This is a genomic window from Streptomyces sp. GESEQ-35, from assembly GCF_017948485.1.
Lineage (GTDB): Bacteria > Actinomycetota > Actinomycetes > Streptomycetales > Streptomycetaceae > Streptomyces.
In genome coordinates this window covers 571712-629382 of record NZ_JAFFSX010000002.1, presented here as the reverse complement: position 1 = coordinate 629382, position 57671 = coordinate 571712, and the positions used below count along the sequence as shown (strand labels likewise).

43 protein-coding genes and 1 riboswitch (2 of these 44 running past the window's edge) are annotated in these 57671 nt (G+C 71.7%); of the genes, 18 read left to right on the top strand and 25 right to left on the bottom strand.

Annotated elements, in window-relative coordinates:
- The 7 genes in view from KCH87_RS06290 to KCH87_RS06260 are tightly spaced (at most 11 nt apart) and all read right to left on the bottom strand, a layout consistent with a single transcriptional unit that may run on beyond the window.
- Positions 1-890: the 5' portion of an ABC transporter substrate-binding protein gene (locus KCH87_RS06290; protein WP_210584837.1), read on the bottom strand. 685 nt of this gene lie to the left of the window's left edge; the window shows 890 of its 1575 coding nt (coding positions 1-890); the start codon lies at positions 888-890; its stop codon lies beyond the left edge, outside the window.
- Positions 891-901: 11 nt separating this feature from the next.
- Positions 902-1699, bottom strand: a complete 798-nt coding sequence (locus KCH87_RS06285; RefSeq protein WP_210584836.1) for a class I SAM-dependent methyltransferase — start codon at positions 1697-1699, stop codon at positions 902-904.
- Positions 1696-2922: an MFS transporter gene (locus KCH87_RS06280; RefSeq protein ID WP_210584835.1), complete on the bottom strand. Its 1227-nt coding sequence runs from the start codon at positions 2920-2922 to the stop codon at positions 1696-1698. Before KCH87_RS06280 ends, KCH87_RS06285 begins: the two co-directional genes overlap by 4 nt.
- Entirely contained in the window at positions 2906-3946 is a 1041-nt protein-coding gene (locus tag KCH87_RS06275) for a mandelate racemase/muconate lactonizing enzyme family protein (protein WP_210584834.1), read from the bottom strand. The genes KCH87_RS06280 and KCH87_RS06275 overlap by 17 nt, the downstream gene beginning before the upstream one ends.
- A complete protein-coding gene (locus tag KCH87_RS06270) occupies positions 3943-5022 on the bottom strand; it encodes a PLP-dependent cysteine synthase family protein (RefSeq protein ID WP_210584833.1) in 1080 nt (359 codons plus the stop codon). Before KCH87_RS06270 ends, KCH87_RS06275 begins: the two co-directional genes overlap by 4 nt.
- On the bottom strand, positions 5019-5846 hold the full coding sequence (locus KCH87_RS06265) for a Rossmann-like domain-containing protein (protein ID WP_210584831.1): 828 nt from the start codon (positions 5844-5846) through the stop codon (positions 5019-5021). The genes KCH87_RS06270 and KCH87_RS06265 overlap by 4 nt, the downstream gene beginning before the upstream one ends.
- Entirely contained in the window at positions 5843-7099 is a 1257-nt protein-coding gene (locus tag KCH87_RS06260) for an ATP-grasp domain-containing protein (protein ID WP_210584830.1), read from the bottom strand. The genes KCH87_RS06265 and KCH87_RS06260 overlap by 4 nt, the downstream gene beginning before the upstream one ends.
- Before the next feature lie 146 nt (positions 7100-7245).
- Between KCH87_RS06260 and KCH87_RS06255 the strand changes: the two genes are divergently transcribed.
- The 8 genes from KCH87_RS06255 to meaB all read left to right on the top strand — a co-directional run bounded on the left by KCH87_RS06255 (position 7246) and on the right by meaB (position 16825).
- The gene (locus KCH87_RS06255; RefSeq protein WP_210584828.1) at positions 7246-8739 is read left to right on the top strand and encodes an alpha/beta hydrolase; all 1494 of its coding nucleotides are present in this window, start codon (positions 7246-7248) and stop codon (positions 8737-8739) included.
- A 219-nt stretch (positions 8740-8958) separates the two neighbouring features.
- Positions 8959-9145, top strand: a riboswitch (cobalamin riboswitch).
- 29 nt (positions 9146-9174) lie between these two features.
- Complete coding sequence (locus KCH87_RS06250) at positions 9175-9867, top strand: energy-coupling factor ABC transporter permease (protein ID WP_210584826.1); 693 nt, start codon at positions 9175-9177, stop codon at positions 9865-9867.
- Complete coding sequence (locus tag KCH87_RS06245) at positions 9864-10211, top strand: energy-coupling factor ABC transporter substrate-binding protein (protein ID WP_210584825.1); 348 nt, start codon at positions 9864-9866, stop codon at positions 10209-10211. Before KCH87_RS06250 ends, KCH87_RS06245 begins: the two co-directional genes overlap by 4 nt.
- On the top strand, positions 10212-10961 hold the full coding sequence (cbiQ, locus tag KCH87_RS06240) for a cobalt ECF transporter T component CbiQ (RefSeq protein WP_210584823.1): 750 nt from the start codon (positions 10212-10214) through the stop codon (positions 10959-10961). It abuts the gene before it with no gap.
- Entirely contained in the window at positions 10958-11797 is an 840-nt protein-coding gene (locus KCH87_RS06235; protein WP_210584821.1) for an ATP-binding cassette domain-containing protein, read from the top strand. The genes cbiQ and KCH87_RS06235 overlap by 4 nt, the downstream gene beginning before the upstream one ends.
- Before the next feature lie 83 nt (positions 11798-11880).
- A complete protein-coding gene (locus tag KCH87_RS06230) occupies positions 11881-13692 on the top strand; it encodes a methylmalonyl-CoA mutase subunit beta (RefSeq protein ID WP_210584819.1) in 1812 nt (603 codons plus the stop codon).
- Complete coding sequence (scpA, locus tag KCH87_RS06225; protein ID WP_210584817.1) at positions 13692-15854, top strand: methylmalonyl-CoA mutase; 2163 nt, start codon at positions 13692-13694, stop codon at positions 15852-15854. The genes KCH87_RS06230 and scpA overlap by 1 nt, the downstream gene beginning before the upstream one ends.
- Positions 15851-16825 (top strand): methylmalonyl Co-A mutase-associated GTPase MeaB, encoded by a 975-nt coding sequence (gene meaB / locus KCH87_RS06220; protein ID WP_210584815.1) that lies wholly within the window; start codon positions 15851-15853, stop codon positions 16823-16825. The genes scpA and meaB overlap by 4 nt, the downstream gene beginning before the upstream one ends.
- Positions 16826-16939: 114 nt before the next feature.
- Here meaB and KCH87_RS06215 read toward each other — a convergent pair whose 3' ends face one another.
- A complete protein-coding gene (locus tag KCH87_RS06215; RefSeq protein WP_210585016.1) occupies positions 16940-17662 on the bottom strand; it encodes an IclR family transcriptional regulator in 723 nt (240 codons plus the stop codon).
- Positions 17663-17766: 104 nt separating this feature from the next.
- On the opposite strand from KCH87_RS06215, the gene mhpD reads away from it, so the two are divergent.
- Genes mhpD through dmpG form a run of 3 tightly spaced genes read left to right on the top strand, consistent with a single transcriptional unit; the run spans position 17767 to position 20512 of the window.
- Positions 17767-18579 carry a 2-keto-4-pentenoate hydratase gene (gene mhpD / locus KCH87_RS06210; protein WP_210584813.1) on the top strand — a complete coding sequence of 271 codons (813 nt, stop codon included), beginning with the start codon at positions 17767-17769 and terminating at the stop codon, positions 18577-18579.
- Positions 18576-19508: an acetaldehyde dehydrogenase (acetylating) gene (locus tag KCH87_RS06205; protein WP_210584811.1), complete on the top strand. Its 933-nt coding sequence runs from the start codon at positions 18576-18578 to the stop codon at positions 19506-19508. The genes mhpD and KCH87_RS06205 overlap by 4 nt, the downstream gene beginning before the upstream one ends.
- Positions 19505-20512, top strand: coding sequence for a 4-hydroxy-2-oxovalerate aldolase (gene dmpG / locus KCH87_RS06200; protein ID WP_210584809.1), 1008 nt, complete (start codon positions 19505-19507; stop codon positions 20510-20512). The genes KCH87_RS06205 and dmpG overlap by 4 nt, the downstream gene beginning before the upstream one ends.
- 15 nt (positions 20513-20527) lie before the next feature.
- Here dmpG and KCH87_RS06195 read toward each other — a convergent pair whose 3' ends face one another.
- From KCH87_RS06195 to KCH87_RS06180, 4 genes are all read right to left on the bottom strand, one after another.
- Positions 20528-21037, bottom strand: coding sequence for an O-acetyl-ADP-ribose deacetylase (locus KCH87_RS06195; RefSeq protein ID WP_210584807.1), 510 nt, complete (start codon positions 21035-21037; stop codon positions 20528-20530).
- Positions 21034-22443, bottom strand: coding sequence for an NAD(P)/FAD-dependent oxidoreductase (locus tag KCH87_RS06190; RefSeq protein WP_210585015.1), 1410 nt, complete (start codon positions 22441-22443; stop codon positions 21034-21036). The genes KCH87_RS06195 and KCH87_RS06190 overlap by 4 nt, the downstream gene beginning before the upstream one ends.
- 131 nt (positions 22444-22574) lie before the next feature.
- Positions 22575-23432: an inositol monophosphatase family protein gene (locus KCH87_RS06185; protein ID WP_210584805.1), complete on the bottom strand. Its 858-nt coding sequence runs from the start codon at positions 23430-23432 to the stop codon at positions 22575-22577.
- 85 nt (positions 23433-23517) lie between these two features.
- Positions 23518-25329, bottom strand: a complete 1812-nt coding sequence (locus KCH87_RS06180; RefSeq protein ID WP_210584803.1) for a gamma-glutamyltransferase family protein — start codon at positions 25327-25329, stop codon at positions 23518-23520.
- Positions 25330-25460: 131 nt separating this feature from the next.
- On the opposite strand from KCH87_RS06180, the gene KCH87_RS06175 reads away from it, so the two are divergent.
- Positions 25461-33602, top strand: a complete 8142-nt coding sequence (locus KCH87_RS06175; RefSeq protein WP_210584801.1) for a type I polyketide synthase — start codon at positions 25461-25463, stop codon at positions 33600-33602.
- Positions 33599-35104: a tryptophan 7-halogenase gene (locus KCH87_RS06170; protein ID WP_247195718.1), complete on the top strand. Its 1506-nt coding sequence runs from the start codon at positions 33599-33601 to the stop codon at positions 35102-35104. Before KCH87_RS06175 ends, KCH87_RS06170 begins: the two co-directional genes overlap by 4 nt.
- Positions 35105-35120: 16 nt before the next feature.
- Here KCH87_RS06170 and KCH87_RS06165 read toward each other — a convergent pair whose 3' ends face one another.
- A complete protein-coding gene (locus KCH87_RS06165) occupies positions 35121-35783 on the bottom strand; it encodes a response regulator transcription factor (protein WP_210584799.1) in 663 nt (220 codons plus the stop codon).
- Entirely contained in the window at positions 35780-36883 is a 1104-nt protein-coding gene (locus KCH87_RS06160) for a sensor histidine kinase (RefSeq protein ID WP_210584797.1), read from the bottom strand. The genes KCH87_RS06165 and KCH87_RS06160 overlap by 4 nt, the downstream gene beginning before the upstream one ends.
- 168 nt (positions 36884-37051) lie before the next feature.
- On the opposite strand from KCH87_RS06160, the gene KCH87_RS06155 reads away from it, so the two are divergent.
- From KCH87_RS06155 to KCH87_RS06145, 3 genes are all read left to right on the top strand, one after another.
- Positions 37052-38053: a carboxymuconolactone decarboxylase family protein gene (locus KCH87_RS06155; protein WP_210584795.1), complete on the top strand. Its 1002-nt coding sequence runs from the start codon at positions 37052-37054 to the stop codon at positions 38051-38053.
- Positions 38050-38871, top strand: coding sequence for a class I SAM-dependent methyltransferase (locus KCH87_RS06150; protein WP_308298759.1), 822 nt, complete (start codon positions 38050-38052; stop codon positions 38869-38871). The genes KCH87_RS06155 and KCH87_RS06150 overlap by 4 nt, the downstream gene beginning before the upstream one ends.
- A 134-nt stretch (positions 38872-39005) precedes the next feature.
- Positions 39006-39668: a hypothetical protein gene (locus tag KCH87_RS06145; protein WP_210584793.1), complete on the top strand. Its 663-nt coding sequence runs from the start codon at positions 39006-39008 to the stop codon at positions 39666-39668.
- Between the two features lie 17 nt (positions 39669-39685).
- Here the strand turns inward: KCH87_RS06145 and KCH87_RS06140 are convergent, their stop codons facing one another.
- The 8 genes from KCH87_RS06140 to KCH87_RS06105 form a co-directional block, all read right to left on the bottom strand.
- Complete coding sequence (locus KCH87_RS06140) at positions 39686-41212, bottom strand: NCS1 family nucleobase:cation symporter-1 (protein WP_210584791.1); 1527 nt, start codon at positions 41210-41212, stop codon at positions 39686-39688.
- A 115-nt stretch (positions 41213-41327) separates the two neighbouring features.
- Positions 41328-42347, bottom strand: coding sequence for a TIGR03842 family LLM class F420-dependent oxidoreductase (locus KCH87_RS06135; protein WP_210584789.1), 1020 nt, complete (start codon positions 42345-42347; stop codon positions 41328-41330).
- An 11-nt stretch (positions 42348-42358) separates the two neighbouring features.
- Positions 42359-43762 (bottom strand): dihydropyrimidinase, encoded by a 1404-nt coding sequence (gene hydA, locus KCH87_RS06130; protein WP_210584787.1) that lies wholly within the window; start codon positions 43760-43762, stop codon positions 42359-42361.
- Between the two features lie 121 nt (positions 43763-43883).
- Positions 43884-44726: a nitrilase-related carbon-nitrogen hydrolase gene (locus KCH87_RS06125; protein ID WP_210584785.1), complete on the bottom strand. Its 843-nt coding sequence runs from the start codon at positions 44724-44726 to the stop codon at positions 43884-43886.
- A gap of 155 nt (positions 44727-44881) precedes the next feature.
- Positions 44882-46447 carry a PucR family transcriptional regulator gene (locus KCH87_RS06120; RefSeq protein WP_210584783.1) on the bottom strand — a complete coding sequence of 522 codons (1566 nt, stop codon included), beginning with the start codon at positions 46445-46447 and terminating at the stop codon, positions 44882-44884.
- A gap of 26 nt (positions 46448-46473) precedes the next feature.
- Positions 46474-47760, bottom strand: coding sequence for an aspartate aminotransferase family protein (locus KCH87_RS06115; RefSeq protein WP_210584781.1), 1287 nt, complete (start codon positions 47758-47760; stop codon positions 46474-46476).
- Positions 47757-48599: a nitrilase-related carbon-nitrogen hydrolase gene (locus KCH87_RS06110; RefSeq protein ID WP_210584780.1), complete on the bottom strand. Its 843-nt coding sequence runs from the start codon at positions 48597-48599 to the stop codon at positions 47757-47759. Before KCH87_RS06110 ends, KCH87_RS06115 begins: the two co-directional genes overlap by 4 nt.
- A 179-nt stretch (positions 48600-48778) precedes the next feature.
- Positions 48779-50788 (bottom strand): hypothetical protein, encoded by a 2010-nt coding sequence (locus KCH87_RS06105; protein ID WP_210584778.1) that lies wholly within the window; start codon positions 50786-50788, stop codon positions 48779-48781.
- A 433-nt stretch (positions 50789-51221) separates the two neighbouring features.
- On the opposite strand from KCH87_RS06105, the gene KCH87_RS06100 reads away from it, so the two are divergent.
- Positions 51222-53759 carry an ATP-dependent Clp protease ATP-binding subunit gene (locus KCH87_RS06100; protein WP_210584777.1) on the top strand — a complete coding sequence of 846 codons (2538 nt, stop codon included), beginning with the start codon at positions 51222-51224 and terminating at the stop codon, positions 53757-53759.
- Between the two features lie 45 nt (positions 53760-53804).
- Here the strand turns inward: KCH87_RS06100 and ggt are convergent, their stop codons facing one another.
- Positions 53805-55607, bottom strand: coding sequence for a gamma-glutamyltransferase (gene ggt / locus KCH87_RS06095; RefSeq protein ID WP_210584775.1), 1803 nt, complete (start codon positions 55605-55607; stop codon positions 53805-53807).
- A 105-nt stretch (positions 55608-55712) separates the two neighbouring features.
- On the opposite strand from ggt, the gene KCH87_RS06090 reads away from it, so the two are divergent.
- On the top strand, positions 55713-56471 hold the full coding sequence (locus KCH87_RS06090; protein ID WP_210584773.1) for a hypothetical protein: 759 nt from the start codon (positions 55713-55715) through the stop codon (positions 56469-56471).
- A 196-nt stretch (positions 56472-56667) separates the two neighbouring features.
- Here KCH87_RS06090 and KCH87_RS06085 read toward each other — a convergent pair whose 3' ends face one another.
- Both KCH87_RS06085 and KCH87_RS06080 read right to left on the bottom strand, forming a co-directional pair.
- Positions 56668-57411, bottom strand: coding sequence for an amino acid ABC transporter ATP-binding protein (locus KCH87_RS06085; RefSeq protein WP_210584771.1), 744 nt, complete (start codon positions 57409-57411; stop codon positions 56668-56670).
- 124 nt (positions 57412-57535) lie between these two features.
- A protein-coding gene (locus KCH87_RS06080) for a DUF6278 family protein (RefSeq protein ID WP_210584769.1) crosses the window boundary here: on the bottom strand, positions 57536-57671 show its final stretch. The gene runs 272 nt beyond the window's last position; 136 of the gene's 408 nt are visible here — the last part of the coding sequence; its start codon lies off the right edge, out of view; the stop codon is at positions 57536-57538.

Genomic DNA, 57671 nt, shown 5'->3' with positions numbered 1-57671 from the left:
CGGTCGGTCTTCATCGCGAAGCCCTGCATGGCGCTGCCCTGTAGCCGCACGATCTCGATCTGCCCCTTGCCTTCGTGCGCACGGCCGGTGGTGGGGTTCAGCTCGTGGGCGTACTCGACCTGGCCGCCGAGCAGGGCGTTGACGCGGGCGGACTCCTCGTTGGCGACGACGATTTCGAGTTCGTCGAGGTGCGGGGCGCCCTCCCAGTATTCGTCGTAGCGGCGGAAGACGGCCGAGCGGCCGGGTGCGAAGGAGACGAAACGGAAGGGGCCGGAGCCGATGGGCTTCCTGTCGAACTCGATCGCGCCGTCCGGGACGATGTACGCGCCGAACGCGGCCAGGATGTTGGGGAGTTCGGCCGTCGGCCGCTTCAGCACGAACTCGATGCCGGTCTCGCTCGTGGCGCGGCTGGCGTCGAGGTCGATGGGCTCCAGGGACGCCTTGGCGCGGAACGCCTGCTTCGGGTCGGCGATACGGCGGTAGCTGTACAGCACGTCCTTGGCGGTGACCGGCTTGCCGTCATGGAAGGTGGCCTTGCGCAGGGTGACCTGCCAGCGGTCGAGGGTCTTGTTGGACTCCCACTTCTCGGCGAGACGGGGCTGCGCGGACAGGTCGGCGCCGTAGTCGGCGAGCTTGTCGAAGAGGGCCTTGGCGCGGGCGACATCCGCGAACAGGTTGGCCAGGTGCGGATCCAGGGTCTCGCTGGCACCCCCTCCCGCGAAGGCGGCACGCAGCCGCCCTCCCTGCTTCGGCTTGCCGTCACCCGCACCGGCGCCGGAACTGTCGTCGGAGGACCCGCAGCCGGTGAGCGCGAGCGCTCCGAGCGAGGCGGCACCGGTGGCGGCGAGGAAGCCGCGGCGGCGCAGACCAGGGAAGCGTTCGTCGAGCATGTGATCGTCCTTCAGATGGTGTGATGGGTGAGCGGGTTCAGGCGCGCTACGAAGTGCAGCCGGTCGGCGTCAGCGCTCGATCCGGGCAACTGGCCCTCGCGCCAGGGCGGTTCGGTGCGCGGTCCGGGGCCGTCGTGCAGGTCGAGGACCTCGAATCCGTGGGCGGCCAGGAAGTGACGCAGCTCCAGTGGGAACAGCAGCCGCCAGGCGGAGCGCTGCTCGACGGGCGGGGCGCCGTCGTCCGACGTCCATACGCGGATACGGCGCAGGAGTTGGGCGGTGCGGTCCACGGTCAGGGTGGTGGTGGACCGGTAGCCGGTGCCCTGCCAGATGAAGGCGTTGACCTTGGGGGTGTCGAGGAGGTCGGTACGGCCCAGGAAGTAGGCACCGTTGCGCATCTCCGCGACGAGCAGACCGCCGGGTGTCAGGGCGCGGCGGCAGGAGGCCAGGAAGCCGTCGAGCTGGTCGTTGGTGTGGCAGTACAGCAGCGAGCTGTCCAGGCAGACGACCGCGTCGAACGTGCCCAGGTCGAAGCCGTGCAGATCGGCCCGCACAAAGGTGGGCCCCGGGTGCCGGGCGCGGGCGTGCGCGAGCATCGCCTCCGAGAGGTCGGCGCCCGTGACCGTACGGCCGGCTTCGTGCAGGTGAGCCGCGTCGCGTCCGGTGCCGCAGCCCATGTCGAGCACGCGGGGCCCGGCGCCGTACCGCCGCAGGCAGTCCTCCGCCCAGCGTGCGGCGAGGCGGTCGGGGTCGGGGAAGCGGGCCTCGTACAGCTCGGGGTTGTCGGTGAGGAGATTGCCGCTCGTCATACGGTGCTCCGTTCGGCGACCGGAGCCGGGATCACCGGCAGTGCGCCCCGCCGGTGCAGCCAGGCGACCCCGCCCGCCGAGGCCAGCCCGAAGAGGGCGCAGCACAGCCACGGAAGCCGTTCGCCCGTGTCCATGGCCCAGCCGACGACGGTGTTGCCGACGGCGGCCGCGATGCCGGAGACGACGTAGAAGATCCCGAAGTAGGTGCCGGTCAGCTCGGGTCGGCCGAAGCCGGGGATCAGCTCCATGACGAAGGGCGAGGCGATCATGACGCCGAGGTAGAGGAGGAGGGTGCCGAGGAGTACGGGGAGGGCGGCGAACAGACCGGTGTGCTGCGTCGCGAAGGCCGGCGGCACGAATGCCAGCCCCATCAGGGCGAGCCCTCCCGCGATCCAACGTGCCCTGTTTCCACGGGACTTGAGTGACCGTGTGATACGGAGCTGGAGCGCGAGGTTGGACACCGTGCCGACGAGGAAGACGAGCCCCGCCGCGCCTTCCCAGCCGGTTGCCTGGCGGGCGCCCTCGGGCAGCAGCAGATAGAGCTGGTTCTCCAGGGTGAACATGCCGACCATGGCGAGCGCGAAGGCCAGGAAGGCGCGGTTGCCGACGACTTCACGCCAGTCGGCGAGGACCCCGCCCTTGCTCGGCTCCACTTCCCGCGCGGGCAGCACCAGCGCCTGGGCCACGGTGAGGGCCGCGAAGATCCCGGCGGCGGTGAGCGCGGAGGTACGGAAGTCGACCAGGAGCAGAGCGCTGCCAAGGAGGGGGCCGATCAGGGCGCCGGTCGTCGCGAACACGTTGAACAGCGCGAACGCCTCCGCCTTCCGCTCCCCCGCCTCCTGCGTGAGATAGGCGCGCACCGCCGGGTTGAACAGCGCGCCCGCGAGCCCGCTGAGCACGGAGGCGGCCAGCAGCACCGGCAGCCCGTCACCGAGCGCGAACAGCGCGAACCCGACGGTCCGCACCGCGCACCCGGCGATGATCACGCCGCGCGCCCCGAGCCGGTCGGAGGCGGAGCCGCCGATGATGAACAGGCCTTGCTGGCTGAGGTTGCGGACCCCGAGGACGATGCCGACGACGGCCGCCGACATGCCCAGGTTCTCGGTGAGGTGGGTGGCCAGGTACGGGATGAGCAGATAGAAGCCGGTGTTGACGCCGAGCTGGTTCACCAGCAACAGGCGCACGGCGAGCGGGAATTGGCGTATCTCATGCCACGTCCGCACGGGCGGCCACCTCCTCGACGCCGAGCCCCGGCAGGTCGGGGGCGCGTACGAAGCCGTCGGCGCCGCCGATCCCGGTCCACGGGTCGTGGGCGAGCAGCAGATGCCCGTCGAGGTCGGCCCAGCGTGCGCGGTCGGCCAGATGGACGGCGGGTGCGAGGCCGAGGGTGCTGGCGGTGAGGCAGCCGAGCATCAACTCCGTGCCGCTGCCGTCGATCAACTCGGCGATACGCAGGGCCGCGTGGACGCCGCCGCACTTGGCGAGCTTGACGTTGACGCCGTGCACGCGTCCGGCGAGACGGCGGGCGTCTTCGAGGCTTACGGCGTCCTCGTCGGCGATGACCGGCAGCGGTGAGCGTTCGGCCAGTCTGCCCAGCGCCTCGGGGTCACCCGGCGCGAGGGGCTGCTCGACGGCTTCGACGCCGAGGTCCGCGTAGCGCGGCAGGAGCGCCTTCGCCTGGGGCACGCTCCAGGCGCCGTTGGGGTCGAGGAGCAGCCGTGCGGCGGGGGCGGCGTCGCGGATGACGCGTACGCGCTCGACGTCGTCCTCGGGATCGGGCGTGCCCGCCTTGACCTTGATGACCTCGAAGCCCCTCGCGGCGAGGCGCCGGGCCTCGGCCGCGGCATGCGTGAGCGAGGTGATGCCGATGGTGCGGGCGGTGGCGGCGACCGGGGCGGCGGGGGCGCCGAGGAGGCGATGGACAGGGCTTCCCGCACGCTTGCCGGCCAGGTCGAGGAGCGCGGCCTCGACGGCGGCGGCGACGGCCGGAGGAATGTCCCATCCCTCCCTCAGGTCCTCCAGGGCGCTCTCCGGGTCGCTGAAGCGGTTGAGGTCGAGGGCCGCGAAGTGCCGTGCCAGGGTGTCGGCGTGGAGCCCGTAGTACACGCTGGTGACGGCTTCTCCATGGCCGTACAGACCCTCGTGTTCGATCGTCAGCCACACGGCGTCGCGTGCGGACATGGTGGAGCGGGAGATGCGCAGCGGCTCGGTGAGGTCGAGACGTACGGTGCGCCGGGTGGCCTTCACAGGGCTTCTTTCGGGGAGTCGAGCGGATCGGTCACGCGGGTGCAGCGGGCCCAGCCGGTCGCCTCGGCGGCGCGGGGGTGCGGGATCTCGACGGGCCGGGTGGCCGCGGTGGACGGGTCGATGCCGTGCGCGGTGGTGAAGTCGTCGTCGAAAACGGTTCCGAGATAACGGTGCGGACCGTCGGGGAAAACGGTGGCGACAACCGCCCCGGGGTGGACGCGGGCCGCCCAGGCGGCGACGAGCGCGACCGCGCCGGTGCTCCAGCCGCCGCTGACGAAGCTGCCCCGGGCGAGCCGCCGGCAGCTGTCCACGGCCTCGGCGGGGCCGACCCAGTGCACCTCGTCGAAGGCGTCGTAGGCGACATTGCGCGGGTGGATGCTGCTGCCCAGGCCGCGCATCAGCCTCGGCCGGGCGGGCTGGCCGAAGATGGTGGAGCCGGTCGCGTCGACGCCGATGAGCCGCAGAGCGGGCCAGTGGCGGCGCAGCGGGCCGATGACGCCCGCGCTGTGCCCGCCGGTGCCGACGCTGCACACCAGGACGTCCAAGTGGTCCAGCCGGGTGGCGAGTTCGGCGGCGAGAGTGGCGTAACCGGTGGTGTTGTCGGGGTTGTTGTACTGGTCCGGCCAGTAGGCGTCGGGCAGGACCGCGCACAGCTCCCGCAGCCGGGCGAGGCGTGCGGCCTGCCAGCCGCCCCGGGGTGCCGGGCGGTCCACGATCTCCAGCCGGACGCCGTGCGCGCGCAGCAACTGCCGCATGGACGGCTCCAGTTCACTGTCGCCGACCAGCACCACCGGGTGGCCGAGCGCCTGTCCGGCGAACGCCAGGCCGATGCCGAGCGTGCCCGAGGTGGACTCCACAACCGGCGCGCCGGGCCGCAGTTCACCGCGCTCGCGGGCACCGTGCAGCATCGACACGGCCGCCCGCGCCTTCATCCCGCCCGCCGCGAGCCCTTCGAGCTTGGCCCAGAATCCGGGGTGGGGTCCGGGCAGATCGGCGGTGATGCGGACGGTCGGCGTGCGGCCCAGCAGGTCGAGCAACTCCGGGCGGGCGACGGCCCGTACGGCGGTGGCGGTCATCGGACGCCCCCGCGGTATCGGTGGATCACTCCGGGCCCGCCGTCCAGCCAGAAGAAGGGGTACGGCTCCGCGCACACGGCGCTCACCCCGTGCCCGAGGAAGCGGGGCAGCACGGCGCTGCCGGTCTGCGCGAACATCACCAGCTGCTTGCCGTGCCGCAGGGCGTGCCGCCGCAGCGGTTCGAAGGTGCCGTTGCCCAGGGTCATCCCGGAGACGAGCAGCGCGTCACAGCGGTCGGCCGCGGCGAGCGCGTCACCGGCGACCGTCTCGCCGAACTCGGTCTCGCCACCCTTGAGATCGCAGGGCACATAGCCGAGCCCGCGCGAACGCAGCGCCTCCAGCAGGGAGTTGACCACGCCGACCACCAGCACCGTGGCGCCCGGCCGCAGATCGAGCAGCTGGACGACGGACTGCGCCCGGGCCCGGGACTTCTCCAGCGAGGTTCCGGCGGGCAGCGGGACGGGACGCGCCCCGTTGCCCGGGGTGTGCGGGGTGACGTGCATGAGGTAGGCGTCCAGCGCGGCCACGCGTACCGGGAGCAGCGGATGCTCCAGGAGCCGGGCCACGTCCGCGCCGACGCAGTCGTCGAGCGCGCCGGCGGGCAGCGCGCCGGGTTCGACAGCGCAGGAGCCGACTGCCTCCGCGAGGCGCAGGCTGAGCACCTCGTTGCGGTAGCCGGTGCCGCGCCCGTCGTGCCGTACGGCCTGACAGGTGGTGAACGCGACGGCGATGCGGCGGGCGGCCGGGTCCGGGCCGAGTTCGCCGGCCCGGACCCGGAGTATGAGGTCGTCGAGCACGGTCGTGGCGGTCTCGGTCGTGGTCATCGGATCACCAGTCCCGCCCGCAGGCCGGCCAGCAGCGCCTCGACGCGGTCGCGGGCGCCGGGCCCGTCGGTGTCGCCCGCCATGACGTGCCCGAGGTATTCGTTGTTGCTGCCCGCCGCGTGCACGGTCTTGCCCGGCTCGGCGAGCCGCACCTCCAACACACCGGGTTCGTCAGGGAGTTCGGAGCCGTCCAGCGCTTCGAGCGTCCCGTCGGTGTGCGGGACCAGGAAGCCGATGGCGGCACTGCGCAGGCCGGTGTCCGTGCGGCGCAGGTCGGGTGCGCGGCCGAGGGCGACTTCGACGAAGGCGGCGGCGAGGTCGATGCCGGTGACGTGGCGTACGAGCTCGGTGATGCGGTTTCCGGCGGGCCGCGGGTTGACCTCGACGACGCGCGGACCGGCAATGGTGAGCTTGATCTCGGTGTGGGCGACGACGCCGTCCGTCAGGCCCAGGGCCTTCAGGGCGCCCAGCGCGGTCTGCTCGGCGGCCTCGGTGTCGGCCGACGTCAGCGCGGCGGGGAACATATGGCCGGTCTCGATGAAGGCGGGGGCGCCGCCGACGCTCTTGTCGGTCACGCCGACCACATGGACCGCGCCCGCGTGGGAAACGGTCTCGACGCTCACCTCGGGGCCGTCCAGCAGCTCTTCGAGCAGGACGACTGGCGCCCGGCGCTGCCCGCGCGCATTGACCGGGAAGTCACCCAACGCCCGGACGGAAACCGCCAGTTGGGCCTCGTCGTCGACCCGCCGTACATACATGCCCGCACACAGGTCGACGGGCTTGACCACCAGCGGATAGCCGATCTCCCCGGCGGCCCGCGCGATGTCGGCCCACTCCTCGTGCACGGCGAAGCGCGGCTGCGGCAGGCCCGCGTCGGCGAGGACGCGGCGGGTGGCGTCCTTGCGGCAGGCGTTCGTCACCGCCTCGGGGCCGGGACCGGGCAGGCCGAGGTGTCCGGCGATGCGCGCCACGGCCGGGAGGTAGTAGTCGCAGGACGTCAGCACCCCGTCGAAGCCGAACGCCGTGTGCAGCCGCTCGATCTCGGGCAGCAGGGCGTCGAGGTCGTTCGTGTCGGCGGTGATCACATGGCGGGCGCCGAGCAGCGGATGCGCGGTCCCCTCCGGCGCCGACCGGAGGTAGTGATGCAGGTCACGGGTGAGGAACGTGAACTCGTGCCCGCTCTCCCGGATCGCTCTCGGCAGCAGTCGGCTCATGGCACCGACCCAGCTCTCGACCATCAGCAGATGAGCCACAACTCCCCTTTTCCCACAGGTGGTTCAGACGTCAGGGCAGCCCGGAATCCCCCTCGGACGGGAGGGGGCCGGGTCTTGACTCGGCTACGTTATCGATAATCATTTTCATTGTCATCCGACAGAACGACATCACCTTGGGGCTCCCTTTGTCCGTCCACACCCGATCCGCGGCGATTCTGTGCGCCCTGGCGCTACTCCCCACGGCCGCTCCCGCCCAGGCCGCACCCCCGACACCGGCCGTCCGATTCGGCGACTGCCCCGACTCCGTACCGCGCCCGACCGCACCCGACCGCGTCGAGTGCGGTCGGATCAGCGTCCCGCTCGACCGGCACCACCCGGAGGGACCGCGCCTGACCATCGCCGTCTCCCGCGTCCCCGCCTCCGGCACGCCCGCCGAGCGACGCGGCATCCTGCTGGTGAACCCCGGCGGTCCTGGCGGCTCCGGGCTCGCCTACGCGGTGACCAAGCGCGCCAAACTCCCCGAGAGCGTGCGGCGTTCGTACGACGTCATCGGCTTCGACCCGCGCGGCGTCGGCCGGAGCTCACCGGTCGACTGCGGCGCCATGGGCGGCCTGTTCGACAGTCCGGGCGCGGATCCCGTGCCGGTGGGTCCGACGGCGGAACGGGCCCACCTCGCCTCGCTGCGGGACATGGCCGACGACTGCGCGACGGGCGCGGGCGACGTCCTGCCGTATCTGTCCACCGAGCAGACGGCGTACGACATGGACGCCATACGCGCCGCGCTCGGCGAGCCCAGGACGAGCTTCCTCGGGGTGTCGTACGGCAGTTATCTCGGCGCGGCCTATGCGGCACTGTTCCCGCGGCGGGTCGGGCGGATGGTGCTGGACAGTGTGGTCGGGCCCTGGAACTGGTACGACTTCGACGTGCTCCAGAGCCGGGAGCTGCTGCGGCAGCGGGACACGTTCTTCGAGTGGACCGCAGCCCATGCCGAGCGCTTCGGTCTGGGCTCGGGCGCGGATGACGTACGCCGGGCCTATCTGCGGGTGCGCCGAGGGCTGGGCTCCGTACCCGTGGACGGCTTCGGGGCGTCCGAGTTCGACCGTGCCGTCTACCGCGCTCTCGGCCGAACCGAACGCTGGGCGGGTCTCGCCGACGGGATGCGGACCTACCTGAACGACGGCACCACGGACGGACTCCGGCCCGGCGCGGCGTTCGACAGCCCCGACTCCCGCAACTACGAGGCGGCCAACCGCATCGTCAAGTGCGCCGACGGTCCCGCGCCCACGCCGGACAGCATCCTGGCGGACCTCCGCCGCACCCGCCGTATCGACGCCCAGCCGGTCCTGACCGGCATGGAGGCGTCCACCTGCGCCTACTGGCAGTACCGGCCCGCCCGGCGGACCCCGCTCGGCAGCCCCGACGCTCCGCCGGTCCTGCTGGTCGCCTCCGCGCACGACCCGGTCACTCCCATCGAGGGGGCCCGCGAGCTGGGCAAGGTGCTGCCGGGCTCGCGGCTGATCACCCTCGCCGACGACTACTCGCACGGCGTGTTCGCCAGCCGCGGCAACGCCTGCGTGGACGGCACGGTGGCCGCGTATCTCGTGGGCGGAGAGGTTCCGGCCGCGGACGTGCGGTGTACGGGGCCGGGGCTGCCGGACCCCGGCGGCGACGGCCGCTGAGCAGGTCGGGTGAGGCCGGCTGCGGTTCGGCAGCGCCCCGAAGGGGCGCGGGGCTGTATCCATATGCGGCTCCGCCGGGTGGGCGCGACCAGCCACGACGGCGCCGCAGCGAACCGACGACATCGCGGCCCTTCCCGCGGCCCTTCCAGCGGAGCGCTCCGCGCTGTTCACTCCCCCGTGCGCCCCCGTGCACGGCTTGTCACCACCCCCGAGTGCCCACTACTGTCACCACGCCTTGGTGAACGGGAAATCCGGTGTGATGCCGGTGCGGCCCTCGCCACTGTGAATCGGGAAGTCCGGCTCCGGCCCTCACGGGCAGCCACTGGGTTCTTCGGGACCCGGGAAGGCGGAGCACGGGCGGTGGTACCCGTCAGCCAGGAGACCGGCCAAGGCACGTCAACCATCCACGAGGTGCTGGAGAGGGTCTGCTGAGCCATGCACATAGCCGAGGGATTTCTGCCTCCGGCGCACGCGGTCGCCTGGAGCGTCGCGTCGGCGCCATTTGTCGTCCACGGAGTCCGGTCACTCACCCGTGAGGTCAGGGAGCACCCGGAGAGCACCCTGCTCCTCGGCGCCTCCGGAGCCTTCACGTTCGTTCTGTCGGCTCTCAAACTGCCCTCGGTGACCGGGAGTTGCTCCCACCCCACCGGCACCGGCCTGGGCGCCATCCTGTTCCGGCCGCCGATCATGGCGGTGCTGGGCACCATCACCCTGCTCTTCCAGGCGCTGCTGCTCGCCCACGGCGGCCTGACCACGCTCGGCGCCAACGTCTTCTCGATGGCGATCGTCGGGCCCTGGGCCGGATACGCCGTCTACAAGCTGCTGCGGCGCTACGACGTGCCGCTGATGGTGGCCGTGTTCTTCGGCGCGTTCGTCGCCGACCTGTCCACCTACTGCGTCACCAGCGTCCAGCTGGCGCTCGCCTTCCCCGACCCGAGCAGCGGTTTCCTGGGCGCGCTGGGCAAGTTCGGGTCCATCTTCGCGGTCACGCAGATCCCGCTCGCGGTGAGCGAGGGGCTGCTCACGGTGCTGGTGATGCGGCTGCTCGTGCAGTCCAGCAAGGGGGAGCTGACCCGGCTCGGCGTGCTGCTCACCAAGAAGGCCGGCACCGAGGCGGTGGCCCGATGAAACGGAACACAAAGATCAATCTTCTGCTGCTGCTCGCCGTCGTCGCCCTCGCGGTGCTGCCGCTTGCGCTGGGCCTCGGTGACGACAAGGAGGAGCCGTTCACCGGCGCCGACGGCGAGGCGGAGACGGCGATCACCGAGCTCGAGCCGGACTACGAGCCCTGGTTCTCGCCCCTGTACGAACCGCCGTCGGCCGAGATCGAGTCGGGGCTGTTCGCCCTCCAAGCGGCGATCGGAGCCGGCGCCCTCTCCTACTACTTCGGTGTGCGGCGCGGGCGGCGGCAGGGTGAGCAGCGGGTGCTGGAGCGGCAGGGCGCCGAGAGCACGGCCGACGAGCAGGTCTGAGTGCTGCCCATCGACGCGGCGGCGCACAGCAGTCGCTGGCGCCGCCGTCACCCCGTGGACAAGGCCGTGCTCGGACTCGGCCTCACCGTGCTGGCGATCTCGTTGCCGCCCTGGCCGGGCGCGGCCCTGGTCCTGGCCACCGCGCTCGCCGTGCTGCTGGGCCCGGCGGGCGTGCCCGGCCGCAAGCTGTGGCGTGCCTACCGCGTCCCGCTGGGCTTCTGCGTGACCGGGGCGGCCACCCTGCTGGTGCAGGTCGGCGGCCCGGACGGGTTCGTGACCCTGGCCGACGAAGGTCACCTGCGCGCCGGGGAACTGCTGCTGCGCACCTCGGCCGCCTCGCTCGGCGTGCTGCTGTTCGCGTTCACCACACCCATGTCCGACCTGCTGCCCCGCCTGGTGAAGGCCGGGGTGCCCGCGCCGGTCGTCGACGTGGCGCTGGTGACGTACCGCATGAGTTTCCTGCTCCTGGACTCCATGCGCCGAATCCGGGAGGCGCAGGCGGCGCGGCTCGGGCACACCACGCGGGCCGCCGCGTGGCGGTCCCTGGCCGGGCTCGGCGCGACCGCGTTCGTGCGGGCCTTCGACCGGGCGACGCGGCTCCAGGCCGGGCTCGCCGGGCGCGGCTACGACGGCACGCTGCGCGTCCTGGTGCCGGAGGCCCGCGTCTCCGTCCGCTTCACGGTCGCGAGCGTGGCGCTCCTTGCGACGCTGGCCACCCTCACCTTCGTACTGGAAAGGCCGCTGTCATGAGCGAGGCCGCCCTCGTCGCCCTGCGGGGCGTGTCCTTCGCCTACGAGGACGGTCCCGCCGTGCTCAGCGGGCTCGACTTCGAGGTGCGTGAGGGGCGTGCGCTTGCGCTGCTCGGCCGCAACGGCACCGGGAAGACCACGCTGATGCGGCTGCTGAGCGGCGGGCTGCGGCCGCGCACCGGGGAGCTGACGCTCGACGGGAAGCGGGTGTCGTACGACCGCAAGGGCCTGACCCGGCTGCGGACCACCGTCCAGCTGGTGGTGCAGGACCCGGACGACCAGCTGTTCGCCGCGTCCGTCGCGCAGGACGTGTCCTTCGGACCGCTGAACCTGGGACTGCCCGACCCTCAGGTGCGGGCGCACGTCGACGAGGCCCTCGCGGCGCTGGACATCGCCGGGCTGGCCGACCGGCCCACGCATCTGCTCTCCTACGGACAGCGGAAGCGGACGGCGATCGCGGGCGCGGTCGCGATGCGGCCCCGGGTGCTGATCCTCGACGAGCCGACCGCCGGGCTCGACCCCGACGGACAGGAGCGGCTGCTCGCCACCCTCGACGGCCTGCGGGCCGGCGGCACGACGGTGGTGATGGCGACGCACGACGTGGATCTCGCTCTGCGCTGGGCCGACGACACGGCGCTGCTCACCCCGTCCGGAGTACGCACCGGTCCCGCCGCCGGGATGCTGGCCCGGACCGACCTCCTCCAGCAGGCCGGGCTGCGGCTGCCGTGGGGTGTCGCGGCGGCCCAAGTACTCTGCGCGCACGGGCTGTTGACCGATTCGGCAGCGGGTCCCCGTACCGCCGACGAACTCGCCGCCATGGTGGCCGTCGAGCGGTGAGGCACCGGTCACAGAAGCGGCGAGGGCAAGGTCACAGCCTTCGGCTCTGCTGCTGCTCAAGCACGCTCGCCTAGCATCCGAGCATGACAGTCCTGCCCAATGACGGGCTCTCGTTGGCCGCCGAGTTCCCCGCCGCGACCCAAGAGCAGTGGCAGCACCTCGTGGAGGGTGTCCTGCGCAAGTCGGGCAGGGAGGTCTCGGGTGGAGCCGCCGAGGATGCCCTGGCCACCGCGCTGGAGGACGGGCTGCGCACCCGGCCCCTGTACACCGCGCTCGACACCGCTCCCGAAACCGGTTTCCCCGGTTTCTCCCCCTTTGTGCGAGGCAGCCGCCCGGAAGGGAACACCGCCGGGGGCTGGGACGTACGACAGCGGCATGCGACGGCCTCGGGCGACCTCGTCCTCGCCGACCTCGAAAACGGTGTCACCTCTCTCTGGCTGGTCGTCGGTGAAGGCGGTTTCCCTGTCTCAGCGCTCGGCCAAGCCCTCGAAGGCGTTTACCTCGATCTGGCGCCCATCGTCCTGGAGGCCGGCCGGAACACCGAAAGCGCGGCGGGTGAGCTGCTGCGGCTGTACGAGGAGCGGGGCGTCGCCCGTGACGCGGCGCGCGGCAACCTCGGGGCCGACCCGCTCGGGTACGAGGCCCGGACCGGGCAGCGGCTCGATTTCGGGCCCGCGGCGGGACTGGCCCGGCGGTGCGCCGAGGAGTACCCGGGGCTGCGGGCGCTGACCGTGGACGCGCTGCCGTACCACGAGGCCGGCGGCTCGGCCGCGCAGGAGCTGGGCGCTTCGCTGGCGACCGGTGTCACCTACCTGCGGGAGCTGACCGAGGCCGAGCTCACCGTGGAACAGGCCTGCGCACAGCTGGAGTTCCGCTACGCGGCCACCGCCGACCAGTTCCTGACCATCGCCAAGCTGCGTGCCGCACGGCGGCTGTGGGCGCGGGTCGCCGAGGCGTCCGGCGCTTTGGACGCCTCGGGCGCGCAGGTCCAGCATGTCGTGACCTCACCGGTGATGATGTCGCGCCGCGACCCGTGGGTGAACATGCTGCGCACGACGATCGCCACGCTGGCCGCCGGGGTGGGCGGCGCCGACTCCGTCACCGTGCTGCCCTTCGACCACGTCCTCGGTCTGCCGGACGCGTTCGCCCGGCGCATCGCCCGCAACACCTCGACGATCCTCATCGAGGAGTCGCACCTGGCCCGGGTGATCGACCCGGCGGGCGGCTCCTGGTACGTGGAGCGGCTCGCCGACGAACTCGCCCACGCGGGCTGGGAGTTCTTCCAGTGGCTGGAGCAGATCGGCGGCCAGGCGGCGGCGCTGCGCTCGGGCCGGCTCGGCGAGAAGCTCGCGGAGACCTGGGAGGCGCGCACCGCGAAGCTCGCCAAGCGGCGTGAACCCATCACCGGCGTCAGCGAGTTCCCGCATCTCGCCGAGAAGCCGGTGGAGCGCGCGCCCGCGCCCGAGCCGCCGTCCGGCGGACTCCCCCGCGTCCGCCGCGACGAGGCCTACGAGGCCCTGCGCGCCCGCTCCGACGCCCACCTCGCCGCGACCGGCACCCGGCCGCGGATCTTCCTGGCCGCGCTCGGTCCCGCCGCGGCCCACACCGCGCGCCTCACCTTCGCCGCGAACCTCTTCCAGGCGGGCGGCATCGAACCCGTCACAGAGGGCACCTTCGAAGAGAGCGGCGCCACCGAGGCCTGCCTCTGCTCCAGCGACGCGCTGTACGAGGAGCAGGCCGCGGACACCGCGCAGTCCCTGAAGACGGCGGGCGCCCGCCATGTGTTCCTCGCGGGCAGGCCCGGGCAGTACACCGATGTCGACGACCACATCTTCGCGGGCTGCGACGCCGTAGCCGTGCTCTCCGCCACCCTCGACCGCATGGGAGTGTCCTGATGGGAATCCCCGACTTCACCGGGATCGAACTCGGGGAGCCGAGGACCGACGTCGGCGCCGATGAGTGGCGCAAGGCCGCGGGGAGCGACGGGGCGTTCTGGGAGACCCCGGAGGGCATCGCGGTCAAACCGCTCTACACCGGCCGCGACCTGGAAGGCCTCGACTTCCTCTCGACATACCCGGGCATGGCGCCGTATCTGCGCGGCCCGTACCCGACGATGTACGTCAACCAGCCCTGGACGATCCGCCAGTACGCGGGCTTCTCCACCGCCGAGGAGTCAAACGCTTTCTACCGACGCAACCTGGCGGCCGGCCAGAAGGGCCTCTCGGTCGCCTTCGACCTGCCCACGCATCGCGGTTACGACAGCGATCACCCGCGGGTGACCGGTGACGTCGGCATGGCGGGCGTGGCCATCGACTCGATCTACGACATGCGTCAGCTGTTCGACGGCATCCCGCTGGACAAGATGACCGTGTCGATGACGATGAACGGCGCCGTGCTGCCGATCCTGGCGCTGTACATCGTGGCGGCGGAGGAGCAGGGCGTGCCGCCGGAGAAGCTGGCGGGGACCATTCAGAACGACATCCTCAAGGAGTTCATGGTCCGCAACACCTATATCTATCCGCCGAAGCCGTCGATGCGGATCATCTCCGACATCTTCGCCTTCACCTCGCAGCGGATGCCGCGCTACAACTCGATCTCCATCTCCGGCTACCACATCCAGGAGGCGGGCGCGACGGCCGACCTGGAGCTGGCGTACACCCTTGCCGACGGTGTGGAGTACATCCGGGCGGGCCGGGAGGCGGGGCTGGACGTGGACGCCTTCGCGCCGCGGCTCTCCTTCTTCTGGGCGATCGGCATGAACTTCTTCATGGAGGTCGCCAAGCTGCGTGCGGCACGGCTGCTGTGGGCGAAGCTGGTGTCCCAGTTCGAGCCGAAGAACTCCAAGTCCCTTTCCCTGCGCACCCATTCGCAGACCTCGGGCTGGTCGCTGACCGCGCAGGACGTGTTCAACAACGTGACGCGTACGGCCGTGGAGGCGATGGCGGCCACGCAGGGTCACACCCAGTCGCTGCACACCAACGCCCTCGACGAGGCGCTCGCGCTGCCCACCGACTTCTCGGCGCGCATCGCCCGCAACACCCAGCTGCTGATCCAGCAGGAGTCGGGCACGACCCGGGTGATCGACCCCTGGGGCGGCAGCGCGTACGTCGAGAAGCTGACGTACGACCTCGCACGGCGGGCCTGGCAGCACATCCAGGAGGTCGAGCAGGCGGGCGGCATGGCGCAGGCCATCGACGCGGGCATCCCGAAGCTGCGCGTGGAGGAGGCGGCGGCACGGACGCAGGCCAGGATCGACTCCGGGCGGCAGCCGGTGATCGGCGTCAACAAGTACCGCGTGGAGACCGACGAGCAGATCGACGTGCTCAAGGTCGACAACTCCTCCGTGCGCACCCAGCAGATCGAGAAACTGCGGCGACTGCGGGCGGAGCGCGACGAGATCGTCTGCCAGGACGCCCTGGACGCGCTCACCCGGGCGGCGGCCGGTGAGGGCAACCTGCTGGAGCTGGCGGTGAACGCGGCCCGGGCGAAGGCGACCGTCGGTGAGATCTCGGACGCCCTGGAGAAGGTCTACGGACGACACGCGAGCCAGATCCGTACGATCTCCGGCGTGTACCGCAACGAAGCCGGCTCCTCCCCGTCCGTCGACCGCACCCGCACCCTCGTCGACTCCTTCGAGGAGGCCGAGGGCCGCCGGCCGCGCATCCTGGTCGCCAAGATGGGCCAGGACGGCCACGACCGCGGCCAGAAAGTGATCGCAACCGCTTTCGCCGACCTCGGCTTCGACGTCGACGTCGGCCCGCTGTTCCAGACGCCCGGCGAAGTGGCCCGCCAGGCGGTGGAGGCGGACGTGCACATCGTGGGCGTCTCGTCGCTGGCCGCCGGGCACCTCACTCTCGTACCGGCGCTGCGCGAGGAGCTGGCGGCGGAGGGCCGGGCGGACATCATGATCGTCGTCGGCGGGGTGATCCCGCCGCAGGACGTGCCGACCCTGCTGGAGATGGGCGCGACGGCCGTGTTCCCGCCCGGGACGGTGATCCCGGACGCGGCCTACGACCTCGTCGAGCGGCTGTCGGCCGACCTCGGGCACGAGCAGTGATCGACGTCGACACCTATGTCAAGGGCGTCCTCGACGGGAAGCGGGCGCTCGTCGCGCGTGCCATCACTCTTGTCGAGTCCACCCGGCCCCAACACCGGGCTTTGGCCCAGGAGTTGCTGACCGAGCTGCTCCCGCACAGCGGGAACGCGCGGCGGATCGGTATCAGCGGGGTGCCCGGCGTGGGGAAGTCGACGTTCATCGACGCGTTCGGGACGATGCTGACGTCCCTCGGTCACCGGGTCGCCGTGCTGGCCGTCGACCCGTCGTCCAGCCGTACGGGCGGGTCGATCCTCGGCGACAAGACCAGGATGGAACGCCTGGCCGTGGATCCCGCGGCCTTCGTCCGGCCCTCCCCGAGCGCGGGCACGCTCGGCGGGGTCGCCAAGGCCACGCGCGAGTCCATGGTGGTGATGGAGGCCGCGGGCTACGACGTGGTGCTCGTGGAGACGGTGGGCGTCGGGCAGTCGGAGACGGCGGTGGCCAACATGGTCGACTCCTTCCTGCTGCTCACGCTGGCCCGCACGGGCGACCAGTTGCAGGGCATCAAGAAGGGTGTGCTGGAGCTGGCCGACGTGATCGCCGTGAACAAGGCGGACGGGCCGCACGAACGCGACGCTCGGGCGGCGGCGCGTGAACTGTCCGGCGCGCTGCGGCTGATGCACGGCAGGGACGCCGCCTGGACGCCGCCCGTCCTGCACTGTAGCGCCCGTGAGTCGTCCGGGCTGGACACCGTCTGGGAGCGCCTCGAACAGCACCGGGCGTTGTTGGACTCCACGGGACGCCTCGCCGCCAAACGCCGCGACCAGCAGGTCGACTGGACCTGGAGCATGGTCCGCGACGAGCTGTTGGGGCGGCTGCATGCCGATCCGACGGTACGTTCGCTTGCGCCGGGGCTCGAACAGCGGGTGCGGGATGGGGAGTTGACGGCGACGGTGGCGGCGGAACGGATTCTGAAGGCGTTCGGCATGTAGCGGTCCGCGATAGGCCGTCAATCGTCTGCGGGTGCGTCGTGGCTGGTCGCGCCCACGCGGCGGAGCCGCAAATCGATACAGCCCCGCGCCCCTTTGGGGCGCGTTTCTGCGACGTCAGTTGCCTCCGCGCAGGACACGCGACAAGCCCAGTGCCGCCGTGCGCACCGCGGGGGCCAGCTGGGCGGGGCTGAAGCGCATCCGCGGTACGGCCACGGAGAGGGCGGCGACCGTCGCGTCCCCGGCGAAGACGGGGGCCGCGATGCAGCTCACCCCGAGTGCGGCCTCCTGCTCCTCGTAGGCCAGGCCCGACACCTGGGTCTTCTCCAAGGACATGCGCAGGCGCACCGGGTCGGTGATCGAGTGGGGCGTGAGACTCGGGAGCGGGCGGGACAACACCTCCTCGGTCAGCTCGGCGCAGGAGAACGCGAGCAGGGCCTTGCCCACGCCGGTGCAGGTCAGGGGCAGGCTGCCACCGATGCGGGAGGGCAGGTGCAGGGCCTCGTGGCCGTGGATTCGTTCGAGGTAGACCACCTCCATGCCCTCCCTGACACCGAGGTGGACGGTCTCGCGGGTCGCCTCGAACAGGTCCTGAAGGAACGGCAGGGCCGTCTCCCGCAGGTCACGCCGGCGTGGCACCAGTGAGCCGAGCTCGAACAGCTTCGCGCCGAGCCGGTACTGGGGGCCCGTGCGCTCCAGCCAGCCGAGCCCGACCAGGTCGGCCGCGAGCCGGTGCACCGTGGGCTTGGGCAGGCCGGTGCGCTCGGAGAGTTCCGACAGGCGGAACGGACCGCCGCTCGGGGTGAAGCAGTCGAGGATGATCGCGGCCTTCCCCAGCATGTTGCCGCCAGCACTGTTCCGTGTCACGGAACAAAGTTTGTCCCCCGGCGAGGGCGATGTCTATATCGAAGTCGAACGCACCCTCGCTCCCCAGGAGGCAATCCATGCCGACCGAGCCCGACGTCGCTCCCCCGGCCGTGGTCAAGGCCGCCGACGCGCTGGCGGAGGCCACCCGCACCGGGGTCGCCTGCCCGCCGGTGCGGACGCTGATCGACGGCCTGGCGACGGCGTACGCCGTACAGCAGCTCAACGTACGACGCGGCCTGGACGCCGGGCGCCGCGTCGTCGGCCGCAAGATCGGCCTGACCTCGCCGGCCGTGCAGCGCCAACTCGGCGTGGACCGGCCGGACTTCGGCGCACTGTTCGCGGACATGGCCGTGGCCGACGGCGGCGAGGTGCCCGCCGGACGACTGCTCCAGCCCAAGGTGGAGGCCGAGGTCGCGCTCGTCCTCGGCCGCGATCTCCCGCACCGTGAGTGCACGGTCGTGGACGTGCTGCGGGCGGTGGACTTCGCACTGCCCGCGCTGGAGATCGTGGACAGCCGCATCGCCGGCTGGGACATCTCCCTCGTCGACACCGTCGCCGACAACGCCTCCTGCGGCCTGTACGTCCTGGGCGGCCGGCCCGTGCCGCTCGCCGGCGTCGACCTCCGTGCCGTGACGATGACCATGACCCGCGGCGGCGAGACCGTCTCCGAGGGCACCGGCGCCGACTGCCTCGGCAGCCCCCTCAACGCGGCCGTCTGGCTGGCCTCGGCCCTCGCCGAACGGGGCGATCCGCTGCGTGCGGGCGACCTCGTGCTGACCGGCGCCCTGGGGCCGATGGTCCCGGCCGCTCCCGGCGACGCGTTCGAGGCCCGGATCTCGGACCTGGGGTCCGTGCGGGTCGCCTTCGCCACGAACGGAGACTCCGAGTGAGTACGAAGGTCGCCATCATCGGCTCCGGCAACATCGGCACCGACCTCATGATCAAGGTCCTGCGGCTGTCGGAGAGCCTCGAAGTCGCCGCGCTGGCCGGCATCGACCCGGACTCCGACGGCCTGGCCCGCGCCCGGCGTCTGAAGGTCACCACCACCCACAAGGGCGTCGAAGGGCTCGTCGGGCTGGACGAGTTCGCCGACGTCGAGTTCGTCTTCGACGCGACCTCGGCCGGCGCCCACCGCCACCACGAGGACGTCCTGCGCCCGCTGGGCCGCACCCTCGTCGACCTCACCCCGGCCGCCCTCGGCCCGTACGTGGTCCCGCCGGTCAACGGCGACGCCCACCTCGACGCCCCGAGCGTCAACATGGTCACCTGCGGCGGCCAGGCCACCATCCCGGTCGTCGCCGCGGTGGGTGCGGTCACCCCGGTCCACTACGGCGAGATCGTCGCCTCCATCGCCTCCCGCTCCGCCGGTCCCGGCACCCGGGCGAACATCGACGAGTTCACCGAGACCACGTCGGCTGCCATCGAGAAGGTCGGCGGCGCCGCACGCGGCAAGGCGATCATCGTCCTCAACCCGGCCGAGCCCCCGCTGATCATGCGGGACACCGTGCACTGCCTGGTCTCCGACTGCGCCACCGAGGCCGTCACGGCGTCCATCGAGGACATGGTCGCCCGCGTCCAGGCGTACGTACCCGGCTACCGGCTCAAGCAGAAGGTGCAGTACGAGACGGTGGCCGCCGACGATCCCCTGCGCACCCTCGCCACCGGGGTCGACGACCCGCTGAAGGTGTCCGTATTCCTTGAGGTCGAGGGCGCCGCACACTACCTCCCGGCCTACGCCGGAAACCTCGACATCATGACCTCGGCCGCGCTGCGCACCGCGGAACGCATGGCCGCGCACGTCACGGAGGCCGTCAAGTGACCACGCTCTACGTCCAGGACGTCACCCTGCGGGACGGTATGCACGCCATCCGCCACCGCTACACCGTCGAGCAGGCCCGCTCCATCGCCGCCGCCCTGGACGCCGCCGGAGTGGCCGCCATCGAGATCGCGCACGGCGACGGTCTGGCCGGCTCCAGCATCAACTACGGCGTCGGCGCCCACACCGACTGGGAGTGGATCGAGGCCGTCACCGGCGTCGTACGCCACGCGATCCCCACCACCCTGCTGCTGCCCGGCATCGGAACGGTCCACGACCTCAAGCAGGCCCACTCCCTCGGCATCCGCTCGGTGCGCATCGCCACCCACTGCACCGAGGCGGACATCTCCGCACAGCACATCGCGGCCGCGCGGGAGCTGGGCATGGACGTCGCCGGGTTCCTGATGATGTCGCACATGGCCGAACCGGCCGAACTCGCCCGGCAGGCCAAGCTGATGGAGTCCTACGGCGCCCACTGCGTCTACGTCACCGACTCCGGCGGCCGCCTCACCATGGACGGGGTCCGCGACCGCTTCCGCGCCTACCGTGACGTCCTCGACCCGGCGACCGAACTCGGCATCCACGCCCACCACAACCTCGCCCTGGGCGTCGCCAACACCGTCGTCGCCGTCGAGAACGGCGCCGTCCGCGTCGACGCCTCCCTTGCGGGACAGGGCGCGGGAGCGGGGAACTGTCCGCTGGAGGCCTTCATCGCCGTCGCGGATCTGACGGGCTGGGAGCACGGCTGCGACCTGTTCCCCCTCATGGACGCCGCCGACGACCTCGTACGACCGCTCCAGGACCGCGAGGTGCGCGTGGACCGTGAGACGCTCAGCCTCGGCTACGCGGGCGTCTACTCCAGCTTCCTCAGGCACGCCGAGACGGCCGCCGACCGGTACGGCCTGGACACCCGCACCATCCTGGTCGAGGTCGGCCGGCGGGGCATGGTCGGCGGCCAGGAGGACATGATCACCGACATCGCGCTGGATCTGATCGGCCGGTCCTAGGCACGCGCTCGTTCGTCACTCGACCTGTGCGGCGAACGCCTGGTACGCCCGCTCGTCGAAGAGCACGAACCTGACCTCCTCGACCGACGTCCGCGCCGCCCGCACCGCCTCCACCGCGATCCGGGCGGCGTCCTCCATCGGCCAGCGGTAGACGCCTGTGGAGACAGCCGGGAACGCGACGGTACCGGCGCCCAACTCGTCTGCCACTCGCAGCGATTCCCGGTAGCAGGAGGCGAGCAGGTCGGAGCGGTCCTCGGAACGGCTGTGCACCGGGCCGACGGTGTGGATCACCCAGCGTGCGTCGAGTTCGCCCGCCGTCGTGGCGACCGCCCGGCCGGTGGGCAGGCCCTTGCCGTACTGCGAGGCGCGGAGCCCCCGGCACTCCTGAAGGATCGCGGGGCCGCCGCGCCGGTGGATGGCACCGTCGACACCGCCTCCGCCGAGCAGGGAGGAGTTCGCCGCGTTGACGATCGCATCGGCGGTCTGCCGGGTGATGTCGCCCTGGACGAGCGTGATGGTGGTCATGTCTGCCTCAGCCTCCTCCAGACGGCCTTCGCCGCGTTGTGCCCCGACATCCCATGTACTCCGGGCCCCGGCGGGGTCGACGACGAGCAGATGAAGACGGCCGGGTGCGGGGTGCTGTACGGGAACAGGGACAGCCTGGGGCGCAGCAGGGTCTGGAGTCCGGAGACGGCGCCGGAGGCGATGTCGCCGCCGACGTAGTTGGCGTTGCGGGCGGCGAGCTCGGGCGGGCCGGCGGTCGCGCGGGCGAGGACCCGGTCACGGAATCCCGGCGCGAACCGCTCCAGTTGGCGCTCGATGGCGTCGGTGAGGTCGCCGGTCCAGCCGCTCGGGACATGGCCGTAGGCCCAGAAGACCTGCTTCCCGGCCGGGGCCCGGCTGGGGTCGACGACACTCGGCTGGACCGTGATCATGAACGGCTTGTCCGGTGCCCTGCCCTCCCGGGACGCGGCACGCAGGGCAGCACCGATCTCCGCGCTGTCCGCGCCGATCTGCACGGTGCCGGCGACCCGGGCCTCCCGCGCGGTCCACGGCACCGGGCCGTCCAGCGCATAGTCGATCTTGAAGACCCCGGGGCCGTACCGAAAGCCCTCGTAGTACCGGCCGAAGCCCGCGATACGGGCCAGCGCGGTGGGGGAGGTGTCGAAGACGTAGGCGCGGGCGGGCGGCAGGTCGTCGAGGCGCTTGACCTCGTAGTCGGTGTGGACGGTGCCGCCGAGGTCCTTCAGATACGAGGTCAGGGCGTCGGAGATCGACTGGGAGCCGCCGCGGGCGACCGGCCAGCCGCGGGCGTGCGCGGCCAGGGCGAAGACCAGGCCGATACCGCCGGTCAGAATGCCGTTCAGCGGGGCCATGACGTGGGCCACGAGTCCGGCGAACAGGGTCCTGGCGCGCTCGTCCCGGAACCGGCGGGTCAGCCAGGTCGACGGAGGCAGGCCGACGAGGCCGAAGCGGGCGAGGGTGACCGGGTCCCGGGGCAGCGAGGTGAGCGGCAGGGACATGAAGTCCCGGGCGAGGGTGTCCCACCTGGGCAGGAAGGGCTCGACCAGCCTGCGGTACGTGCCGGCGTCACGCGGCCCGAACGACGCGGCCGTCTCGGCGACCGACCGGGCCAGCACGGCGGCGGTGCCGTCGGTGAAGGGGTGCGCCATGGGCAGCTCGGGGTGCAGCCACTGAAGGCCGTGCCGCTCCAGGGGCATCGCCCGGAACGCCGGTGAGTTGATACCGAGGGGGTGCGCGGCGGAGCACGGGTCGTGGCGGAAGCCGGGGAGGGTCAGCTCCTCGGTGCGGGCTCCCCCGCCCACGGTGTCACGGGCCTCGAAGACGGCCACGGAGAAGCCGCGCCGGGCCAGCTCCACGGCGGCCGTCAGCCCGTTCGGCCCCGCACCCACCACGACGGCATCGAGCATCGACGGCACCTTCGGACTCCTTCGTCAGCCGATGGCCACTGAAGGATCAGGATATGCCTGGGCACTGACAGCCTCACGCCGCGGTGGGGCCGGGCGTGAGTCCTGGGGAAGCGGAGCCGGTCATGGCGTCGTCACTGGATCCACGGGTACGGCTCGGACAGCAGCTCCACGACCCGTCGAGCCGTGGCCTCGTCGCGTGCCGCGGTGAACGGCAGCGTGTTCCCACCGGTGATGCGGAACGGCTCGCCCGCGAGCGTGCGATGGGCTCCGCCCGCCTCCTCGACCAGCAGCAGGCCCGCCGCATGATCCCAGGCGGCCTCCCAGGAGAAGGCAACGGCATCCAACTCGCCGCGGGCGACGGCGAGATACTCCAGTCCTGCGGAGCCGCAGGCGCGCGGTGCGACGCCGTCCGTCCACAGGCTGAGCAGCGCGCGCTTCTGCTCGTCCGTCGTGTAGTCCGGGTGGGAGGTGGCCACGCGGAGGTCCCGGCCGGGGGCGGGAGGACCGGCGTGCAGCCGCTCGCCGTCGAGGAAGGCGCCACCACCCCGTACGGCCGTGGCCAGTTGGTCGCGCACGGGGGCGTACGTCCAGGAGGCGAGCACCACTCCGCGCCGGGCCAGCGCGACCAGGGTGCAGAAGCCTGCGTCGCCGTGCACGAACTGCCGTGTTCCGTCCACAGGGTCGACGATCCAGACGGGGGCGTCGCCCTGTATCGCCTCGTACGTCGCGGGGTTGGCGTGCACCGCTTCCTCGCCGACCACGACCGAGCCCGGCAGCAGCTTGCCGAGTGCCTCGGTGAGGTACTGCTCGGCCTTGCGGTCGGCGTCCGTCACCAGGTCGTGCGGGCCGCTCTTCTGGTCGACCTCGTGCGCGGCCAGCTGGCGGAAGCGCGGCATGATCTCGGCGGCGACCGCCTCGCGGACCGCTTCTTCCACGTCGCCGGAGTGACGCGTGAGAAACTCGTCGATGGTTTCGATGTCTCCGATCATGCCTCCATGAGAGCACGCACCACTGACAATCCCCACCCGCCCCATGTACCCCGGGTGGAATCTGGATGAATACCCCTCTTCGGCGTCAGCGCCCCACCGCGTACCCCTGCATCCCCCGCGGATTGGCCGCCGCCGACAGAATGCCGCTCTCCGGATCCCGTGCGACGGCGCACAACCGCCCCTCCGACCACGGGTCCCCCACGGTCACGTCGTGCCCGCGCTCCCGCAGCCCCTCGACGACCTCCCCGTCCGTCCGGGACTCCACGGTGACGCTGCCCGGGCGCATACGGCGCGGATAGAAGGAGCCGGGGAAGCTGTCGTTGTGCCAGTTCGGGGCGTCGATCGCGCCTTGGAGGTCGAGGCCGCCGCGTACGCGGGCGCGCAGTGCGACCGCGAGGAAGAAGTGCAGCTGCCACTGGTCCTGCTGATCCCCGCCGGGCGTGCCGAACGCCATGACCGGCACCCCGTCGCGCAGCGCGATCGACGGTGTGAGGGTGGTGCGCGGACGGCGCCCCGGGGTGAGCGAGTTGGGCAGGCCCTCGTCGAGCCAGGTCATCTGGAGCCGGGTGCCGAGCGGGAAGCCCAGTTCGGGCACGACCGGGTTGGACTGCAACCAGCCGCCGCTGGGCGTGGCGGCGACCATGTTGCCCCAGCGGTCGACGACGTCGAGGTGGCAGGTGTCGCCGCGCGTGTGGCCGTCGGAGGCGACCTCGGACAGCCCCGGGAGCCTGGCGACGGTCGGCTCGCCGGCGCCCATCGGGTCGAAGCCCGGGGCGTCGGCGGTCACCACGCGCGCGTGCGCACTCAGTCGCGGAGTGCGCCCGCCCGGGCTGCCGGGCCGCAGCTCGTGCGAGGCCTTGTCGCCGACGAGGGCTCGCCGGGCGACGTTGTAGTCCGCCGACAGCAGCTCGTCGAGCGGCACCTCGGCCGCGTCGCCGTACCAGGCCTCCCGGTCGGCCATGGCGAGCTTGCAGCCCTCGATGAGCAGATGGACGTAGTCGGCGGATCCGTAAGGCGGCAGTTCGGGCGGGAGCAGCGCCAACTGCTGGAGGAGGACCGGGCCCTGACTCCAGGGGCCGGCCTTGCACAGGGTCCAGCCGTTCCAGTCGTACGTCGCCGGCGCCTCGTATGTCGCGGACCACCCGGCGAGGTCGGCGGCCGTGAGCGTACCGGTGTGCCGCTCGCCGCTGGTGTCCATGGTGGGCCGCGCGGCCTGCCGTACGAGCGCCTCGGCGATGAACCCGGCCCGCCACACCTCGCGCGCCGCCTCGATCCGCGCGATTCGGTCCCCGGCCCCGGCGATCTCGGCGAGCAGCCGCTTCCAGGTGGCCGCGAGGGCGGGGTTGCGCAGCAGTTCGCCGGGGCGTGGCGCCCTGCCGCCCGGCAGGTACACCTCCGCCGACGAGGTCCACTCCGTCTCGAACAGCTCCCGTACGGTCTCCACGGTCGCGCCGACGTTCTCCACGGGCGCGTGTCCGTGTTCGGCGTATCCGATGGCGTACTTCAGGACGTCGTCGAGGGTCTTGGTGCCGTGATCGCGCAGCAGCACCATCCAGGCGTCGAACGCCCCGGGGACCGCGGCGGCCAGGGGTCCCGTACCGGGTACGAGATCCAGACCGAGCCCCTTGTAGTGCCCGACCGTCGCCCCGGCGGGCCCGACCCCCTGCCCGCACAGCACCCGCACCTCGCCGCCCTCCGGCGCGAGCAGGATCGGCACCTCACCGGCGGGCCCGTTGAGATGCGGCTCGACGACATGCAGCACGAAGGCGCCCGCCACGGCGGCGTCGTACGCGTTGCCGCCGTCCTCCAGCACGGCCATCGCCGACTGCGAGGCCAGCCAGTGCGTGGAGGAGACCATTCCGAAAGTGCCCTGGAGGGTGGGGCGGGTCGTGAACATACGGCCTGTCACCTCGCTGTTTACGCGCTGGGAAACCCGCCACGCCGGGCACCGACATACTCGATCATGCGTCCTCGTCCCCCTAGGGTCAACGACGCTTCGGCGGAGGGCGTTTGGGGAGGGGCACAGGCATGGGGCGGAACGAGCTGATACAGCCGATACCGGAACTGCTGAAGAGGCACGCCGAGCGATCGCCGGATCGCGTCGCGTTCTCCGACTCCGTGCGCGGTGTCACCTACGCCGAGCTGGAACGGCGCACCGGCAGACTGGCCGCCCGGCTCGCCCGGACGGGCCTGCGCCGCGGCGACCGGGTCGCGTTCTGCCTGGGCAACTCCGTGGAGCTGGTGGAGAGTTGCCTCGCCACCGTCCGGGCCGGGGCGGTCGGCGTCCCCCTCAACCCCCGGTCCTCCGACGCCGAACTCGGCCATTTCCTCCAGGACAGCGGCGCGTCGGTCGTCATCACCGACGCCGCGCGCCTGGCGCGGTTACAGCGATCGAGTCCCGAACACCGCCGGCCGCACATCCTGCTCGCCGGTGCGGAGACGGTCCCGGCGGACGCCCCTGACGGCACGCTGCTGTTCGAGGACGCCGTCGCTGCCGACGACGCCCAAGGGCCCGCCAGGGACGACCTGGGGCTCGACGAACCCGCCTGGATGCTCTACACCTCCGGCACCACCCATCGCCCCAAGGGTGTGCTGTCCACGCAGCGCAGTGCGCTGTGGTCGGTGGCGGCCTGCTACGTCCCGCTCTTCGGGCTCTCATCCGAGGACCGGCTGCTCTGGCCGCTGCCCTTGTTCCACAGTTTCGGGCACTCCCTCGCGATCCTGGGCGTCACCGCCGTCGGCGCGAGTGCCCGGATCACCGGCGAGCTCCTCCCGCCCGGCGGCCTGTGGCATGAGCTCCAGGCACCGCGCGAAGACCTCGGTGGCCCCTTCACCGTCCTGGCCGGGGTCCCCGCGACCTATCACCGGCTCGTGACGGCAGCCGGGGAGTCCGTGCCCTCCCGGCCTGCGCTGCGGGTCTGTGTCGTGGCGGGCGCGCCGAGCGGCCCGTCGCTGCGCACGGCGGTCGAGGACGTACTGGGAGCGCCGCTGCTCGATGCGTACGGCAGCACCGAGACCTGCGGCATGATCGCGGCGAACCGGCCGGAAGGGCCCAGGGTCGACGGCTCCTGCGGACCGCCGGTGCCGGGGATGGACGTGCGGGTCGTCGGCCCGGACAGCGGCAACGATGTCGCGGAGGGCGACGAGGGCGAGATCTGGGTTCGCGGGCCGAGCCTGATGACCGGGTACCACAACCAGCCCGAGGCGACGGCCGCCGCACTGAAGGACGGCTGGTATCGCACCGGGGACCTCGGCCGACGCGTCGAGCACGGCCATCTCACCCTCACCGGCCGGGTCAGCGAGCTGATCATCCGCGGCGGCGAGAACATCCACCCGACGGAGATCGAACAGGCCCTGCTGCGCTGCCCCGGCGTGCGCGACGCCGTGGTGGCGGGCCTGCCGCACGACGTTCTCGGCGAGGTCCCGGTGGCCTTCGTCGTACCGGGCCCGGACGGGATCGATCCGCAGCGGGTGCTGGACGCCTGCCGCACCAGCCTGTCCGACTACAAGGTCCCCGCCGAGATCCACGAGATCGCCGCGGTCCCGCGCACCGCGTCCGGCAAGATCGCCCGCCATGCGGTCGTCCCGGGATTGGCCCTGCCCGCACCCGACGTCCGCGTCTCGCCGACCGTGCCACCCGTCCGGGCCGGCGGATCCCTGCACCGGCGGCTGCTGCCCCTGCGGCGAGCGGAGCAGGAGCGCGCGCTGCGTGAGACGGTGCTCGCCGAGACGGCCCGGGTCTGCGGACGCGACACCCACGCCCGGCTCGATGCGGAGAGCCCCTTCACCGATCTCGGGCTGACCTCCCTGGGCGCCGTCACCCTGATCGACCGGCTCGTCGAAGAGACCGGACTGCCTTTGCCGACGACCTTGGTCTTCGACCACCCCACACCGGCCGACGTGGCCCGGTATCTGCGCACCGCCCTCTTCGACCCGGCATCCCTCGACGACGCCGCCCCCGTCCTGCCCGCGGGCGAGGCCGACGACGAGGATCCGGTGGTGATCGTCGCCATGGGCTGTCGCTATCCCGGCGACGTGAACTCCCCGGAAGAACTGTGGCAGTTGGTGTCGGCGGGCCGTGACGCGATCTCCGGCTTCCCGGCCGACCGGGGCTGGGACCTGGACGCTCTGTACCACCCCGATCCGGATCACATCGGCACCGCGTACACGCGCAGCGGCGGATTCCTGCACCGGGCCGCGGAGTTCGACGCGGGCCTGTTCGGGATCCCGCCGCGCGAGGCGCTGGCCATGGACCCGCAGCAGCGGCTGCTGCTGGAGACCTCGTGGGAGGTCTGGGAGCGGGCCGGGATCGACCCGGCGTCGCTGCGGGAGAGCGACACGGGGGTGTTCGTCGGCCTGATGCACGGCGACTACTCGGCCCGCTTCACCCACCACGGCCTGGAGGCGTATCTGGGCCTGGGTTCGGCCGGCAGCGTGACCTCCGGGCGGATCTCCTATACGTACGGCCTGCGCGGACCCTCGATCACGGTCGACACCGCGTGCTCGTCCTCGCTGGTGGCGCTGCACTGGGCGGCCAGGTCGCTGCGCTCGGGCGAGTGCTCGCTGGCCCTGGCCGGCGGTGTCACGGTGATGGCGACGCCCAATGCGTTCCTGGCGTTCAGCCGCCAGCGCGCGCTGTCGCCCGACGGCCGCTGCAAGTCGTTCTCGTCCTCGGCGGACGGCACCGCCTGGGGCGAGGGGGCGGGTCTTGTGCTGCTGGAGCGGCTCTCCGACGCGCGCCGCAACGGCCATCCGGTGCTGGCCGTGCTGCGTGGCTCCGCCGTCAACTCCGACGGCGCGTCCAACGGTCTGACCGCGCCCAACGGACAGGCGCAGCAACGGCTGATCACCCAGGCGCTGGCCGACGCCGGGCTCCGCGCGAGCGATGTGGACGCGGTGGAGGCGCACGGCACGGGCACCACACTGGGCGACCCGGTGGAGGCGCGGGCCCTGCTGGCCACCTACGGCCAGAACCGCGAACGCCCCCTGCTGCTGGGCTCGGTCAAGTCCAACCTCGGGCACACACAGGCGGCCGCCGGCGTCGCCGGGGTCATCAAGATGGTGCAGGCCATGCGGCAGGGGGAACTGCCCCGGACCCTGCACGCGCAGACCCCGTCACCGCACGTCGACTGGTCCCTGGGCCGCGTGGAACTGCTGACCACCGCCCGGCCGTGGCCGTCGGCGGCGGACCGGCCACGGCGTGCGGGCGTGTCGGCCTTCGGCATCGGCGGGACCAACGCGCATGTGATCCTGGAAGAACCGCCGCCGCCCGAGCGGCACACCGGTGCATGCTCCCTGCCCGTGCCCTGGCTGCTCTCCGCCGACGACGAAGGCGCCCTGCGCGACCAGGCACGCCGCCTGGCCGCCACCGTCACGGCCCGGCCCGACCTCTCGTCCGCCGACATCGGCTACTCACTGGCCGTGTCGAGGTCGGCCCTCACCCACCGGGCGCTGATCCCGGCCGACGACCGGGAGCGGATGCTCGCCGGGCTGGAAGCGCTGGCCGCCCCAAGCAGTTCGGGGCAAGGCGGCCACGGTTCGGCAGCGCCCCGAAGGGGCGCGGGGCTGCATCAATTTGCGGCTCCGCCGCGGGGCGCGACCAGCCACGACGGCGCCGCAGCCGACCGCCGACCCATCGCGGCGCATCCAGCGGAGACGAGCCTGGCCGATCCAGCGATCCGCGCGGCGTTCCTGTTCACCGGCCAAGGCGCGCAGCGCGCCCGCATGGGCGTGGAACTCGGCGCGGCGTTCCCCGCCTTCGCCGCGGCCTTCGACGAAGTCTGCCGGGAGTTGGACGACCGGCTGGAACTGCCGCTGCGTACGGTGCTGTCCGCCGAGCCGGATTCGCCGTCGGCCGCCCTGCTGCACCGTACCGACTTCACCCAGGCCGCGCTGTTCGCCTTCGAGGTGGCACTGTTCCGGCTGCTGGAGTCCTGGGGCGTACAGGCCGACTTCCTGGCCGGGCACTCCGTGGGGGAACTGGCGGCGGCCCATGTCTCCGGGGTACTGGATCTCGCCGACGCCGCGACGCTCGTAGCGGCCCGGGGACGGCTGATGCGGGCGCTGCCCGAGGGCGGGGCGATGGTGGCCCTGGACGCGGACGAGGACGAGGTTCTGCGCCAACTGGCGGATGTCGCGGACCAGGTGGCGGTCGCTGCCGTGAACGGGCCGCGCTCGGTGGTGATTTCCGGCGCACGGGAAGCGGTGCACGCCGTAGCGGCCGGGTTCGAGGCGCGCGGTCGCAGGACCGTACGGCTGAAGGTCAGCCATGCCTTTCACTCACCCCTGATGGAGCCGATGCTCGACGAATTCCGCCGTACCGCCGAGGAGTTGACCTTCCGGCCACCGCGGATTCCGCTGGTCTCCGCCGTGTCGGGCCGGCCTGCCGACGCCGAGGAGCTGTGTTCGCCCGAGTACTGGGTGCGGCATGCCCGCCGCACGGTGCGGTTCGCCGACACCGTGCGGTGGCTCGGGGGGAACGGGGTCTCGGCGTTCCTGGAGCTCGGTCCCGGTCCCGTGCTCACCGCGCTGGCTCAGGAGTGTCTGACGGACCCGTTCTTCGCCCCGGCCACACGTGGCGGTGAGCGTGAACCGCGGACGCTGCTGTCCGCCGTGGCCGGGCTCCATGTGCGCGGGGTACGCGTCGACTGGCCCGCGGTGTTCGCCGGCACCGGGGCTCGGCGCGTGGACCTGCCGACGTACGCGTTCCAGCGGCGCCGGTACTGGCTGGAGGCGCCACCCGCTGCCGCCCTGGCCACGGCAGGCACTCAGCAGGGGCATGCGCTGCTCGGCCCGGCCTTCACGGTGCCCGGCACCGACCGGACGGTGTTCTCCGGGCTGCTGTCCACCACGGACCAGCCATGGCTCGCCGACCATGTGATCGCCGGGACGGTGCTCGTCCCCGCGACGGCGTTCGTGGAGATGGCCGTACGCGCGGGCGACGAAGCAGGCTGCGAGGTGCTGGACGAACTCCTCGTCCTGTCACCGCTCGCCCTGCCCTCCGCCACAGGGGTGAGTGTCCAGGTCGTGGTGGGACCGGCAGACGACTCCGGCCGGCGCCCGTTCGACATCTACTCCCGGACCGAGGACGACCTCTGGAGCCGGCATGTCACCGGGCTGCTCGGCCGGGCGCCGGAAGTCCCGCAGGAGGATCTGACGGTGTGGCCGCCTCAGGGCGCGGACGAGGTGGATCTGACGGACGCGTACGCCGACCTCACGGACGGCGGCTTCGCGTACGGGCCGGCCTTCCAGGGCGTACGAGCGGTGTGGCGGCGGGGCGACGACCTGTTCGCGGAGGTCCGGCTGCCCGAACCGGCGGTGGCCGAGGCCGGGCGATTCGGGATCCATCCGGCGCTGCTGGACGCGGCCCTGCACGCCCCGCTGCTCGCCGGGCCCGGGCCGGGCGCGTCGGTCCGGGTGCCGTTCGCGTGGGGCGGAGTGCGTCTGTATGCCGCCGGGGCGACGGAGCTGCGGGTACGGGTGAGCCCGGCCGGGGCGGACTCGGTCTCCCTGGTGCTCGCCGATCCGACGGGGCGCCCGGTGGCGCGGGTGAACTCCCTGACGACCAGGGAACTGCCCCGCACCCGGGACGACGTGGTACGACGTGGTCTCCTGCGCCCCGACTGGGTCTTAGTCGACGTGCCCTCCGGCGTTCCCGGCGAGCGCTGGGCGGTGCTGGGCCCGGACGAGCTGAACCTCGGCGAGATCATCGACACCGCTGCCCCCGGCTCCGCCGACATCGTGGCCGTCACGGCCCTCGGTCCGGCGACGGACAGCGATCCCCTCTCCGCCGTACACCGACTGACCGGCCGGGTACTCAGGGCACTCCAGGACTGGCAGGACGAACCGGACACAGCCGCAGCACGCCTGGTGGTGATCACGCGCAACGCCACCGCTCCCGTACCGGACCTGGCGGGCGCGGCCGTCTGGGGGCTGGTGCGCACCGCGCAGTCGGAACTGCCCGGACGGGTGGTCCTGGTGGATGTCGACGCAGATCCCGAGTCCCTACGGCTGCTGCCCGCGGCGGTGACCACCGGTGAACCCCAACTGGCCGTCCGGGCAGGTCGGGTGACGGTGCCGCGGCTCACCGAGACGGCATCCGATGGCCGGACGCGCGCCCGGGCCGCCTTCGGCCCGGACGGCACCGTACTGATCACCGGCGGCACCGGCGCGCTGGGCGCTGAACTGGCCCGTCACCTGGTCGCCTCGTACGGCGTACGCCACCTGCTGCTCACCGGGCGGCGCGGCCCGCAGGCACCCGGCGCCGACGAACTGCGTTCCGCTCTTGAGGAGTTGGGGGCCGAGGTCCGGATCGTCTCCTGTGACGTGACCGACCGTGCCGCGCTGGCCGACGCGGTCAGGAGCTGTGAGCCGCCGCTTGCCGCCGTGGTACACGCGGCCGGGGTGCTCGACGACGGTGTACTGCCCGCGCTGACCCCGGAGCGCATGGCGGCGGTGCTGCGGCCGAAGGCGGACGCGGCCTGGCATCTGCACGAACTGACACGGAATCTGGACCTGTCGGCGTTCGTCCTGTTCTCCTCGGCGTCGGGCCTGCTCGGCCGGGCCGGTCAGGGCAACTACGCGGCGGCGAACGCGTTCCTGGACGCGCTCGCCCGGCACCGCACGGCGCTGGGGCTGCCCGGGGTTTCGCTGGCGTGGGGGCTGTGGGAGCTCGACGGCGGCATGGCCGCACAGTTCCGGGAGGGCGGACAGCAGCCGGGCTCCCGTGACGGAATCCGGGCGCTCTCACCCGAGCAGGGCCTGGCGTTGTTCGACGCGGCGCTGCGCGAGCGCGAACCCGTGCTGGCGCCGATCCTGCTGGACCGGGCCGCTCTCGGGTCTGCCGGTCGGGCCCTGCCACCGCCGCTGCGTGGACTGATACGCCCGGGTCGCCCCAAGGCTGGCGCCGGGGCGACCGACTCCGCTCCCGGCGGGGAGCAGGTTCTGGAGCCGGGGGCGTGGCGGGAGCTGCTGGCCGGGCTCCCTGAAGACCAACGGGAGGGCGCGCTCGTGGAGTTGATGCGCGCCGACGTCGCCACGCTGCTCGGCTACGGCGATGCCGATGCGCTGCCGGCCGGCCGGGCCTTCGCCGACCTCGGATTCGACTCCCTGACGGCCGTCCAGATCCGCAACCGGCTCAGCATGGCCCTGCACCTGAGGCTGCCCGCCGCGGTGGTGTTCGAGCACCCGACAGCGGAGGGTCTCGCCCGCCATGTGCTCGGCCTGCTCGACGACCTGCCGCGGACGACACCGGTGCGGACGCCCCAGCCGGCGGACGGCCGGCCCGTGCGGACGCTCTCCTCCCTCTACCGGAGCGTCTGCGAGGCCGGCCAGGTGGTCGCGGCGATGCACATGCTGGTCACCGCCTCCTGGGGGGTGCCGACGTTCGACGCGTCCGGCAGCCGCGAACACGCACTCCCGCCGGTGCGCCGGGCCGACGGCGGCGGCGACGGCCCGGTGCTGGTGTTCTTCCCCGGTTACCATCCGCTCTTCGACGCCCCGGCCGGGGAGTTCCCCCGCTTCCACCGTTCGTTCCAGGGCGAGTTGGACGTCCTGGAGTTCCCGCACCCCGGCGTCGTCGAGGGCGACGCGGTGCCGGCCGACCGGGAGACACTGGCGCACACCCACGCCGAGACGGTGCTGCGGCATGTCGGCGGCCGGCCGTTCGTCGTCGTCGGGATGTCCGGCGGAGGCGCCGTCGCACACACCGTGACCCGGCGACTGGAAGCGCTGGGGACCGCCCCCGCCGGTCAGGTGCTGCTCGACACGTATCTCATCGGCGACGGCAACGGCGACAAGGACTGGCTGCTGTCCCTGCCGGCTTCAGCCGTCGCGCCACGCCTGGCCGGGAACGACTGCACCGGGGACGAGGACAACGGCGTGGCGGCGCTCGGCGCGTACACCCGGATGTTCCTCGGCTGGGATCCGGAACCGGTCGGCACCCCGACCCTGCTGGTCCGGGCCACCGAGCCCACCCCGGAGATGGCGGCGAGCGCGGGCCCGGACGGCTGGCGGACCTCCTGGCCGCTCCCGCACGAGCGCGTCGACGTGCCGGGCGACCATGTCTCGTTCATGCGGGACCACGCCCACACCACGGTGGCGGCCGTCCGCAGCTGGATCGACTCCCTCGGGCTCACGAAGGCTCGGCCGACCGCACAAGGAGAGCGATGAATCCCGGACAGGTCATGAGAAGCGAGGAGGACTTCGACGTCATCGTCGTGGGCGGCGGCCCGGCCGGGGCGACCGTCGCGGCGGCCGTGGCGCTGCGGGGCCATCGCGTCCTCCTCCTGGAACAGCACACGTTCCCCCGCTACCAGATCGGCGAGTCGCTGCTGCCCTCCACCGTGCACGGCGTGTGCCGCATCCTCGGCGTCGAGGCGGAGGTCGCGAAGGCGGGCTTCAAGGTCAAGCGCGGCGGCACCTTCCGCTGGGGCAGGAACCGGGACCCCTGGCAGTTCTCCTTCGCGCTGTCCCCGCGGCTGGCCGACCCGACCTCGTTCGCCTACCAGGTCGAGCGGTCCCGGTTCGACACCATCCTGCTGGACAACGCCCGCCGGGTCGGCGTGGAGGTACGGGAGGGCTGCCGCGTCGGGAGCGTACTCGCGGACGAGGAGCGGGTCCGGGGCGTCCGCCTGACCGGCCCGGACGGCGCCACCGTCGAGGTCCGGGCACGGTACGTCGTGGACGCCTCCGGCAACGGCAGCCGCATCCACTCGCAGGTCGGCGGGAAGCGCACGTACTCCGACTTCTTCCGGAACATCGCGGTGTTCGGCTACTTCGCCGGGGGCGAACGCCTGCCGAAGCCGAACGACGGCAACATCTTCTGCGCCGCCTTCGACGAGGGCTGGATCTGGTACATCCCGCTCCGCGACGATCTGACCAGCGTGGGCGCGGTGGTGAGCCGGGAGAACGCCGCGGCGATCCAGCGGGACCCGGCGGCCGCCTGGCGCCGCCTGATCGACTCCTGCTCCGAGGTCCGGGACCTGCTCGTCGACGTGCCCCGGGCGACCGAGGCGCCGTACGACCAGGTCCGCGTCCGCAAGGACTACTCGTACTGGAAGACCCGGCTGTGGACACCCGGCATGCTGCTGGTCGGTGACGCGGCCTGCTTCGTCGACCCGGTGCTGTCCTCCGGGGTGCATCTCGCCACGTACGGAGCACTGCTCGCGGCCCGCTCGATCAACAGCGGCATCGAGGCCGCGGGACTGGACGAGGACCGCTGTTTCGAGGAGTTCGAGGCTCGCTACCGGCACGAGTACGGCCGGTTCTACGAGTTCCTGGTCTCCTTCTACGACATGCACCAGGACGAGCGGTCGTACTTCTGGAAGGCACGCAAGGTCACCCACGTCGGCGCCACGGAACTCGAGGCGTTCGTCGAGCTGGTGGGCGGTCTGGCCTCCGGCGACGCCTCGCTCGCCGGGCCCGGGACGGCGGGCGCACGCCTCGCGGCCGCCTCCTCGGACATCGACCGGGCCGTCGGCCGCCTTCCGGACTCCGACGGCCGGCGCAATCCGCTCTTCGAGTCCGCCACCATCCGCCAGGTGTTCCAGGAAGGTGCGGTCCTTCAGGAACGAGGTGTCTTCGGCGGGCCGCTGGAGGACGAGGCGCCCCTGCGTCCGGGTGGTCTGGTGGCATCCGAGGACGGCCTCGCATGGGTGGACCCCGGCCGGTGACCGGCAGATCGGCGTCTCAGTGGTTGCGTGCCGTCACCAGCCCCGACTCATAGGCGAAGACGACCAGTTGGGCCCGGTCCCGTGCCCCCAGCTTCGTCATCGCACGGCTGATGTGGGTCTTCGCCGTGAAGGGGCTGATGACCATGTGCTCGGCGATCTCGTCGTTGGTGAGGCCGCGCGCGGCGAGGGCCGTCACCTCGCGTTCGCGGCGGGTCAGGCACTCCAGGCCGGGGGCCGTGGCCCGGTCCGGGGGACGGGAGACGAACTCGCCGATCAGAGCGCGGGTGACGGAAGGGGACAGCAGGGCCTCGCCGTGGGCGACCACCTCGATGGCCTGGAGCAGGTCGGCCGGTTCGGTGTCCTTCAGCAGGAAGCCGCTCGCGCCCGCCCGCAGCGCCTCGAAGACGTACTCGTCATGGCCGTAGTTGGTGAGGATCACCACGCGGACGGCGGCCAGGGCGGGGTCGGCGGCGATGCGGCGGGTCGCCTCGATGCCCGTCAGCACCGGCATCTGTACGTCGATCAGCGCGATGTCGGGCACCTCGGACCGGACCAGTTCGACGCCCTGCTCCCCGTCCGCCGCCTCGCCGACCACCTCGATGCCGTCCTCGGCGTCGAGGAGGGCCCGGAAGCCGGCCCGCATCAGCGCCTGGTCGTCGACGAGCGCGACCCTGATCATCCCTGCTCCCCCAGCGGCAGCCGCGCGCGGACCGAGAAGCCGCCCTCCGCGCGCGGGGCGGCGTGCAGTGTGCCGCCGAGGGCCGTGACGCGTTCGCGCATACCGGTGAGGCCCACGCCCTGCGTGGGCGGACGGGCGGGGTCGGCGAGGCCGTCGTCGTCCACGCGTACTGTCAACTCACCCTCTGCATAGCCCAGTTGGACCTGGGTCTGGGCCGGTCCCGCGTGTCGTGCCGCGTTCGTCAGGGCTTCCTGCACGATGCGGTACACGGCCCGGTCGACGGTCGCCGGCAGGGGACGCTCGTCGCCCGTCACCGTCAGGTCCACCGCGAGGCCCGCCGCGCGGGCGCGCTCCACGAGCAGCGCGGGGGTGCCGGCCGGCTCGTCGGTCCGCAACACCTCCAGGGTGGCGCGCAGTTCACGCATCGCCTCGCCGCTCGCCTCCTGGATGGCGAGCAGGGCGGGCGGTATCTCCTCGCCCCGTTTGCGGGCCAGGTGCACGGCGACGCCGGCCTGGAGCTTGACGATCGAGATGCTGTGCGTGAGCGAGTCGTGCAACTCCCTGGCGATCCGTAGGCGTTCCTCGCCGGCGCGGCGCAGCGCCGCCTCCTCCCGGGTGCGCTCCGCCTCCAGTGCGCGCTGTTCGGTCTGGCGCAGATAGGCCCGCCAGTTGCTGTCGGCCAGACCTGTGACCAACGCGCACAGGAACCAGCCCGCGAGCAGCGCGGCCCGCTCGACCACCTCCTGCGTTGTCGGACCCGTCGCGATGTACGCCGCCAGGAACACCCCGCTCGCCACGGCCGCGTATCCCCGGCGTCCCACGCGGGCCGCCGTGTGCACCGCGCCGATGACGGGGAGGGCCGCGAGCGCCCCCGGATGGGCGTGCAGAACGTACGCAGCGCCGCCGGCCGTGGACACCGCCAGCACCGCGAGCGGGGCCGAGCGATAGAAGGCGAGCGAGATCGAACTCACTGCGATGAACGCGTAGTCGACGGCGCTGGTGTCCGCGTCGAAAGCGGCCGCGGTCATCACGAGGGCGCCGACGACGACCGCGAGGGCCGCGTCGGCGAGACGTCCACGGATGGCCGACTGCTCGCTCATGCCCGAAACAGTAAACGGCCGCACCGACACCGGCGTCCGCCCTGTGGACGGCTCCCCCACTACTCCCCACGCAGTAGTGCCGGACACCGGCGCACCTTGCCGCCGTAGCGCCGACTGTCTTCGGCCGTACGACGACCGCGGCGCCCCCCGAGGCGCAGGCTGCTGCCCATGTCCACACCGTTTCGCTACACCGAGCCCCTGCCGCCCAAGTCGGCCACCGGCCGCGTCGCCGAGGTGTACCAGCAGCTCTCCCGCGACTTCGGCATCGACCGGCCGGTCACCTTCGTCGTACTGTCCTCGGCACCCGAAATCCTCGCCCCCGCCTGGGCGTTGATGCGCGAGTCGCTGCTCGCAGGACCCGGCGGCCGCACCGGCAAGGAGCTGGCGGCCCTCGGGGTGTCCCTCGCCAACAAGTGCCCGTTCTGCGTGGACGCGCACACCGTCCTGCTGCACGCCACCGGCGACCACGCCCTTGCGGAGCGCCTGGCCCGCGGGGAGCAGCCGGAGAACGAGGAGCACGCGCGCGTGCTCGCCTGGGGGCAGAGCACCCGCGCCCCGGGCACCGCCCTGGAGCCGTACCCGTTCCCGCGCGAGCACGCCCCCGGCTACCTGGGCACCGCGTTCGCCTTCCATTTCATCAACCGGATCGCCTCGGCCCTGCTGACCGAGCGCCTCATGCCGGGCAACGCCCAGCGGCTGCGGCCGGTACGGAGCCTCATGGGCCGCACCCTCGCCCGGACCGTACGCCGAACCGTCCGGCCCGGCGCCGCCCTCGCCCTGCTCGACGCTCCCGCCCCGGGCCCCGCCTGGGCGGACGGCACACCCGTCGGCCCCGCGTACGCGGCGCTGCGGACCGCCGCCTCGGCAGGCGCGGGACTACTGGACTCCGAGGACCGGACTGTCGTACGGCAGACCCTGCGGGACTGGGACGGGGAGCATCCGCCGCTCGCCCTGGGCGGGTTCCCGGACCGGCGTGAGCGCCCCGGCGCGCGCCTCGCGCTGCTGGCCGCGCTGGCGCCGTACCGCATCACCGACGAAGACATCACAGCCTGGCGCAAACCAGAACATACGGACCACTGCCTGGTGCATCTCGTCGCGTTCGGCGCGTTCGCCGCCGTGGACCGCATCGAGAGCGCGCTCCCCCTGCACACCGCCGAGGAGGCCTCGTGATCGCCCGCCTCGCCAACCCGCGTCAGGCCGCCGCCTGGAACGGCTCCGTCGGCACACACTGGGCCGATCACCAGGAGCGCTACGACACGATGCTCGCCGAGGTGAACGACGCGCTGTTCGCCGCCGCGGCGATCGAGGCCGGCGACCGCGTCCTGGACGTCGGCTGCGGTGCCGGCGCGACCACACGGATCGCGGCCCGGCTCGCCGCCCCCGGACCCGCCCTCGGCGTCGACATCTCCGCGCCCCTGTTGAAGCGGGCCCGCGCGAGCAGCGTCGACGAGGGGACCAGCAACGCGGCGTTCGAGTACGGGGACGCGCAGCTGTACGCGTTCCCGCCCGCCGGGTACGACGTCGTCATCAGCCGGGGCGGCGTCATGTTCTTCGCCGATCACGCGGCCGCCTTCCGCAATCTGGCGCGGGCGCTGCGGCCGGGAGGGCGGCTCGCGTTCATCTGTCCGCAGCCTGCCGGGCCCGAGTCGGAGGAGTCCCGGGCCCTCGGCCTGTTCGCCCGGCTCGTCGACAAACCGGACGCGGAGACGGTCGCGGCGCACACGGCGATGGCGTCCCTCTCCGCCCCGGCCCGGATCCGCGCCGCCCTCAGGGACTACGAGGAAGTGACCGTGACGCCTGTCACCATCCACACGGTGTGGGGCCGCGATGTGACAGACGCCGTCGACTTCCTCCTGTCCCGCTCGCCGGGGGGCACGGTCCGCGCCGGTCAGCGCGCCGAACTGGAGGACGCCCTGCGCCCGTACGAGACGGATCTCGGAGTGCGGATGCGGGCTGCGGTCTGGTGTGTGACGGCCGTCCGGCCGTGAGGGGCGGACGTGGGCGCAGTCACCGGGCGTGCACGGAGCGAAGTTTCGCTTCCGCCCCACAGGGACTCGTGTGACACTGGCGTCCCGTCCGCAGTGCGGACCCCGTCCGCACCGTCCCCCACGAGAAGTGCGCTGTGCGTTCGCTACCCCTGCCGCTCACCCTCTCCGCGCGCCTGGCCCCGGTTGCCGTGCTCGCCGTGTCGGGCTGGGCTCTGTCATCCGGCCCCTCGGCGCCGGCCGCCGAGAACAAGGCCGGCCAGGACAACGGGTCCCAGTCGCCGACCGCACCCGCCACCTCCGCGGCGTCGAAGGCGTACGACGCCGCCCCCTCGCCGTGCAAGAGTGTGCCCGAGAAGACGGTCAAGTCCCTGGTCCCCGGCGCCAAGACGGCCGGCAAGGAGATCGCGTCCACGGACTCGAAGGTGCGCCGCACCTGCTCCTGGAACGCGCTCAAGGGGTACGACTACCGCTGGCTCGACGTCTCCTTCGAGGTGATGGAGTCGGAGGCGGCGGCGGAGAAGTCGTACAAGGAACGCATCTCGGACGACAGTGGCGGCGGCGAGGTCCCCGGCGTGGGCGAGGCGGGCTACTCCGTGGTGAACCTCACCACCCAGGACAAGCAGCAGACCCGCGAGGGCGTCGTGGTGGTCCGCTCGTCCAACGCGCTGGTGGTCATCACGTACAACGGCAGCGACTTCGAGTCGAAGAAGGCGCCCAGCACGGACGAGATCAACAAGGGCGCCATCAAGGCCGCCAAGGACGCGGTGGCGACGCTGGAGGACGGCCAGAAGAGCTGACCGTCCTCCAACTCCGGTCAGCCGACGGCCTTCTCCCGGCCGCGCAGCAGCATCAGGACCAGGTACAGCACCATCGAGGTGCCCAGCCCCACCGCCCAGCCGTAGTCGGCCAGCGACGACAGCGCCGGGATCGGCCGGCCGTCGAACAGCGGGGCGAAGCTGGCACCGCCGACGGCAAGGACGCCGCCGGCCGCGAAGGCGACGACCGCCCGCCAGTTCCAGCCGCCCTCGTACCAGTACTGCCCGCCCGGTCGGTACAGGTCGACCAGGTCGAGCTTGCCGCGGCGCAGGATCCAGTAGTCGGCGATCAGGATGCCGGCGACCGTGCCGAGGAGACCGCCGACCAGACCGAGCCAGGTGAAGATGTAGCCCTCCGGGTCGGAGTACAGCTTCCACGGGAAGATCAGCACACCGATGACACAGGTGGCCAGAGCGCCCGCGCGGAAGGTGATCCGGCGGGGCGCGATGTTGGAGAAGTCGAAGGCCGGGGACACCAGGTTGGCCGCGACGTTCACGGACAGCGTCGCCACCAGCACGGTCACCAGCGCGAACAGCAGGCCCACCACATTGTCCGTCTTGGCGGCCAGCTCGACCGGGTTCCAGATCGGCTCGCCGTACACCGCCTGCGAACCGGACGTCACCATCACCGACAGGAACGCGAACAGCGTCATCGTCGTGGGCAGGCCCAGCGCCTGGCCCCACATCTGGGCCTTCTGGCTCTTGCCGTAGCGGGTGAAGTCCGGGATGTTCAGCGACAGAGTGGACCAGAAGCCGATCATGCCCATGAGGGAGGGCCAGAAGAGCTTCCAGAAGTCGCCGCCCCAGCCCAGCTTGGAGGGCTGGTCGAGCAGCGGGCCGAAGCCGCCGGCCTTGTTGCTCATCCACACCAGCATCACGAGCGCGCCGACGATCACGAAGGGCGCCGCCCAGTTCTCGAAGCGGCGGATCGTCTCCATGCCCCGGTAGATGATGGCGACCTGGATCGCCCAGAAGATCGCGAACGACAGCCACATGGTCCAGGCGTAGCCGCCGACCTTCCCGGCATCGCTCCAGCCGTTGCCGATGAGCTTTCCGGCCAGGAAGTAGATCGCCTCGCCGCCGATCCAGGTCTGGATGCCGAACCACCCGCATGCCACCAACGCCCGGACGACAGCGGGGAGGTTGGCGCCGCGGATACCGAAGGAGGCGCGGGCGAAGACCGGGAAGGGGATGCCGTACTTGGGTCCCGCATGCCCGGTGAGCAGCATCGGCACCAGCACGATCACATTGGCCAGGGCGATGGTGAACACCGCCTGCTTCCAGTCCATGCCCACCGCGATCAGACCGGAGGCCAGGGTCCAGGAAGCCGTGTTGTGGGCCATGCCGACCCACAGCGCGGAGAAGTTGTACGTGGTCCAGGTGCGCTTCTCGACGGGAACCGGCAGCAGGTCCTCGTTGGCATAGGCACCGCCCGGAGCGGGGGCGTCCGGGGCTATCTCCACCCGGCCGTCGGCCAGGGTGACTTGAGTGGACGGCGGTATGGCCGTGGGAGCGGTGTCGGTCATGGGCAGGCCAATCAGGGGGAGGTGGGACGGGAAAGGCCGTGCGGGCGGGCCCCCCTTCCCGGGACGGCGGGAAGGGGGAGACTCAAATGGAGGGACTCGATCAGAGGGGAATTGCTCAGCCGTTGACGGCCGGGATCACCTGCGACCCGTACGCGTCGATCGTGGCTTCCTGAGCGTCGTGCATGTCATAGACGGCGAACTGGTCGACGCCCAGCTCGCGCAGCGCGTTCAGCTTCTCGATGTGCTTCTCGGCCGGCCCGATGACGCAGAACCGGTCGACGATCTCGTCGGGCACGAACGCGGTGTCGGGGTTGTCGGCGCGTCCGTGGTGGGAGTAGTCGTAGCCCTCGCGGGCCTTGATGTACTCGGTGAGCTCGTCGGGTACGGCGGCGGAGTGCGCACCGTACTTGGACACCAGATCGGCGACGTGGTTGCCGACCATCCCGCCGAACCAGCGGCACTGCTCGCGGGCGTGGGCGAGCGCTTCGGGTGAGTCGTCCTCGGTGACGTAGGCGGGCGCGGCAACGCAGATCTTGACCTCGGACGGATCACGCCCGGCCGCGACCGCCGCATCCTTGACCGCCTTGACCATGTACTCGGTGAGGTACAGGTCGGAAAGCTGGAGGATGAACCCGTCGGCCTCCTCGCCGGTCATCTTCAGGGCCTTCGGCCCGTACGCGGCCATCCAGACCGGGAGTTCGGCGTCCTCCTTGATCCAGGGGAACCTGATGACCGTGCCCCCGAGGTCCGCCTCCTGGCCCGAGGCGAGCGCCCTGATGACCTTCATGGCCTCGCTGATCCTGGCGAGGGTGTTCGGGGTGCGGCCCGCGACGCGCATCGCGGAGTCACCCCGGCCGATGCCGCACACCGTGCGGTTGCCGAACATGTCGTTGAGGGTGGCGAACGTGGAGGCGGTGACCTCCCAGGTGCGGGTGCCCGGGTTGGTGACCATCGGGCCGACCTTCAGCCTCGTCGTGTTGGAGAGGATCTGGCTGTAGATCACGAACGGCTCCTGCCAGAGCACGGCCGAGTCGAAGGTCCAGCCGTACGTGAAGCCGTTGCGTTCGGCCCGCTTCATCAGGCTGATGACCTTCGAGGCCGGCGGGTCGGTCTGCAGGACGAGTCCGAAGTCCATGTGCGCCACTCCTAGTTGAGGTACTGACAGGTGGAGCGCGGGGTGTAGACGCCGTGGCCGGCGTGTCCGGTGTACTCCCGCTCGGTGATGACGAGTTCGCCGCGCGAGAGGACCGTCTCGACCCGGCCGGTGGTGCGCTTGCCCTCGTACGCCGAGTAGTCGACGTTCATGTGGTGCGTCTCGACGGACATGACCTGCTCGGCGTGCGGGTCGTAGATGACGACGTCGGCGTCGGCGCCCGGCGCGATGGTGCCCTTCTTCGGGTACATGCCGAACATCCGGGCCGGGGCGGCGCAGGCGATCTCGATCCAGCGCCGACGGCTGATGTGCCCGTCGACGACGGCCTGGTGGAGCAGGTCCATACGGTTCTCGACGCCCGGCAGACCGTTGGGGATCTTGGAGAAGTCGCCCCGGCCCAGCTCCTTCTGGCCCACGAAGCAGAAGGGGCAGTGGTCGGTGGAGACCACCTGGAGGTCGTTCGTCCTGAGACCCTGCCACAGCTTGGCCTGGTGCTCCTTGGGCCGCAGGGGCGTGGAGCACACGTACTTCGAACCCTCGAAGTCCGGCTCGGCGAGGTTGTCGGTCGACAGGAACAGATACTGCGGGCAGGTCTCCCCGAAGACGGGCAGCCCCTCGTCGCGCGCCCTGGCCAGCTCGGCGACCGCCTCCGTCGCCGAGACGTGCACGACGTACAGGGGTGCACCGGCGACCTGCGCCAGCTTGATGGCACGGTGGGTGGCCTCGGCCTCCAGCAGGGCCTTGCGGACCTCGCCGTGGTAGCGGGGGTCGGTCTCGCCGCGGGCCAGCGCCTGCTCGACCAGGACATCGATGGCGATACCGTTTTCTGCGTGCATCATGATCAGCCCGCCGTTCTCGGCGGAACGCTGCATCGCGCGCAGGATCTGGCCGTCGTCCGAGTAGAAAACGCCCGGATACGCCATGAACTGCTTGAAGGAGGTCACCCCCTCCTCCACCAGCAGGTCCATCTCCTTCAGCGTCTCCTGGTTCACGTCGGAGACGATCATGTGGAAGCCGTAGTCGATGGCGCAGTTGCCCTCGGCCTTGGCGTGCCAGGTGTCGAGGCCCTCGCGCAGGGTGTGCCCGACGCTCTGCACGGCGAAGTCGACGATCGTCGTCGTCCCGCCCCAGGCCGCCGCACGGGTGCCGGTCTCGAAGGTGTCGGAGGCGAAGGTGCCGCCGAACGGCAGCTCCATGTGGGTGTGGGCGTCGACACCGCCCGGGATCACGTACTTCCCGGTGGCGTCGATGACCCGCTCGGCCGTCCAGGCCTCGGCGGCCGGGGTGCCGGAGGCGGCGAGGGCGGCGATACGGCCGTCCTCGATCAGGACGTCGGCGTGGATCTCGTCGGACGCGGTGATGACGAGACCGCCGCGGATGACGGTACGGGTACTCATGGGCTGACTCCGCTGGGTTGTGGTCGAAAGGTGCGGGTCGTCTGTGGCTGGTCGCGCCCCGCGGCGAAGCCGCTAATGGACGCTGCCCCGCGCCCCTACGGGGCGCGGGTACCGCTTCCGATCATGGTGCGGTTAGCGGCTCGTACGCGTCCGGGCGGCGGTCGCGGTAGAACTGCCAGCGGTCGCGGACCTCGCGCAGCTTGGCCATGTCCAGGTCGCGGACGACCAGTTCGGTCTCCTTGTCGCTGGCCACCTCGCCGACGAACTGGGCCTCCGGGTCGACGAAGTAGGTCGTCCCGTAGAAGTCGTTGTCGCCGTACTCCTCGACGCCCACCCGGTTGATCGCACCGACGAAGTACTCGTTGGCGACGGCCGCGGCCGGCTGTTCCAGCTGCCACAGGTAGGCGGACAGGCCGCGCGAGGTGGCCGACGGGTTGAAGACGATCTCGGCACCGGCGAGACCCAGCGCGCGCCAGCCCTCCGGGAAGTGCCGGTCGTAGCAGATGTAGACGCCGATCCTGCCGACGGCCGTCTCGAAGATCGGCCAACCGCTGTTCCCCGGACGGAAGTAGAACTTCTCCCAGAAGCCCGGCACCTGCGGGATGTGGTGCTTGCGGTACTTGCCGAGGTACGAGCCGTCCGCGTCGATCACGGCGGCGGTGTTGTAGAGGACGCCCGGCTGCTCCTCCTCGTACATCGGCAGGACGAGCACGATGCCGTGTTCCTCGGCGAGTGCCTGGAAGCGCTTGACGATCGGCCCCTCCGGGACCGCCTCCGCGTACTCGTAGAACGCCTTGTCCTGAACCTGGCAGAAATACGGTCCGTAGAACAGCTCCTGGAAACACAGCACTTGAGCACCCTGCGCGGCCGCGTCGCGCACCGCCTGCTCGTGTACCTGGATCATCGACTCCTTGTCGCCCGTCCACGCGGTCTGGAAGAGGGCGGCACGAATCACTCTGCTCATCGGGACCTCCGGTCACTCGGTGTCCGAGGAGCCTAGAAAGCCGACGAGTCCGGTTTGAGTTGCAACGTGTCACGTCTGCGGGCACCCGGCGTGCCACGGTGTCACCCTCGCGTGGGCCCATGTTTCACCACCGTTTTCCCAGGTCGTTCCATGTTTCAGCCCTGTTGCGCGTCGTGCGCCAGGAGCGCGATGTGCACCGAGGCGGCCTGCTCGAAGTCGTCGAGGTCGACGCCGAGCCGCCCCTGTATGGCCTCCAGCCTGCGATACAGCGCGGGCCGCGAGACGTGGTGGAGCTGTGCGGTGCGGGACTTGTTGCGGCCGGAGGCGAGGTACGTCCGCAGGACCGCCAGCAGGTCCTCCTCCGGCTCGCAGAGCAGCCCGTCCAGCTCCCGTTCCGCGAAGGACTGCACATGCGGGTCGTCGCGCAGCAGCCGGATCAGGCCCCGCAGATGTACGTCCTTCAGGCGTACGACGGCCGGGAGATCCAGGACCGCCGAGGAGTCGGCGACGGCGTCCGCGACGTGCTGCGCCTCGCGCAGTCCGGCGGGTACGTCGTCCCAGGCGATCCGCGGACCGGCCGCGGCGACCACGGACTCCCCCGACGCCGACTCGGTACGCAGCCGCGCCGCGAAGTGCGCCGTAAGCACCCCTGCGTCCTGGTCCCTGGCCAGGCTGAGCAGGACGGCGGTGGCGCCGTCTGCCAGCTCGGCGACCAGTCCGGGCAGCCCCAACAGGCGGAGCATACGGTCGAGTTGGGCCGGATCGCCGTCCCGCACGACGAGCGGCACGAACGTCCGCCGGTTGACCGGCAGCCCGGCCGCCCGTGCCCGGGGCAGCAGCTGCCTGGCCGGTACGACACCGCTCACCAGGTCGGTGAGCAGTCCCTGCGCCGACTCCTCCTCCCAGGAGTGCGCGGTGCCGCCGCCGAGCATGCGGTGCAGCACGAGTGCCTCGGCGGCACGGTCGGCGAGCAAGCGTCCGGCGGCCGTGTCCCCGCGATACCCGCAGAGCATGATCTGCCCCCACCGCTCCCCGCGCCCGCCCAGCTCGGCGCGGATCCAGCCGTCGCCCTCGCTCCCGCCCGCCTGCCGGGCGATCCGCTCCCAGTCGCGCAGCACGTCGTCCACCGCGGGCCGCTCCCCCGCCGTGGCGAGGACGCGGTGCGCGAGGTTGGTGACGACGACCGGGCAGGCGCTGTGCTGGGCGACCTCGTCGAGCAGTCGTTGCAGCGGGGCGCCCGCGGTGATGAGTCCGGTGAGCGCGGTCCGTACGGCCTCGGAGAGGCTGACGGCGGCGAACTTCCGCCGTACGAGCCGGGATTGGACCTCTTCGGTCAACTCGGCGAAGGGGAAGGGGCGATGGAGCACGACCATCGGCAGACCGCACCGCTCGGCCGCCCGGCGCATCACGTCCGGCGGGGTCGGGAAGGCACGGCCGAGTCCGAGGACCACGGCCGCGGCCTCCGCACGGTGCAGGGACCGGATGTACTCGACCTGCTTGTCCTCGTCCCCGGCCAGCAGCACGCCCGTCGTCAGCACCATCTCGCCGCCGCTGAGCATCACACCCACGTCGGCGGCCTCGGCGACGTGCACCCAGCGCACGGGCCGGTCGAGCTGGCTCGCGCCGGCCACCACCTCGGGCTCCCCGGCGAGCACCCGTTCCAGGGTGAGGACCTGGCGGACCGACAGGGCGGGTTCCAGGGTCCCCAAGGTGGTGGTCATGGCGGCGTTCCCTTGCTCAGGTTCTGCTACTGGGTGCTCCTCAGAGCGTGTTCGAGGATCGCGGCGCCCTCCTCGGCCTCCGCGACGGTCAGGGACAGCGGCGGGGCGACGCGCAGGGCGCTGGTGTTGTGGCCGCCGCCCTTGCCGATGAGCAGCCCGCCCGCGCGGGCCGCCTCCAGCACGGCACTCGCGGCCTCCGGGTCGGCCTTGTCCGTCCCGGGTTTGACCAGCTCGATGCCGAGCATCAGCCCGCGCCCACGCACCTCCCGTACGCCGGGAACCTGCGCCGCGGCGGCCCGCAGCCGCTCGATGAGCAGTCCGCCGACCCGCCGGGCGTTGCCCTGGAGGTCGTGCTCCAGCAGATACGTCAGGTTCGCGAGCCCCGCCGCCATGGTGATCTGGGTACCGCCGAACGTCGAAATGCTGTTGGAGTCCAGGCAGTTCATGATCTCGCCCCGGGCGACGACGCCGCCGATGGACATGCCGTTGCCGATGCCCTTGGCGAAGGTGAGGATGTCGGGCGGACCGCTCTGGGAATGCGCCTGCCAGCCCCAGAAGTGGTCGCCGGTGCGGCCCCAGCCGGTCTGCACCTCGTCGGCGATCCAGAGGATGCCCCGCTCGCTGAGCACCTCACGGAAGGCGGCGTACAGGCCGTCCGGCGGGGAGGTGAAGCCGCCGACGCCCTGGATGGGTTCGGCGATCAGGGCCGCCGGCGGGCGGGTGTGGCCGAGGAGGTCGTTGAGGTCCTCGACGCAGGCCGCGATGAACTCGCTGTCGCTGAGCGACGCGTACGGACCTCGGGTACGGACGCCGCCATGGACGTACAGCGTCTGGAGCGGGGACAGCGAGGTCGGGGACCAGCCGCGGTTGCCGGTGATGCCGACCGAGCTGAAGGAGCGGCCGTGGTAGCTGTTGCGCATCGCGAGGATGGTGTTGCTGCGACGGTACGTGGTCGCCAGCAGCAGCGCGGTGTCGTTGGCCTCCGTGCCGGACGTGGTGAAGAAGACACGGGCGTTCGGGATGCCGGACAACTGGGCGATGCGCTCGGCCAGTTCGACCATCGGCCGGTTGAGGTACAGGGTGGACGAGTGGATGATCCGCCCGGCCTGTTCGCTCACCGCCTTGGTGATCTCGGGGAGCGCGTGCGCGGTCATGGTGGTGAGGATGCCGCCGAAGAAGTCGAGGTAGCGGTTGCCCTCGGCGTCCCAGACGTACCGCCCCTCGCCGTGTGTGATCTCCAGCGGGTCCTCGTAGTAGAGGGCGAGCCAGTCGGGCAGGACGGCGCGGTGGCGCCCCAGCAGGTCCTTGGTCACGGCTGCACCAGCCCCTCGTACGCGTCGGGCCGCCGGTCCCGGTAGAAGGCCCACTGCTGCCGCACCTCTTCGATGAGGTCGAAGTCGAGGTCACGGACGACGAGTTCCTCGCCCTTGTCGCTCGCCGCCTCCCCCACGAACTGGCCGCGCGGGTCGACGAAGTACGACGTCCCGTAGAAGTCGTTGTCCCCGTACTCCTCCTGGCCGACCCGGTTGATCGCGGCGATGAAGTACTCGTTGGCGACGGCGGCCGCGGGCTGCTCCAGCTGCCAGAGGTGGGCGGACAGGCCGCGCGAGGTGGCCGACGGGTTGTAGACCAACTGGGCGCCGTTCAGGCCGAGTTGCCGCCAGCCCTCCGGGAAGTGGCGGTCGTAGCAGATGTAGACGCCGACCTTGCCGACGGCGGTCTCGAAGACCGGCCAGCCGACGTTGCCGGGCTTGAAGTAGTACTTCTCCCAGAAACCCTTTACCTGGGGGATGTGGTGCTTGCGGTACTTGCCGAGGAAGGTGCCGTCGGCGTCGATCACTGCCGCGGTGTTGTAGTAGAAACCGGACTGCTCGACCTCGAAGACCGGGACGACGATCACCATGCCGGTCTCGCGCGCGAGCTCCTGCATACGGCGCACGGTCGGCCCGTCGGGCACCGGCTCGGCCCAGCGGTAGTGCTCGGGCTCCTGGACCTGGCAGAAGTAGGGCGCGTTGAAGACTTCCTGGAAGCCGATGATCTTGGCGCCCTGGCGAGCCGCCTCCCGGGCGTACTCCTCGTGTTTCGCCACCATGGACTCGGTGTCGCCGGTCCAGGTGGCCTGGACCAGAGCGGCACGAACGACGTTGGCCATGAGCTGCTCCTTCGACGGGACGTCAGAGCCTCTACGCCCGTAGATACTGCCGTAGAGGGTCGAAAGTAAGCCTCGGGGACAGCCTTGCCAAGACCATCGTCGTTAACCCGCTGAGTCGATCACGTTTCACACTCCGGTGGGTGAGTCACAGAGCCGCCCGGTGCGTACTGATGTGTATGTCAGGCAGCGAATCCGGCGACCCTAAGGGCGTGCACCAGGTCCCAGTGGCGCTCCTCGGACACCCCGCGCGCGGCTTCCAGCAGCAGCGGCACGAGGGCCCCCGGGTCGGGCTCGACGCTGCGGGCGGCCTCCTCCGGGGTGCGGACCCGGACGTACGCGTCCAACAGCGCACGGATCTCGCGCCGCCGCCCAGCACCGGCCAGCCCGAGCACGGCCTGCCCGATCTCGACCGCGGGCCGCGCCACGCCCTGCCGCAGGATCTGCTCCCCGTCCGCCGTCCGCCCCGCCGCGACCAGCGCATCGGCCGCGGCGACCAGTCGGTCGGCGGGCAGCGAGGCCGCCTCCCACAGCAGCGTCGCCCAGTCGGCACCGAGCCCGGCCCGCTGCATCTCGGCGGCGAGCAGCGGAATCCTGGCGGCGGGCCAGTAGGCGGCCTCCACCAGCAGCGCATGCGCCTCGCCGCTACGGCCCTCGCCCCGCAGCCGCGCCAGCGTCCCGACCGTCCCGGCGACCTCCCGCCGCGCCTCCGTGTCCACCGGCTGCTCGGCCTGCGGTTCCGGCACGTCCACCGCTTCGGCGGCCCCGGCGAAGCGGGCCCCGCGCGGGGTACGGCCGCTCGCGGCGGGCGGTTCGGGCAGGACCGGTACGGCGGCGTCCGGGGGTACGACGACGGGGGCGGCCTCTTCCTCCTCGACCATCCCCGCGAACCGCGCACCGCCGCGGCGCCGCTTGCGTTGCTTGGGGGCGGGCTGTCGCGGGTCGGGGTCGGCCTCTTCCGCGACGGGACCTCCGGGGTGCCGGCCGTCGCTGTGCACCGGGTTCACGTGCTGGACGGGACCGGACGCGATTCCAGGTTCGACGACGGGCCGGCCCTCGGGGTCCTGCGGTCCGTATGCGGGGTCCGGCGGCCCGTATGCGGGGTCCTGCGATCCGTACGCGGGGTCCGCGAACTGAGCGGTGCGCTGCTGCGGCATGCGACGGGGTGCCGCATGCGTCGGGGCGCCGAGGGAATCGCCGTACTGCGGAAACACGTCGTCGCGGGCGGCGGGGTCCTGCGATCCGTACGCGGGGTCCCGCGGCCCGTACTCGGGGCCCTGCGGCCCGTACTCGGGGTCCGCGAACTGAGCGGTGCGCTGCTGCGGCATGCGGCGGGGTGCCGCGGGCATCGGGGCGCCGGGGGAATCGCCGTACTGCGGAAACACGTCGTCGCGGGCACCGCTGCCGCCGCCGTCGTACGCACCACGCCGACGCGCCCCCGTGGGATCGCCGTACGTTCCCTGCGCACCGGCCCCTGCGGCCTCGCCGTAAGCACCGCCCGCACCGGACCCCGCGCCATCGCCATAAGCACCACCCGCACCGGACCCCGCGGCCTCGCCGTGAGCGCCGCGCGCAGGTGCCCCCGCGCCAGGGCCGTAGCCGCCCCGCGCATCGACCTCTGCTCCATCGCCGTAGGCCCTTTGCCCGCCGCGCCTGCGGATCGCCGCCGCCTGTCCGCCGACCGACCTGTGGTCCAACTCGGCGATACGGGACTGGAGTTCGGTGCACCGGGCGGTCGCCCGCTCGTGGTCGTCGCGGGCCCAGGCGAGGTCGAGGCGGAAGGTGTCGGCCTGTTCGCGGGTGGTGGCCGAGGTGAGCAATCGCCCCAGTTCGGCCTGTCGTTCGGCCGCGTACCGCTGTTCGCGGAGCATGACGTCCAGCCGGTCTCCGAGGGCGTCACGGGCGCCGGGCCGGGCGTCGTGGGCGTTGAGCGCGGCGGCGTGCAGGGAGCGGGCCTGTTCCTTCTCGGGAGCGGCGACATCGGGGCCGTAGTCGGCGGCGAGATCCTGTAGGAGCGCCTCCACCACGTCCCAGGGCGGGATTTCGCGTCCGTCGATACAGGCCTGCATGCCGTCCGGGTCGCGTTGCCAGAACACCGCACACCAGCCGGCGCCCTCATCCAGGCGCGCCAGCAGACCGTCCAGGTAGTTCGCGAACTCCCGCACCCGACCCGGGAGTTGATCCACAGCCATCGCTCAACTCCCGCCAGACCGGAACACTCCGGTCCGTAAGGCAACACCAGACGTGTTACGGGAGCGCTACAGGGAGTTTTCCACGGGTGGGCAGGAGCCTCCTTGCCCAGGAGTTGTGCCGGTGACCGAATCCGAAAACCGCCACGCGAACGCGGCCGATCACGCCGGCGCGGCCACGGTGGGGGCTGCGGGCTGCGCACCATGGCGCCAATCTCATACCGGTATAGAAATTGGCGCGGCGCCGCTGGACGGCGCCGCTCAGGGGCGCGGGACGGCGTCCATCAGCGGCTCCGCCGCGGGGCGCGAGCAACCACAACAGACCCGCAGCCGCCCACCAACATCAAGCCCCCGGACCGTAGGCGCCCAAAATGCCGCCGCACAACGACCGTGCCAAGGTGGAATGGACGCGCGCGCCCCAAGGAACGGACATGCGATGACCACCGGCTTCCCCGGCCCGGAGGGCAACGGCGACCCCCTGAGTGAATTCCTCGCCCGCTTCTTCGGCGGCCCCCGCCCCGCCCCCCGCCAGATCGACATCGGCCGCCTGCTGAGCCCACCGGCCCGTGAACTGGTCCGGGGAGCCGCGGCGTACGCCGCCGAGCACGGCAGCCGCGATCTGGACACCCAGCACCTGCTGCGCGCCGCGCTCTCCAGCGAGCCCACCCGCAGCCTGCTCTCCAGGGCCGGCGCCGATCCCGACTCGCTCGCGACGGAGATCGACGAGCGCTCGGGCCCGGTCCAGCACCCGCCGGAGGAGGCGCCGCCGCCCACGGCGCTGTCCCTCACCCCTGCCGTCAAGCGCGCCCTGCTGGACGCGCACGAGCTCGCCCGGGCCGGCGGAACCGGTTACATCGGCCCGGAGCACGTGCTCAGCGCCCTGGCCGCGAACCCGGACTCGGCCGCCGGCCACATCCTCAACGCGGCCCGCTTCGCCCCCACCGGCCTGCCACCGGAGTCCCCGGACACCACGCAGCCCCGCGCCGAAGGGCCGCGCAGCACGGGGACCCCGACCCTGGACAAGTACGGCCGTGATCTCACCGACCTGGCCCGCCAGGGCCGTATCGACCCGGTGATCGGACGGGACGAGGAGATCGAGCAGACCATCGAGGTCCTCTCCCGGCGCGGCAAGAACAACCCCGTACTGATCGGCGACGCGGGCGTCGGCAAGACCGCCGTCGTGGAGGGCCTGGCCCAGCGCATCGCCGACGGCGACGTGCCGGACGTCCTCAGCGGGCGGCGGGTCGTGGCACTGGATCTGACCGGTGTGGTCGCGGGCACCCGTTACCGGGGCGACTTCGAGGAGCGGATGCAGAGCATCGTGGGCGAGATCCGCGCCCACTCCGACCAACTGATCGTCTTCATCGACGAGTTGCACACCGTGGTCGGCGCCGGAGGAGGCGGCGAGGGCGGCGGGTCGATGGATGCCGGAAACATCCTCAAGCCCGCCCTGGCCCGTGGCGAGCTGCACATCGTGGGCGCGACGACGCTGGAGGAGTACCGCAGGATCGAGAAGGACGCGGCGCTCTCCCGCCGCTTCCAGCCGATCATGGTGCCCGAGCCGACCCCCGCGGACGCGATCGAGATCCTGCGCGGCCTGCGCGACCGATACGAGGCCCACCACCAGGTCCGCTACACCGACGAGGCCCTGGTGGCCGCCGTGGAGCTGTCCGACCGCTATCTCACCGACCGAAGGCTGCCGGACAAGGCGATCGACCTCATCGACCAGGCGGGCGCACGGGTGCGGCTGCGCGCCCGGACGAAGGGCACGGACGTACGGACCTTGGAGCGCGAGGCCGAGCAGCTCACCCGGGACAAGGACCAGGCCGTCGCGGACGAGCGGTACGAGCAGGCCATGCAGCTGCGCGACCGGATCGGCGAGCTGAAGCAGCGGATCGCCGAGACCGGCGACGGGAAGGCCGACGAGGGACAGGATCTGGAGGTCACCGCGGAGGCGATCGCCGAGGTGGTGTCCCGGCAGACCGGCATCCCGGTGAGCAGCCTCACCGAGGAGGAGAAGGACCGCCTGCTCGGCCTGGCGCAGCACCTGCACCAGCGGGTGGTCGGCCAGGACGAGGCGGTCCGCGTGGTCTCGGACGCGGTGATGCGCTCCCGGGCCGGACTCGCCAGCCCGGACCGGCCGATCGGCAGCTTCCTCTTCCTCGGCCCGACGGGCGTCGGCAAGACCGAGCTGGCCCGGGCACTGGCCGAGGCCCTGTTCGGCAGCGAGGAGCGGATGGTCCGGCTGGACATGAGCGAGTACCAGGAACGGCACACCGTCAGTCGCCTGGTCGGCGCCCCGCCCGGCTACGTCGGCCACGACGAGGCCGGCCAGCTCACCGAAGTGGTCCGCCGTCACCCGTACTCGCTCCTCCTCCTCGACGAGGTGGAGAAGGCGCATCCGGACGTCTTCAACATCCTCCTCCAGGTCCTGGACGACGGACGGCTGACCGACTCGCAGGGCCGCACGGTCGACTTCACCAACACGGTCATCGTGATGACCAGCAACCTCGGCTCCGAGGCGATCACCCGGCGCGGCGCCGGCATCGGCTTCGGGGCGGGCGGCGCCGAGGCCGACGAGGAGGCGCGCCGCGAGCAGATCCTGCGTCCGCTGCGCGAACACTTCCGTCCGGAGTTCCTCAACCGCATCGACGAGACCGTCGTCTTCCGCCAACTCAGCGCCGAACAGCTGCACCAGATCACCAACCTGCTGCTGGACCGCACCCGCCGTCTGCTGCACGCCCAGGGCATCACGGTCGACTTCACCGACGCGGCCGTCAACTGGCTCACCGAACGCGGCTACCAACCGGAGTACGGCGCCCGCCCCTTGCGCCGCACCATCCAACGCGAGGTCGACAACGAGCTCTCCCGCCTGCTGCTGGACGGCGGGGTCAAGGAGGGCGACATGGTGACGGTAGATGCGCAGGCCGGCAGCCTGACCTTCCAGCCAGCCCGGGCCGAGGCGCCCCGATAGGGGCGCGGGGAACTGCGCGACCAGCCCCCACGCACCCGCGGATGCCTACGGCGCGGGGTACACCACTTGCGCCGACCCCCCACCCCGCCGCACAGTCTCAGCCGCAGCCAGCCACTTCCCGTTCGGCAACCGCTGCACCCCCGTGGCCGCCCCGATCTCGGGATTGAGCCTGAACGAGTGCCCGATCGCCTCCAGCTGCGTCCGCAACGCACTGCCGTACAGCCCAGGTTCCAGCTCAGTCAGCGCAGCATTCCGCTGACTCGCCCGCGGCGCCGCAATCGCGTCGACAAGCGGCAGCCCCCGGTCCAGGAACCCGGTCAGCGTCTGAAGCACGGTCGTGATGATGGTCGCGCCACCGGGCGAACCGAGCGCGACGACCGGCTTGTTGTCCTTGTCCAGCACGATCGTCGGCGACATCGACGACCGCGGCCGCTTGCCCGGACCCGGCAGGTTCGGGTCGTGGACCGCCGGGTTGGCCGGGGCGAAGGAGAAGTCCGTCAGCTCGTTGTTGAGGATGAACCCGCGCCCCGGCACCGTGATGCCGCTGCCGCCGGTCTGCTCGATGGTGAGCGTGTAGGAGACGACGTTCCCCCACTTGTCGGCCACCGTCAGATGCGTGGTGTTCTCGCCCTCGTACGTCGTCTCGGCCGCCGTACCTCCGGCACCGCACTCCGCCGGATTCCTCGGGTCGCCGGGCGCGAGCGGGCTGGTGAGCACGGCGTCGTCCTTGATGAGGCACGCCCGCGAGTCGGCGTACCGCTGCGACAGCAGTTCCTTCGTCGGTACGTCTTCGAAGGCGGGGTCGCCGACCCAGCGCCCCCGGTCCGCGAACGCGATCCGGCTCGCCTCGATGTAGCGGTGCAGGTACTGCACCTCGCTCGCCTTCGAAAGGTCGGTCCCCTCAAGGATGTTGAGGGCTTCACCGACCGTCGTGCCACCGGAGGAGGAGGGCGCCATGGAGTAGACGCCGAGGCCGCGGTACGAGGTCTTCGTGGGCGCCTGGAGCTTGGCGCGGTAGGCCGCGAGATCCTTCGCCGACAGCTCGCCCGGGCGGGCGTTCCAGCCCGAATCCGGGTCCACGGGCGGGTTGTTCACGGTGCCGACGATGTCCTCGGCGAGGTCGCCGCGGTACAGGGCCTTGACGCCCTTCTTGCCCAACTCCTCGTAGGTGCGGGCGAGATCGGGGTTCTTGAACGTGGAGCCGACGACCGGGAGCCCGCCGTTCGGCAGGAACAGCTCGGCCGTGTCGGGGAAGTAGCGGAACCGGGTCTCGTTCGACGCGGTCTGGGCGCGGAAGGTGTCGTCGACGGTGAAGCCGTCGCGGGCCAGGCGCTCGGCGGGCTCGAGCAGGGGCGCGAGCTTTGTGCTGCCCCACTTGTCGAGTGCCTTCTGCCAGGTGGCGGGTGTGCCGGGCGTGCCGACGCCCAGGCCGCTGCTGACGGCGTCGGCGAAGGCGAGCGGCTGCCCGTTCTCGACGAAGAGCTGCGAGTCGGCGGTCAGCGGCGCGGTCTCGCGGCCGTCGATGGTGTGCACCGTACGGGACTTGGCGTCGTAGTAGACGAAGTACCCGCCTCCGCCGATGCCGGAGGAGTAGGGCTCGGTGACACCGAGCGCGGCGGCGGTGGCGACGGCCGCGTCGACGGCGTTGCCGCCCTTGCGCAGGACCTCGATACCGGCGGCGGAGGCGTCCGCGTCGACGCTGGCTACGGCGCCGCCGTAGCCGACGGCGACCGGGACCTTCCCGACGGAGTCACTCTGCCGGGCGGGTGGCGCTGTGGCCCCCACCGAGGCGACGACGGCGGCCGAGACCGCCAGAACCGTGAGTTTCCGCGCGGCAGGGCGACGCATCCGCACCTCCAGTCAGGGGCTGTTCGCGCAGCTTAATCCATTGCCATGGCCTCGTCAGGACCATGTCGAACACGGGTTTGCCCGCGCCCGCTAGCATGCGCGCCCATGAATGACGACGTGCGCAACATCGCTCTGGGCGTGATCGCGGCCGGCCTCAGTGCCGCGCTCGGCTGGCTCGCCCGTACCTACCTGTGGAAGCGGAGACTCCGCCGGAAGCAGGCCTTCTTCGGGCTGCCCGACAACTCCGAGTCGCTGCTGGTGGTGAACCGCGAGGCGGGCGGGACGGAACTGACGGTGATGCGGCACGACGTGTTCGCCCTTCTCGAACTGGCCGCGCTCATCAAGGACTGCAACGCCCACGCCCAGGTCGTCGCGCACGACGCGGCCCAGCAGGGCTTCGGCGAGCGCACCGAGTTCTGCGTGGGCGGACCGGCGTCGAACCGCCGTATGGCCGCCCATCTGCACTCCCTGCTGCCGGGCATCCGGGTCAATGTCGACGCCGAACCCGGTCCCGACCGCGGCGCCTTCCAGATCGGCAGCGAGCGCTACCGGCTGGAGCCGGGCAAGGGCGAGTACGTGCTCCTGGCCCGGCTCACCGCCGGTCAGCGACGGGAGGCGCGGCCGGTGTTCCTGTTCTGCGGCCAGCGTGCGATCACCAACCAGGCCGCGTCCCGCTATCTCGCCCGCAACCATGAGCGGCTGGCCCGCAAGCACGGCAACAACTCCTTCGTACTGCTGCTGAAGGTCGTCAACTCGCAGGCGTACGGGCCGGACGTCGTCGAGCTGGTCGCCGACGTGACCCGGGCGGCGGAGACCGCGTTGCCGACAACGGCGGTCGCACGCAATTCCCACCGTGCCTCCTGAGCTCCACCGGGCACGACCACGGTCGCGGTCGACCCGCTCCGCATCGAGAACAACCCGTCCGGCGCGCAGCTGACCTTCTCCTCGCCGGCGAACGACCCGTCGTACGTGTCGTCTCCGCTGCGCGAGCAGTGATCTCCGGCTGCCGCCGGGCGGGCTTGGCTCTGCGGCTGCTGCCCCCTTGGCAGCGCTCCCCCGCTCAGTGCGTGAGGATCTTGGAGAGGAAGTCCCGGGCGCGGTCGCTGTGCGGGTCGGTGAAGAACTCGTCGGGAACGCGGTCCTCGATGATCCGGCCGTCGGACATGAACACGACGCGGTTGGCGGCGGAGCGGGCGAAGCCCATCTCGTGGGTGACGACGACCATGGTCATGCCCTCGCCCGCCAGTTGACGCATGACCTCCAGGACCTCGTTGATCATCTCCGGGTCGAGAGCCGAGGTCGGCTCGTCGAACAGGAGCGCCTTGGGGTCCATGGCGAGGGCGCGGGCGATGGCCACGCGTTGCTGCTGCCCCCCGGAGAGCTGCGCCGGGAACTTGGCCGCCTGGTCGGCGAGTCCGACGCGGTCGAGCAGCTGACGGGAGCGTGTGTCGGCGTCCTCCTTCTTGCGCCCGCGGACCTTGATCTGGCCCAGCGAGACGTTCTGCAGAACCGTCTTGTGGGCGAAGAGATTGAACGACTGGAAGACCATGCCGACATCGGCTCGGAGCCTCGCAAGAGCACTGCCCTCCTCGGGCAGCGCCCTGCCGTCGAGGTTGATGGTGCCGGAGGCGATGGTCTCCAGCCGGTTGATCGCCCTGCACAGTGTCGACTTGCCCGACCCCGACGGGCCGATGACCACGACCACCTCCCCCTTGCCGACGGTGAGGTTGATGTCCTGTAGGACATGCAGCTCCCCGTAGTACTTGTTGACGTCACGCAGTTCGATCAACGGATCGACAGCCATTCGCAGCCCTACTCACTCTCAGCTGTGTCGTGGTTGCCGCAAACTATCCAGACAAGAGTGGACTTAATGCACGACACGCACTTTTCGGGCATTAGCCGTATTTACCTCGAATTGGGCCAGGGATTCACGCCTCCGCGACCTCCGCATACAGCTGGGACAGCTCGGGAACCCCGCTCGACGCCCACCCCTGGCCGGAGGCGACGACGTCGAACTCGCGGCCCGAGGCGAGCTTGATCACCGGCTGACCGTCGGGCCAGATC

What these genes read in the sequence shown, in the direction of transcription:
- KCH87_RS06285 (WP_210584836.1), bottom strand. Translation starts at nt 1,699, where the DNA reads ATGACGAGCGGCAATCTCCTCACCGACAACCCCGAGCTGTACGAGGCC.
- KCH87_RS06270 (WP_210584833.1), bottom strand. Translation starts at nt 5,022, where the DNA reads ATGACCGCCACCGCCGTACGGGCCGTCGCCCGCCCGGAGTTGCTCGAC.
- KCH87_RS06265 (WP_210584831.1), bottom strand. Translation starts at nt 5,846, where the DNA reads ATGACCACGACCGAGACCGCCACGACCGTGCTCGACGACCTCATACTC.
- KCH87_RS06250 (WP_210584826.1), top strand. Translation starts at nt 9,175, where the DNA reads ATGCACATAGCCGAGGGATTTCTGCCTCCGGCGCACGCGGTCGCCTGG.
- KCH87_RS06245 (WP_210584825.1), top strand. Translation starts at nt 9,864, where the DNA reads ATGAAACGGAACACAAAGATCAATCTTCTGCTGCTGCTCGCCGTCGTC.
- KCH87_RS06235 (WP_210584821.1), top strand. Translation starts at nt 10,958, where the DNA reads ATGAGCGAGGCCGCCCTCGTCGCCCTGCGGGGCGTGTCCTTCGCCTAC.
- KCH87_RS06230 (WP_210584819.1), top strand. Translation starts at nt 11,881, where the DNA reads ATGACAGTCCTGCCCAATGACGGGCTCTCGTTGGCCGCCGAGTTCCCC.
- scpA (WP_210584817.1), top strand. Translation starts at nt 13,692, where the DNA reads ATGGGAATCCCCGACTTCACCGGGATCGAACTCGGGGAGCCGAGGACC.
- KCH87_RS06215 (WP_210585016.1), bottom strand. Translation starts at nt 17,662, where the DNA reads ATGCTGGGGAAGGCCGCGATCATCCTCGACTGCTTCACCCCGAGCGGC.
- mhpD (WP_210584813.1), top strand. Translation starts at nt 17,767, where the DNA reads ATGCCGACCGAGCCCGACGTCGCTCCCCCGGCCGTGGTCAAGGCCGCC.
- KCH87_RS06195 (WP_210584807.1), bottom strand. Translation starts at nt 21,037, where the DNA reads ATGACCACCATCACGCTCGTCCAGGGCGACATCACCCGGCAGACCGCC.
- KCH87_RS06190 (WP_210585015.1), bottom strand. Translation starts at nt 22,443, where the DNA reads ATGCTCGATGCCGTCGTGGTGGGTGCGGGGCCGAACGGGCTGACGGCC.
- KCH87_RS06185 (WP_210584805.1), bottom strand. Translation starts at nt 23,432, where the DNA reads ATGATCGGAGACATCGAAACCATCGACGAGTTTCTCACGCGTCACTCC.
- KCH87_RS06180 (WP_210584803.1), bottom strand. Translation starts at nt 25,329, where the DNA reads ATGTTCACGACCCGCCCCACCCTCCAGGGCACTTTCGGAATGGTCTCC.
- KCH87_RS06175 (WP_210584801.1), top strand. Translation starts at nt 25,461, where the DNA reads ATGGGGCGGAACGAGCTGATACAGCCGATACCGGAACTGCTGAAGAGG.
- KCH87_RS06170 (WP_247195718.1), top strand. Translation starts at nt 33,599, where the DNA reads ATGAATCCCGGACAGGTCATGAGAAGCGAGGAGGACTTCGACGTCATC.
- KCH87_RS06165 (WP_210584799.1), bottom strand. Translation starts at nt 35,783, where the DNA reads ATGATCAGGGTCGCGCTCGTCGACGACCAGGCGCTGATGCGGGCCGGC.
- KCH87_RS06160 (WP_210584797.1), bottom strand. Translation starts at nt 36,883, where the DNA reads ATGAGCGAGCAGTCGGCCATCCGTGGACGTCTCGCCGACGCGGCCCTC.
- KCH87_RS06155 (WP_210584795.1), top strand. Translation starts at nt 37,052, where the DNA reads ATGTCCACACCGTTTCGCTACACCGAGCCCCTGCCGCCCAAGTCGGCC.
- KCH87_RS06140 (WP_210584791.1), bottom strand. Translation starts at nt 41,212, where the DNA reads ATGACCGACACCGCTCCCACGGCCATACCGCCGTCCACTCAAGTCACC.
- KCH87_RS06135 (WP_210584789.1), bottom strand. Translation starts at nt 42,347, where the DNA reads ATGGACTTCGGACTCGTCCTGCAGACCGACCCGCCGGCCTCGAAGGTC.
- hydA (WP_210584787.1), bottom strand. Translation starts at nt 43,762, where the DNA reads ATGAGTACCCGTACCGTCATCCGCGGCGGTCTCGTCATCACCGCGTCC.
- KCH87_RS06125 (WP_210584785.1), bottom strand. Translation starts at nt 44,726, where the DNA reads ATGAGCAGAGTGATTCGTGCCGCCCTCTTCCAGACCGCGTGGACGGGC.
- KCH87_RS06120 (WP_210584783.1), bottom strand. Translation starts at nt 46,447, where the DNA reads ATGACCACCACCTTGGGGACCCTGGAACCCGCCCTGTCGGTCCGCCAG.
- KCH87_RS06110 (WP_210584780.1), bottom strand. Translation starts at nt 48,599, where the DNA reads ATGGCCAACGTCGTTCGTGCCGCTCTGGTCCAGGCCACCTGGACCGGC.
- KCH87_RS06105 (WP_210584778.1), bottom strand. Translation starts at nt 50,788, where the DNA reads ATGGCTGTGGATCAACTCCCGGGTCGGGTGCGGGAGTTCGCGAACTAC.
- KCH87_RS06100 (WP_210584777.1), top strand. Translation starts at nt 51,222, where the DNA reads ATGACCACCGGCTTCCCCGGCCCGGAGGGCAACGGCGACCCCCTGAGT.
- ggt (WP_210584775.1), bottom strand. Translation starts at nt 55,607, where the DNA reads ATGCGTCGCCCTGCCGCGCGGAAACTCACGGTTCTGGCGGTCTCGGCC.
- KCH87_RS06090 (WP_210584773.1), top strand. Translation starts at nt 55,713, where the DNA reads ATGAATGACGACGTGCGCAACATCGCTCTGGGCGTGATCGCGGCCGGC.
- KCH87_RS06085 (WP_210584771.1), bottom strand. Translation starts at nt 57,411, where the DNA reads ATGGCTGTCGATCCGTTGATCGAACTGCGTGACGTCAACAAGTACTAC.